This is a genomic window from Pseudomonas sp. NBRC 111133, from assembly GCF_001320605.1.
GTDB classification, from domain to species: Bacteria; Pseudomonadota; Gammaproteobacteria; order Pseudomonadales; family Pseudomonadaceae; genus Aquipseudomonas; species Aquipseudomonas monteilii.
Genome location: NZ_BCBJ01000168.1, coordinates 55,955 through 109,092, shown reverse-complemented (window position 1 = coordinate 109,092; position 53,138 = coordinate 55,955). Strand labels below are relative to the sequence as shown.

The 53,138-nt window shown below is 62.4% G+C and carries 48 protein-coding genes and 2 pseudogenes; 32 read left to right on the top strand and 18 right to left on the bottom strand.

The genetic code is table 11. From position 1 onward, the window contains the following. The 5 genes from tgt to APH36_RS30040 all read left to right on the top strand — a co-directional run. Positions 1-1,019: tRNA guanosine(34) transglycosylase Tgt (gene tgt / locus APH36_RS30060; RefSeq protein WP_060501855.1), on the top strand; the 1,019-nt coding region annotated here is incomplete at its 5' end. A 42-nt stretch (positions 1,020-1,061) separates the two neighbouring features. Continuing rightward, the gene (gene yajC / locus APH36_RS30055; protein ID WP_008092587.1) at positions 1,062-1,397 is read left to right on the top strand and encodes a preprotein translocase subunit YajC; all 336 of its coding nucleotides are present in this window, start codon (positions 1,062-1,064) and stop codon (positions 1,395-1,397) included. A gap of 63 nt (positions 1,398-1,460) precedes the next feature. Next, a complete protein-coding gene (gene secD / locus APH36_RS30050) occupies positions 1,461-3,323 on the top strand; it encodes a protein translocase subunit SecD (RefSeq protein WP_060501849.1) in 1,863 nt (620 codons plus the stop codon). A 10-nt stretch (positions 3,324-3,333) separates the two neighbouring features. Further along, positions 3,334-4,242 carry a protein translocase subunit SecF gene (secF, locus tag APH36_RS30045; RefSeq protein ID WP_060501847.1) on the top strand — a complete coding sequence of 303 codons (909 nt, stop codon included), beginning with the start codon at positions 3,334-3,336 and terminating at the stop codon, positions 4,240-4,242. 120 nt (positions 4,243-4,362) lie between these two features. Next, positions 4,363-4,905, top strand: coding sequence for a glycine zipper 2TM domain-containing protein (locus APH36_RS30040; RefSeq protein ID WP_060501846.1), 543 nt, complete (start codon positions 4,363-4,365; stop codon positions 4,903-4,905). A 187-nt stretch (positions 4,906-5,092) separates the two neighbouring features. Here the strand turns inward: APH36_RS30040 and suhB are convergent, their stop codons facing one another. Continuing rightward, positions 5,093-5,911 (bottom strand): inositol-phosphate phosphatase, encoded by an 819-nt coding sequence (gene suhB, locus APH36_RS30035; protein ID WP_016713212.1) that lies wholly within the window; start codon positions 5,909-5,911, stop codon positions 5,093-5,095. Between the two features lie 151 nt (positions 5,912-6,062). Here suhB and trmJ point away from each other — a divergent pair, with 151 nt between their 5' ends. The 21 genes from trmJ (at position 6,063) to APH36_RS29930 (ending at position 24,761) form a co-directional block, all read left to right on the top strand. Then, the gene (gene trmJ / locus APH36_RS30030) at positions 6,063-6,818 is read left to right on the top strand and encodes a tRNA (cytosine(32)/uridine(32)-2'-O)-methyltransferase TrmJ (RefSeq protein WP_060501844.1); all 756 of its coding nucleotides are present in this window, start codon (positions 6,063-6,065) and stop codon (positions 6,816-6,818) included. A gap of 3 nt (positions 6,819-6,821) precedes the next feature. Continuing rightward, positions 6,822-7,607 carry a serine O-acetyltransferase gene (gene cysE, locus APH36_RS30025; RefSeq protein WP_016713210.1) on the top strand — a complete coding sequence of 262 codons (786 nt, stop codon included), beginning with the start codon at positions 6,822-6,824 and terminating at the stop codon, positions 7,605-7,607. Positions 7,608-7,786: 179 nt separating this feature from the next. Continuing rightward, positions 7,787-8,278, top strand: a complete 492-nt coding sequence (gene iscR, locus APH36_RS30020) for a Fe-S cluster assembly transcriptional regulator IscR (protein ID WP_008092572.1) — start codon at positions 7,787-7,789, stop codon at positions 8,276-8,278. Positions 8,279-8,324: 46 nt separating this feature from the next. After that, the gene (locus APH36_RS30015; RefSeq protein WP_012270592.1) at positions 8,325-9,539 is read left to right on the top strand and encodes an IscS subfamily cysteine desulfurase; all 1,215 of its coding nucleotides are present in this window, start codon (positions 8,325-8,327) and stop codon (positions 9,537-9,539) included. A gap of 46 nt (positions 9,540-9,585) precedes the next feature. Then, on the top strand, positions 9,586-9,972 hold the full coding sequence (iscU, locus tag APH36_RS30010) for a Fe-S cluster assembly scaffold IscU (protein WP_003248539.1): 387 nt from the start codon (positions 9,586-9,588) through the stop codon (positions 9,970-9,972). A 28-nt stretch (positions 9,973-10,000) separates the two neighbouring features. Continuing rightward, entirely contained in the window at positions 10,001-10,324 is a 324-nt protein-coding gene (gene iscA, locus APH36_RS30005; protein ID WP_003248536.1) for an iron-sulfur cluster assembly protein IscA, read from the top strand. Between the two features lie 8 nt (positions 10,325-10,332). Further along, the gene (hscB, locus tag APH36_RS30000; protein WP_060501842.1) at positions 10,333-10,854 is read left to right on the top strand and encodes a co-chaperone HscB; all 522 of its coding nucleotides are present in this window, start codon (positions 10,333-10,335) and stop codon (positions 10,852-10,854) included. A 42-nt stretch (positions 10,855-10,896) separates the two neighbouring features. After that, positions 10,897-12,759 carry a Fe-S protein assembly chaperone HscA gene (hscA, locus tag APH36_RS29995; RefSeq protein WP_060501840.1) on the top strand — a complete coding sequence of 621 codons (1,863 nt, stop codon included), beginning with the start codon at positions 10,897-10,899 and terminating at the stop codon, positions 12,757-12,759. Positions 12,760-12,762: 3 nt separating this feature from the next. After that, on the top strand, positions 12,763-13,104 hold the full coding sequence (gene fdx, locus APH36_RS29990) for an ISC system 2Fe-2S type ferredoxin (protein ID WP_012270595.1): 342 nt from the start codon (positions 12,763-12,765) through the stop codon (positions 13,102-13,104). A gap of 10 nt (positions 13,105-13,114) precedes the next feature. Beyond that, entirely contained in the window at positions 13,115-13,315 is a 201-nt protein-coding gene (gene iscX, locus APH36_RS29985) for a Fe-S cluster assembly protein IscX (protein WP_016713204.1), read from the top strand. An 88-nt stretch (positions 13,316-13,403) separates the two neighbouring features. Continuing rightward, on the top strand, positions 13,404-13,829 hold the full coding sequence (gene ndk / locus APH36_RS29980; protein WP_060501837.1) for a nucleoside-diphosphate kinase: 426 nt from the start codon (positions 13,404-13,406) through the stop codon (positions 13,827-13,829). 28 nt (positions 13,830-13,857) lie between these two features. Beyond that, the gene (gene rlmN / locus APH36_RS29975) at positions 13,858-15,003 is read left to right on the top strand and encodes a 23S rRNA (adenine(2503)-C(2))-methyltransferase RlmN (RefSeq protein ID WP_012270596.1); all 1,146 of its coding nucleotides are present in this window, start codon (positions 13,858-13,860) and stop codon (positions 15,001-15,003) included. Positions 15,004-15,017: 14 nt separating this feature from the next. Beyond that, positions 15,018-15,779, top strand: coding sequence for a type IV pilus biogenesis/stability protein PilW (gene pilW, locus APH36_RS29970; protein ID WP_060501835.1), 762 nt, complete (start codon positions 15,018-15,020; stop codon positions 15,777-15,779). Continuing rightward, a complete protein-coding gene (locus APH36_RS29965; protein WP_060501833.1) occupies positions 15,776-16,792 on the top strand; it encodes a RodZ domain-containing protein in 1,017 nt (338 codons plus the stop codon). Before pilW ends, APH36_RS29965 begins: the two co-directional genes overlap by 4 nt. Before the next feature lie 3 nt (positions 16,793-16,795). Continuing rightward, the gene (gene ispG, locus APH36_RS29960) at positions 16,796-17,905 is read left to right on the top strand and encodes a flavodoxin-dependent (E)-4-hydroxy-3-methylbut-2-enyl-diphosphate synthase (protein ID WP_043196974.1); all 1,110 of its coding nucleotides are present in this window, start codon (positions 16,796-16,798) and stop codon (positions 17,903-17,905) included. 25 nt (positions 17,906-17,930) lie between these two features. Beyond that, complete coding sequence (gene hisS, locus APH36_RS29955; protein ID WP_016713198.1) at positions 17,931-19,220, top strand: histidine--tRNA ligase; 1,290 nt, start codon at positions 17,931-17,933, stop codon at positions 19,218-19,220. 38 nt (positions 19,221-19,258) lie between these two features. Beyond that, positions 19,259-19,900, top strand: coding sequence for a tetratricopeptide repeat protein (locus APH36_RS29950; protein WP_060501832.1), 642 nt, complete (start codon positions 19,259-19,261; stop codon positions 19,898-19,900). Next, entirely contained in the window at positions 19,901-21,043 is a 1,143-nt protein-coding gene (gene bamB / locus APH36_RS29945) for an outer membrane protein assembly factor BamB (protein WP_060501830.1), read from the top strand. It begins immediately after the preceding gene. Positions 21,044-21,159: 116 nt separating this feature from the next. Continuing rightward, positions 21,160-22,623 carry a ribosome biogenesis GTPase Der gene (der, locus tag APH36_RS29940; RefSeq protein ID WP_060501828.1) on the top strand — a complete coding sequence of 488 codons (1,464 nt, stop codon included), beginning with the start codon at positions 21,160-21,162 and terminating at the stop codon, positions 22,621-22,623. Positions 22,624-22,833: 210 nt separating this feature from the next. After that, the gene (locus APH36_RS29935) at positions 22,834-23,982 is read left to right on the top strand and encodes a pyridoxal phosphate-dependent aminotransferase (protein WP_060501826.1); all 1,149 of its coding nucleotides are present in this window, start codon (positions 22,834-22,836) and stop codon (positions 23,980-23,982) included. Continuing rightward, positions 23,970-24,761 carry an amidohydrolase gene (locus APH36_RS29930; RefSeq protein WP_060501824.1) on the top strand — a complete coding sequence of 264 codons (792 nt, stop codon included), beginning with the start codon at positions 23,970-23,972 and terminating at the stop codon, positions 24,759-24,761. The genes APH36_RS29935 and APH36_RS29930 overlap by 13 nt, the downstream gene beginning before the upstream one ends. A 129-nt stretch (positions 24,762-24,890) precedes the next feature. Here the strand turns inward: APH36_RS29930 and APH36_RS29925 are convergent, their stop codons facing one another. Both APH36_RS29925 and APH36_RS29920 read right to left on the bottom strand, forming a co-directional pair. Beyond that, complete coding sequence (locus APH36_RS29925; protein WP_060501822.1) at positions 24,891-27,446, bottom strand: sulfite reductase flavoprotein subunit alpha; 2,556 nt, start codon at positions 27,444-27,446, stop codon at positions 24,891-24,893. 102 nt (positions 27,447-27,548) lie between these two features. Beyond that, positions 27,549-29,840, bottom strand: coding sequence for a TonB-dependent siderophore receptor (locus APH36_RS29920; RefSeq protein ID WP_060501820.1), 2,292 nt, complete (start codon positions 29,838-29,840; stop codon positions 27,549-27,551). 222 nt (positions 29,841-30,062) lie between these two features. Between APH36_RS29920 and APH36_RS29915 the strand changes: the two genes are divergently transcribed. Together APH36_RS29915 and APH36_RS29910 are read left to right on the top strand one after the other, a co-directional pair. Then, positions 30,063-30,743: a Fe2+-dependent dioxygenase gene (locus APH36_RS29915; protein WP_060501818.1), complete on the top strand. Its 681-nt coding sequence runs from the start codon at positions 30,063-30,065 to the stop codon at positions 30,741-30,743. Between the two features lie 3 nt (positions 30,744-30,746). Further along, positions 30,747-31,496: a tetratricopeptide repeat protein gene (locus tag APH36_RS29910; RefSeq protein WP_060501816.1), complete on the top strand. Its 750-nt coding sequence runs from the start codon at positions 30,747-30,749 to the stop codon at positions 31,494-31,496. A gap of 74 nt (positions 31,497-31,570) precedes the next feature. On the opposite strand, the gene APH36_RS29905 is transcribed toward APH36_RS29910, so the two are convergent. Next, complete coding sequence (locus APH36_RS29905) at positions 31,571-32,734, bottom strand: type III PLP-dependent enzyme (protein WP_016713187.1); 1,164 nt, start codon at positions 32,732-32,734, stop codon at positions 31,571-31,573. 494 nt (positions 32,735-33,228) lie between these two features. On the opposite strand from APH36_RS29905, the pseudogene APH36_RS31465 reads away from it, so the two are divergent. Next, positions 33,229-33,327, top strand: a pseudogene (locus tag APH36_RS31465) (RNA polymerase subunit sigma-24); the annotation flags it as partial. Beyond that, positions 33,327-35,232 (top strand): annotated as a pseudogene (locus APH36_RS29900) (TonB-dependent receptor family protein); the annotation flags it as partial. The pseudogenes APH36_RS31465 and APH36_RS29900, both read left to right, overlap by 1 nt. A gap of 36 nt (positions 35,233-35,268) precedes the next feature. Here the strand turns inward: APH36_RS29900 and APH36_RS29895 are convergent. Genes APH36_RS29895 through APH36_RS29880 form a run of 4 tightly spaced genes read right to left on the bottom strand, consistent with a single transcriptional unit; the run spans position 35,269 to position 38,714 of the window. Next, positions 35,269-36,426: a betaine/proline/choline family ABC transporter ATP-binding protein gene (locus tag APH36_RS29895; protein ID WP_060501814.1), complete on the bottom strand. Its 1,158-nt coding sequence runs from the start codon at positions 36,424-36,426 to the stop codon at positions 35,269-35,271. Further along, a complete protein-coding gene (locus APH36_RS29890; RefSeq protein WP_016713182.1) occupies positions 36,423-37,076 on the bottom strand; it encodes an ABC transporter permease in 654 nt (217 codons plus the stop codon). Before APH36_RS29890 ends, APH36_RS29895 begins: the two co-directional genes overlap by 4 nt. Beyond that, positions 37,073-37,987 carry a glycine betaine ABC transporter substrate-binding protein gene (locus APH36_RS29885; protein WP_060501812.1) on the bottom strand — a complete coding sequence of 305 codons (915 nt, stop codon included), beginning with the start codon at positions 37,985-37,987 and terminating at the stop codon, positions 37,073-37,075. The genes APH36_RS29890 and APH36_RS29885 overlap by 4 nt, the downstream gene beginning before the upstream one ends. 13 nt (positions 37,988-38,000) lie before the next feature. Continuing rightward, positions 38,001-38,714 (bottom strand): ABC transporter permease, encoded by a 714-nt coding sequence (locus tag APH36_RS29880; protein WP_028698933.1) that lies wholly within the window; start codon positions 38,712-38,714, stop codon positions 38,001-38,003. A gap of 558 nt (positions 38,715-39,272) precedes the next feature. Between APH36_RS29880 and APH36_RS29875 the strand changes: the two genes are divergently transcribed. Then, entirely contained in the window at positions 39,273-40,856 is a 1,584-nt protein-coding gene (locus APH36_RS29875) for a peptide chain release factor 3 (protein ID WP_016713179.1), read from the top strand. A 31-nt stretch (positions 40,857-40,887) separates the two neighbouring features. On the opposite strand, the gene APH36_RS29870 is transcribed toward APH36_RS29875, so the two are convergent. The 4 genes from APH36_RS29870 to APH36_RS29855 all read right to left on the bottom strand — a co-directional run bounded on the left by APH36_RS29870 (position 40,888) and on the right by APH36_RS29855 (position 44,665). Further along, positions 40,888-41,967 carry a polyamine ABC transporter substrate-binding protein gene (locus APH36_RS29870; protein ID WP_060501809.1) on the bottom strand — a complete coding sequence of 360 codons (1,080 nt, stop codon included), beginning with the start codon at positions 41,965-41,967 and terminating at the stop codon, positions 40,888-40,890. 52 nt (positions 41,968-42,019) lie between these two features. After that, positions 42,020-42,361, bottom strand: coding sequence for a cupin domain-containing protein (locus APH36_RS29865; protein WP_016501370.1), 342 nt, complete (start codon positions 42,359-42,361; stop codon positions 42,020-42,022). Positions 42,362-42,393: 32 nt separating this feature from the next. Further along, a complete protein-coding gene (locus tag APH36_RS29860; protein ID WP_060501807.1) occupies positions 42,394-43,800 on the bottom strand; it encodes an FAD-binding oxidoreductase in 1,407 nt (468 codons plus the stop codon). A 64-nt stretch (positions 43,801-43,864) separates the two neighbouring features. After that, a complete protein-coding gene (locus APH36_RS29855; protein ID WP_060501806.1) occupies positions 43,865-44,665 on the bottom strand; it encodes an AraC family transcriptional regulator in 801 nt (266 codons plus the stop codon). A gap of 214 nt (positions 44,666-44,879) precedes the next feature. On the opposite strand from APH36_RS29855, the gene APH36_RS29850 reads away from it, so the two are divergent. Then, positions 44,880-45,779, top strand: a complete 900-nt coding sequence (locus tag APH36_RS29850) for a hypothetical protein (protein WP_025753800.1) — start codon at positions 44,880-44,882, stop codon at positions 45,777-45,779. 161 nt (positions 45,780-45,940) lie between these two features. On the opposite strand, the gene APH36_RS29845 is transcribed toward APH36_RS29850, so the two are convergent. From APH36_RS29845 to APH36_RS29820, 6 genes are all read right to left on the bottom strand, one after another. Further along, positions 45,941-46,909 (bottom strand): peptide ABC transporter ATP-binding protein, encoded by a 969-nt coding sequence (locus APH36_RS29845; RefSeq protein ID WP_060501804.1) that lies wholly within the window; start codon positions 46,907-46,909, stop codon positions 45,941-45,943. Then, the gene (locus APH36_RS29840) at positions 46,909-47,877 is read right to left on the bottom strand and encodes an ABC transporter ATP-binding protein (RefSeq protein ID WP_060501802.1); all 969 of its coding nucleotides are present in this window, start codon (positions 47,875-47,877) and stop codon (positions 46,909-46,911) included. Before APH36_RS29840 ends, APH36_RS29845 begins: the two co-directional genes overlap by 1 nt. 10 nt (positions 47,878-47,887) lie before the next feature. Continuing rightward, positions 47,888-48,814: an ABC transporter permease subunit gene (locus APH36_RS29835; protein WP_060501800.1), complete on the bottom strand. Its 927-nt coding sequence runs from the start codon at positions 48,812-48,814 to the stop codon at positions 47,888-47,890. A gap of 10 nt (positions 48,815-48,824) precedes the next feature. After that, complete coding sequence (locus APH36_RS29830) at positions 48,825-49,835, bottom strand: ABC transporter permease subunit (RefSeq protein WP_060501798.1); 1,011 nt, start codon at positions 49,833-49,835, stop codon at positions 48,825-48,827. A gap of 91 nt (positions 49,836-49,926) precedes the next feature. Next, positions 49,927-51,537: an ABC transporter substrate-binding protein gene (locus APH36_RS29825; protein WP_177337149.1), complete on the bottom strand. Its 1,611-nt coding sequence runs from the start codon at positions 51,535-51,537 to the stop codon at positions 49,927-49,929. 77 nt (positions 51,538-51,614) lie between these two features. Then, positions 51,615-52,994 (bottom strand): OprD family porin, encoded by a 1,380-nt coding sequence (locus APH36_RS29820; RefSeq protein WP_060501796.1) that lies wholly within the window; start codon positions 52,992-52,994, stop codon positions 51,615-51,617. Positions 52,995-53,138 lie beyond the last annotated feature (144 nt).

Sequence of the window (53,138 nt, the reverse complement as noted above, 5' to 3'; positions counted from 1 at the left end):
GCACCTACGGCACGGTCAAGGGCATGCTGCCACGCGATATCGAGGCCATTGGCGCCGAGATGATCCTGGGCAACACCTTCCACCTGTGGCTGCGCCCGGGCACCGAGGTGATCAAGAAGCACAACGGCCTGCACGACTTCATGCAGTGGAAAGGCCCGATCCTCACTGACTCGGGTGGCTTCCAGGTGTTCAGCCTGGGTGCCATGCGCAAGATCAAGGAAGAGGGCGTGACCTTCGCATCGCCAGTCGATGGCTCGAAAGTGTTCATGGGCCCGGAAGAGTCGATGCAGGTGCAGCGTGACCTGGGCTCGGACGTGGTGATGATCTTCGACGAGTGCACCCCGTACCCGGCCGAGCACGACGTGGCGCGCACCTCCATGGAGCTGTCGTTGCGCTGGGCCCAGCGCTCGAAGAACGCCCACGCCGACAACACCGCGGCACTGTTCGGTATCGTCCAGGGCGGCATGTACCAGGACTTGCGCATGCGCTCGCTGGAAGGCCTGGAGAACATCGGCTTCGACGGCCTGGCCATCGGCGGCCTGTCGGTGGGCGAACCCAAGCACGAAATGATCAAGGTGTTGGATTACCTGCCGGGCCAGATGCCCGCTGACAAACCTCGTTACCTTATGGGGGTAGGCAAACCGGAAGATCTCGTTGAGGGTGTGCGCCGCGGCGTCGACATGTTCGACTGCGTGATGCCGACGCGTAATGCGCGCAACGGCCATCTGTTCGTCGATACAGGGGTGATCAAGATCCGCAACGCGTTCCATCGCCACGATGAATCGCCGCTGGATCCGACCTGTGACTGCTACACCTGCACCAACTTCTCCCGCGCCTATCTGCACCACCTGGACAAGTGCGGCGAAATGTTGAGCAGCATGCTGAATACCATCCACAACTTGCGCCATTACCAGCGCTTGATGGCCGGTTTACGCGAGGCTATTCAACAGGGTAAATTGGCCGCCTTTGTCGACGCCTTCTACGCCAAGCGCGGGCTTCCCGTACCGCCCCTGGACTGACTGTTCGCACACATTATTAGAAAATTACATTAGGAGTGCCCAATGAGCTTCTTGATCCCCGCCGCATACGCGGACGCAGCAGCACCTGCCGCCGGCCCAGCCGGTACCGGCTTCGAGTGGATTTTCCTGGTCGGTTTCCTGGTCATCTTCTACCTGATGATCTGGCGCCCGCAGGCCAAGCGCGCCAAAGAGCAGAAGAACCTGCTGAGCAACTTGCAAAAAGGTGACGAAGTTGTCACCAACGGCGGCATCGCCGGCAAGATCGTCAAGGTTTCCGATGACTTCGTGGTACTGGAAGTGTCCGACACTGTCGAGCTGAAGTTCCAGAAGGGCGCCATCGCGGCAACCCTGCCAAAAGGTACGCTCAAGGCTATCTGAGTTACCGGTTTTATTTTCCAGTCGGGGCGCGCAACGCGCCCCGCGTCTTGAACGGGCGGCGTGATGCTGAACAAATACCCTCTGTGGAAATATGCACTGATCGTGCTGGTACTGGTGGTCGGTTTCATTTATTCCGCTCCCAACCTCTACCCGGATGACCCGGCGGTGCAGATCAGCGGTGCCAGCTCGGCGCTGCAGGTGAACCAGGCCGACCTCGATCGCGTCAGCAAGGCGCTGGTCGATGCCAAAATCGCCGTCAAGGGCGCAAGCCTGGGCGAGAAGGGCAGCGGGCTGATCCGCCTGACCAACCAGGAAGACCAACTGCCAGCCAAGGATGTCGTGCGCAAGGCGCTGGGCGATGATTACGTCGTGGCCCTGAACCTGGCCCAGACTACCCCGCAATGGCTGCGCAACCTGGGTGCAAGCCCGATGAAGCTGGGCCTGGACCTGTCCGGTGGTGTGCACTTCCTGCTGGAAGTGGACATGGACAAGGCCATGACGGCCCGCATGAAAGTCTACGAAGGCGAGGTCAAGACCTTGCTGCGCAAAGAGCGCGTCCGCTACCGCAGCCTGCCTCAGCAGGATGGCGGCATCATGCTGGGCTTCGCTGACGATGCTACCCGCGAACAGGCACGTGCCCTGATCCGCAAGAATTTCAATGATTTCGACCTGACCACCACCGAGCGCAACGAGCTTGCGGTGCTGCGTCTGGCGCTGACCCAGGCAAAAGTTGCCGAAATCCGCGAATACTCGATCAAGCAGAACCTCACCACCGTGCGCAACCGCGTGAACGAGTTGGGCGTGGCCGAGCCGCTGGTACAGCGCCAGGGCGCCAACCGTATCGTGGTCGAGCTGCCAGGCGTGCAGGACACTGCCGAAGCCAAGCGTATTCTCGGTAAAACCGCCAACCTTGAGTTCCGCTTCGGTGCCGAGCCGGGCGCGTCCAAAGCCACTACCGAGGTGTTCGAGTTCCGCGAAGGCGGCCGCTCCGCCCCTGTAGAGCGCGGCCTGATCATCACCGGTGACCAGGTAACCGACGCCCAGGCCAGCTTCGACGAACACGGCCGCCCACAAGTGAACATCCGCCTGGATGGCCACGGTGGCGAGCTGATGAGCCGCGCTACCCGTAGCAACGTTGGCCGCAGCATGGCGGTGATCTTCATCGAGCAGAAGCCGGTCACCCGCTACGTGAAGCAGACGGTCGACGGCGTCGAGAAGGACGTTGCCGTACAAAGCTTTGTGGAAGAGAAGAAAATCATCAGCCTGGCGACCATCCAGTCGCCGCTGGGCAGCCAGTTCCGCATCACCGGCCTGAACGGCCAGGGCGAGTCGTCCGAACTGGCCCTGCTGCTGCGTGCCGGTGGTCTGGCCGCGCCGATGTACTTCGCTGAAGAACGTACCATTGGCCCAAGCCTGGGTGCCGACAACATCACCAAGGGTATCGATGCGTCGCTGTGGGGCATGCTGTTCGTCTCGCTGTTCATCATCGCCATCTACCGCGGCTTCGGCGTGATCGCCACCATCGCCCTGGCGGGCAACATGGTGCTGCTGCTGGCCCTGATGTCGCTGCTGGGCGCCACCCTGACCCTGCCGGGTATTGCCGGTATCGTGTTGACCATGGGTATGGCGGTAGACGCCAACGTGCTGATCTTCTCGCGTATCCGCGAAGAGCTGAAAGCCGGCATGTCGGTACAGCGCGCCATCCACGAAGGCTTCAATCGCGCCTACACCGCGATCATCGACGCCAACCTGACCAGCCTGCTGGTCGGCGGCATCCTGTTCGCCATGGGTACCGGCCCGGTCAAAGGCTTTGCGGTCACCATGTCCCTCGGGATTTTCACCTCGATGTTCACCGCCGTCATGGTGACCCGCGCAATGGTCAACCTGACCTGCGGCGGGCGTGACATCAAGAAGCTGTGGGTTTGAGGGAGCTGCGATGAAAACCATCAACTTCATGGGCGTGCGCAATGTCGCGTTCGCCATTACCGTGCTCCTCACCGTGCTGGCGCTGTTCAGCTGGTGGCAGAAGGGCCTCAACTTTGGCCTGGACTTCACCGGCGGTACGCTGATCGAGCTGACTTACGAGCGCCCGGCCGACCTCAAGGCGGTGCGTGCCGAGCTGGTCAATTCGGGCTTCCACGAGGCCGTGGTACAGAGCTTTGGCGCTACCACCGACCTGCTGGTGCGTATGCCGGGCGATGACCCGCAACTGGGTAACAAGGTAGCCGCTGCTTTGCAGAAGGCTGGCGGCGATAACCCAGCCACGCTCAAGCGTGTCGAGTTCGTTGGGCCGCAGGTGGGTGAAGAGCTGCGCGACCAGGGCGGCATGGGCATGCTCCTGGCCCTGGGCGGCATCCTTATCTACCTGGCCTTCCGCTTCCAGTGGAAGTTTGCCGTGGGTGCGATCATCTCGCTGATTCACGACGTAGTGGTCACCCTGGGTATCCTGTCGTTCTTCCAGATCACCTTCGACTTGACGGTGCTGGCAGCGGTGCTGGCGATCATCGGTTACTCGCTGAACGACACCATCGTGGTATTCGACCGGGTGCGTGAAAACTTCCGTGTCATGCGCAAGGCCTCGTTGATCGAAAACATCAACGTTTCCACCACCCAGACCCTGCTGCGTACCGTCGCCACCTCGGTTTCGACCTTGCTGGCCATTGCCGCACTGCTGTTCTTCGGTGGTGATAACCTGTTCGGCTTCTCGCTGGCCCTGTTCATCGGCGTCATGGCCGGTACCTACTCGTCGATCTACATCGCCAACGTGGTGCTGATCTGGCTGAACCTGAACAGCGAAGACCTGATCCCGCCGACCAAGGCGGAAGGTGTGGACGAGCGCCCATAAGGGCTTGTCTCACGCCGTTTGGCTGCCCGAAAGGCGCGAGTATTGAACTCGCGCCTTTTTTTTTGCTCCAAGGCTGGGAGAAGGCGGGCTAACCCCCGCGGGTATGATCAGGAGGTTCATGTGAACAAATCAATGCTGGTGGGTGCGGTACTGGGTGCTGTCGGTGTAACTGCCGGAGGTGCTGTGGCGACCTACAGCTTGGTCAACAAGGGGCCTGAGTATGCGCAGGTCACCGACGTGCAACCGATCAAACAACAGGTAAAAACCCCGCGCGAAGTCTGCAAGGACGTCGCTGTGACGCGTCAGGCGCCGGTCAAGGACCAGCACCAGATCGCCGGTACTGTGGTGGGTGCAATCGCCGGTGGTTTGCTGGGTAACCAGATTGGCGGCGGCACCGGCAAGAAGATCGCCACCGTGGCCGGTGCGGTCGGTGGTGGTTATGCCGGTAACAAGGTGCAGGAAGGCATGCAGGAGCGTGACACCTACACCACCACGCAAACTCGCTGCAACACGGTGAATGACATCAGTGAGAAGGTGGTGGGCTACAACGTGACCTATTCCATTGGCGATCAGGTCGGCAAGGTGAAGATGGATCGCGAGCCGGGGTCGACCATTCCGCTGGACAAGAATGGCAAGCTGATCCTGAGCGATGCTGCGCAGTAATTTGTGTTGCCTGTGCTGGCCCTTTCGCGGGTAAACCCGCTCCCACAGGTGCTGCGCTGCCTTTGAGGTTGGTGCTATCCCTGTGGGAGCGGGCTTGCCCGCGAAGAGGCCGGTACAGGAAATGCAAAACCTGCAGGCATAAAAAAAGCACCCCGCGGGGTGCTTTTTGTTTTCAGGCAATCCGCGCTTAGCGCTTCATGCTCTCTGGCAGGTGCGGTTGGATGGCCGTCAGGACTGCCTTGAAGCACTTGATGTTGCCCGCAACGATATGGCCTTTGTCGAGGAAGTCGTGGCCACCGTTGAAGTCGCTCACCAAGCCACCGGCTTCCTGTATCAGCAGCACGCCGGCTGCCATGTCCCACTCGGATAGGCCTGACTCCCAGAAGGCGTCGAAACGGCCAGCGGCCACGTAGGCCAGGTCCAGGCTGGCGGAGCCGGCGCGGCGGATGCCGGCGGTCTGGCCAGTCAGGGCGCGGAACATGCCCAGGTAGTTGTCCATGTCAGCCATCTGGTTGTCACGGAACGGGAAGCCGGTACCCAGCAGGGCACCTTCCAGGCTGGTGCGCGAGCTGACGCGCAGGCGGCGGCCATTGAGTTGGGCGCCACGGCCACGGCTGGCGGTGAATTCTTCCTGGCGAACCGGGTCGACGATCACGGCGTGCTCAAGGCGGCCACGGTATTTGCAGGCGATGCTGACGGCGAAGTGCGGGATGCCACGCAGGAAGTTGGTGGTGCCGTCCAGCGGGTCGATGATCCACAGGTAATCCTTGCCTTCTTCGCCGCTACCCGCGTGCAGGCCGGTTTCCTCGCCCTGGATGGAGTGGTTCGGGTAGGCCTTGCGCAGGGCGTTGACGATGCTCTGCTCGGCGGCGCGATCAACCTCGGAAACGTAGTCCTTAGCCTCTTTCTCGTCCACCTTGATGCTATCCAGGCGTTCGATGGAGCGGAAAATCAGTTCACTGGCGCTGCGAGCGGCGCGCAGGGCGATATTCAGCATAGGCTGCATGGGCGGGTCACCTGGAGATGTTAAAGAAGAAAGCCGATCATTCTAGCAGAAAACTTTGGCGGCAGAAGTGTCACATTTGCTTTCATGGCGTTACGTCTGTCGGTTCTGTAAGATCGAAGGCCCTGATTCCTGCATCTGTGAGCACAACACCTTGCTGCAAAATATTCGTGTTGTTCTGGTCAATACCAGCCACCCCGGCAACATCGGCGGCGCTGCGCGTGCCATGAAAAACATGGGCTTGTCGCGTCTGGTGCTGGTGCAGCCGAAAGAATTCCCCGCCGTGGATGCCAGTGCCCGTGCCTCGGGCGCCGACGATGTGCTGGATAACGCCCAGGTGGTCGACAGCCTTGAACAGGCGCTGGTCGGCTGCAACCTGGTGATGGGCACCAGCGCCCGCGAGCGCAGCATCCCGTGGCCGTTGATCGGCCCGCGCGAGTGCGGTGCCAAGGCGGTGGAGCATGCCAATGGCGGCGAAGAAATCGCCCTGGTGTTCGGGCGCGAACACGCCGGCCTGACCAACGAAGAACTGCAGCGATGTCACTTCCACGTGCACATTCCCTCCAACCCCGACTTCAGTTCGCTGAACCTGGCCGCTGCCGTGCAGGTGCTCTCTTATGAGGTGCGCATGGCGTGGCTGGCTGGCGGTGCAGCGCCGGAAAAAGTCGAGAAGGTTGACGCCAGCGAGCTGGCGACCATGGACGAAATGGAGCTGTTCTACGACCACCTGGAAAAAACCCTGGTGGGCATCGGCTTCCTCGACCCGGAAAAACCCAAGTACCTGATGCCGCGCTTGCGCAGGCTGTATGGGCGGGTGGCGGTCGAACGTTCGGAAATGAGCATTTTGCGCGGCATCCTTACCGAGACCCAGAAAGTGGTCCGGGGCGAGCCGCATAAACGGAAGGACTGACAGATGTTCGAACGCCTGCGTGAAGATATTCAAAGCGTATTCCACCGTGACCCGGCGGCGCGCAATGCCTTCGAGGTGCTCACCTGCTACCCCGGCATGCATGCCATCTGGTTGCACCGCCTCGGCAACGCCTTGTGGAAGCGTGATTTCAAGTGGCTGGCCCGGCTGGTGTCCAACTTCGGCCGCTGGTTGACCGGTATCGAGATCCACCCGGGCGCCACCATCGGCCGGCGCTTCTTCATTGACCACGGCATGGGTATCGTCATTGGCGAAACCGCCGAAATCGGCGACGACGTCACGCTTTATCAGGGCGTGACCCTGGGCGGCACCAGCTGGAACAAAGGCAAGCGCCACCCCACCCTGGAGAACGGCGTGGTGGTAGGGGCAGGGGCCAAAGTGTTGGGCCCGTTCACCGTCGGTGCCGGCGCCAAGATTGGTTCCAATGCAGTGGTGACCAAGGCGGTGCCAGCGGGCGCCACGGCGGTGGGCATCCCGGGGCGGATCATCGTCAAGAGCGAAGACAACGAAGTCGAGGCCAAGCGCAAGGCCATGGCCGAGAAGATCGGCTTCGATGCCTACGGCGTCAGTGGTGACATGCCCGACCCGGTGGCGCGCGCCATCGGCCAGATGCTCGATCACTTGCAAGCGGTCGACGAGCGGCTGGAGGGTATGTGTGGCGCCCTGACCAAGATGGGTAGTGACTACTGTGCCAAGGAGCTGCCAGCCCTGCCGGAAGACGATTTTGCCGAGGAGGCCAAGGTGGCCCAGCGCGACACTCAGTCGCATTGATTGCGCCGCACTGAAATCATAGTGACATACGGGGCGTGTGCTCACGCCCCTCGTCTGCTACACTCGCGCCCGCCTCCCCGATGCAAACCCGACTAAAGCACTAGGTCTTATAGTTGACTTAAATGCTCGGGAATCGCATACTCGCACACATCCCGAAACTCCCGTGGTACCCAATAGCCATGCGACTGACTACCAAAGGCCGATACGCCGTGACCGCCATGCTTGACCTGGCGTTGCACGCGCAGCATGGGCCGGTGTCTTTGGCCGATATTTCCGAGCGCCAGGGCATTTCCCTCTCTTATCTGGAACAGCTGTTCGCCAAGCTGCGCCGCAGCAGCCTGGTTTCCAGCGTGCGCGGTCCAGGCGGTGGCTACCAGCTGTCGCGGGGCATGGAAACCATCCAGGTGGCCCAGGTCATCGATGCGGTCAACGAATCGGTCGATGCTACCCGTTGTCAGGGCCTCGGGGACTGCCATGCCGGTGATACCTGCCTGACCCACCACCTGTGGTGCGACCTCAGCCAGCAGATCCATGAATTCCTCAGCGGCATCAGCCTGGCCGACCTCGTCATGCGCCGTGAGGTGCAGGAAGTCGCCCAGCGCCAGGACTTGCGACGTGTCGCAGGCCGAACCGCCCAGCTGGACAAGATTGAGACGTCCGCCGTCGATTGATCCCCCAGGGACGATGAGCGACGCCACCGCCTGATAGGAGAGACAAATGAAGTTGCCGATCTACCTCGATTACTCCGCGACCACTCCGGTCGACCCACGCGTGGCCCAGAAGATGGCCGACTGCCTGCTGGTCGACGGGAACTTCGGTAACCCGGCTTCGCGCTCCCACGTCTTCGGCTGGAAGGCCGAGGAAGCGGTCGAGAACGGTCGTCGCCAGGTTGCCGAGCTGATCAACGCTGATCCGCGCGAAATCGTCTGGACCAGCGGTGCCACCGAGTCCGACAACCTCGCACTGAAAGGCGTCGCGCACTTCTATCAGACCAAGGGCAAGCACATCATCACCTCCAAGATCGAGCACAAGGCGGTCCTGGATACCGCTCGCCAGCTGGAGCGTGAAGGTTTCGAAGTCACCTACCTTGAGCCAGGCGAAGACGGCATCGTCACCCCGGCCATGGTAGAAGCGGTGCTGCGCGACGACACCATCCTGGTCTCGCTGATGCACGTGAACAACGAAGTCGGCTCGATCAACGACATCGCCGCCATCGGTGAACTGACCCGCTCGCGCGGCGTCCTGTTCCACGTCGATGCCGCCCAGTCGGCCGGCAAGGTCGAAATCGACCTGCAAAAACTGAAAGTCGACCTGATGTCGTTCTCGGCGCACAAGGTCTACGGCCCTAAAGGTATCGGCGCGTTGTACGTCAGCCGCAAGCCGCGTGTACGCCTGGAAGCCATCATTCACGGCGGTGGCCATGAGCGCGGCATGCGTTCGGGCACCCTTCCAACTCACCAGATTGTCGGCATGGGCGAAGCGTTCGCCATCGCCAAGCAGGAAATGGTCGCAGAGAACGCGCGCATCAAGGCCCTGAGCGACCGCTTCTTCAAGCAGGTTTCGGACCTGGAAGAGCTGTACGTCAACGGCAGCCAGACCGCCCGCGTGCCGCACAACCTGAACCTGAGCTTCAACTACGTCGAAGGCGAATCGCTGCTGATGTCGCTGAAGGACATCGCCGTTTCGTCCGGTTCGGCCTGCACCTCCGCGTCGCTCGAACCTTCGTACGTGCTGCGCGCCCTGGGCCGCAACGACGAGCTGGCGCACAGCTCGATCCGCTTCTCTTTCGGCCGTTTCACCACTGAAGAAGAAGTCGACTACGCCGCGCAGAAAGTCTGCGAGGCCGTCAACAAACTGCGTGAGCTGTCGCCGCTGTGGGACATGTACAAAGACGGCGTTGACATCTCCAAGATCGAGTGGGCCGCCCACTAAGCAGTCGCCGGCAAGAGCGGCTCCCTGATGAGGAAGGAATTGCACCATGGCATACAGTGAAAAGGTCATCGACCACTACGAAAACCCACGCAACGTCGGCAAGATGAATGCTGAAGACCCAGACGTTGGCACCGGCATGGTCGGCGCCCCGGCGTGCGGTGACGTAATGCGTCTGCAAATCAAGGTCAACGAGCAGGGCGTTATCGAAGACGCCAAGTTCAAGACCTACGGCTGCGGTTCGGCCATCGCTTCCAGCTCCCTCGCCACCGAGTGGATGAAGGGCAAGACCCTGGACGAAGCCGAGACCATCAAGAACACCCAGCTGGCCGAAGAGCTGGCGTTGCCGCCGGTCAAGATCCACTGCTCGGTACTCGCTGAGGACGCCATCAAGGCAGCCGTACGCGATTACAAGCAGAAGAAAGGCTTGATCTAAGCCGCCTGTTGCGAGGTAAGGAGTCCTGATGGCTATCAGCATGACAGAAGCCGCCGCCAACCACATTCGCCGCTCCCTCGACGGGCGCGGCAAGGGTGAGGGCATTCGCCTGGGCGTGCGCACCACCGGTTGCTCGGGCCTGGCCTACGTGCTGGAGTTCGTTGACGAACTGGCGGACGAAGACCAGGTGTTCGAGAACCATGGCGTGAAGGTGATCATCGATCCCAAGAGCCTGGTCTACCTCGACGGCACCGAGCTGGATTTCGTCAAGGAAGGGTTGAACGAAGGCTTCAAGTTCAACAACCCCAACGTGCGCGGTGAGTGTGGCTGCGGCGAAAGCTTCAACGTTTGAGGCTGGCTGTGGGTACTCCTTGTCATTACGCATTGTTTGACCTCCAGCCAAGCTTCCGCCTGGACCTCGACAAGCTGGCCACTCGCTACCGCGAGTTGGCCCGGGAAGTCCATCCCGACCGCTTTGCCGACGCCTCCGAGCGTGAGCAGCGTGTAGCGCTGGAAAAGTCCGCAGCCCTCAACGACGCTTACCAGACACTGCGCAGTGCGCCACGTCGCGCCCGCTACCTGCTGGCCATCAGCGGCCATGAAGTGCCCCAGGAAGTCACGGTCCACGACCCGGATTTCCTGTTGCAGCAGATGCAGTGGCGTGAAGAGCTCGAAGAGTTGCAGGACGAAGCCGACCTTGACGGCGTGGGTGTATTCAAGCGGCGCCTGAAGGCTGCCCAGGACACCCTGAACGAGGACTTTGCCGCCTGCTGGGATGCCCCAGGCGAGCGCGAAAAGGCCGAGCGCCTGATGCGCCGCATGCAGTTCCTCGACAAGCTCGCCCAAGAAGTGCGCCAACTGGAAGAGCGCCTCGACGATTAACCCGGTGTCGCCCGTGATGGCACCTAAGGTATTCAGATAAGCATGGCCCTACTGCAGATTGCCGAACCCGGTCAAAGCCCTCAGCCGCACCAGCGCCGCCTGGCGGTGGGGATCGACCTGGGTACCACCAACTCTCTGGTCGCCGCGTTGCGCAGCGGCCGTAGCGAGCCCCTGCCTGATGCGCAGGGTAACGTCATTCTGCCGTCCGCGGTGCGCTACCTCGAAGGGCGCAACGAAGTGGGGCAGGCCGCACGTGATGCCGCTTCCAGCGACCCGCTGAACACCGTGCTGTCGGTCAAGCGCCTGATGGGGCGCGGCCTGGCCGACGTCAAGCAACTGGGCGAGCAGCTGCCATACCGCTTTGTGGGTGGCGAGTCGCACATGCCGTTCATCGACACGGTGCAGGGGCCGAAAAGCCCGGTGGAAGTGTCCGCCGATATCCTCAAAGTGCTGCGCGAACGCGCCGAAGCGACCCTGGGTGGTGAGCTGGTAGGCGCGGTGATCACCGTGCCGGCCTATTTCGACGACGCACAGCGCCAGGCCACCAAGGACGCTGCGCGCCTGGCAGGCCTGAACGTGCTGCGCCTGCTCAACGAGCCGACCGCGGCAGCCGTGGCCTATGGTCTGGACCAGAACGCCGAAGGCGTGGTGGCCATCTATGACCTAGGCGGCGGTACCTTCGATATTTCCATCCTGCGCCTGACCGCTGGCGTGTTCGAAGTGCTGGCCACCGGTGGCGATACCGCCCTGGGTGGTGACGATTTCGACCACGCCATTGCCGGCTGGATCATTGAGCAGGCTGGCCTGTCGTCCGACCTGGACCCGGCCACCCAGCGTGCGTTGCTGCAAACAGCATGCGCCGCCAAGGAAGCCCTGACCGACGCCGATGTGGTCAGCGTCAGCCATGGCGCCTGGCAGGGCGAACTGAACCGCGCCGCCTTCGAAGCCATGATCGAGCCGCTGGTTGCCCGCAGCCTCAAGGCCTGCCGCCGCGCCGTTCGCGACAGTGGCGTGGAGCTGGAAGAAGTCAGTGCGGTAGTCATGGTGGGTGGCTCGACCCGCGTTCCGCGCGTGCGCGAAGCCGTGGGCGCGCTGTTCGGCCGTACCCCGCTGACCTCGATCGACCCTGACCAGGTGGTGGCCATCGGTGCCGCCATTCAGGCCGACACCCTGGCGGGCAACCGCCGCGAAGGTGGCGAGCTGCTGCTGCTCGATGTCATCCCGCTGTCGCTGGGTCTTGAGACCATGGGCGGGCTGATGGAGAAAGTGATCCCGCGCAACACCACCATTCCGGTGGCGCGTGCCCAGGAGTTCACCACTTATAAAGATGGCCAGACGGCCATGATGATCCACGTCCTGCAGGGCGAGCGCGAGCTGATCAGCGACTGCCGCTCGCTGGCCCGTTTCGAGCTGCGCGGCATTCCGGCCATGGTTGCCGGTGCGGCGAAAATCCGCGTCACCTTCCAGGTGGATGCCGACGGCCTGCTCAGCGTTGCCGCCCGCGAACTGGGCTCGGGCGTGGAAGCCAGCATCCAGGTCAAACCGTCCTACGGCCTGACCGACGGCGAAATCGCCCGCATGCTGAAGGATTCCTTCGAACACGCAGGTTCCGACAAGCACGCCCGCCAGCTGCGCGAGCACCAGGTGGACGGCGAGCGCCTGCTGGAAGCGGTACAGGGCGCCCTGGACGCCGACGGTGAGCGCCTGCTCAGCAGTGACGAGCGCGAAGCCATCGAATTCCAGATGCAAGAACTACGTGATTTGCTGGCCGGCACCGATGGCGCAGCCATCGAGCAACAGACCAAGCGTCTGTCGCAGGTGACCGACGCATTTGCCGCCCGTCGCCTTGATTCGACGGTCAAAGCCGCACTGGCCGGGCGCAACCTGAATGAGATCGAGGAGTAACCGATGCCGCTGGTGACATTCCTGCCGCATGAGAAGTTCTGCCCCGAGGGGCTGACCGTGGAGGTGCCGACCGGGACCAACATCCTGGAACTGGCCCACGACCATCACATCGAGATGGAAAGTGCCTGCGGCGGCGTCAAGGCCTGTACCACTTGCCACTGCATCGTGCGCAAGGGTTTTGACTCGCTGGAAGAAGCCGACGAGCTGGAAGAAGACATGCTGGACAAGGCCTGGGGCCTGGAAGCGCAGTCGCGGCTTGGTTGCCAGGTGGTCGTCGCTGACGAAGACCTGACCATCGAGATCCCCAAGTACTCGCTCAACCACGCCGCTGAAGCGCCGCACTGAGGTTTGCACCATGAGCCTGAAATGGATTGATGTACTTGAGATCGCCATTCAGCTTGCAGAAAGCAAGCCTGAGGTCGATCCTCGTTATGTGAATTTCGTAGACCTGCACCGCTGGGTGCTGGCATTGCCAGAGTTCAGCGACGATCCGTCACGCGGCGGTGAGAAAGTGCTCGAGGCCATCCAGGCTGCCTGGATCGACGAAGCCGACTAAGCGTCACTTGCAGGTTAGGCAATCCCCCGGAACCCGCGTATAATTCGCGGGTTTAATTTTTCGTGTCACTCATATTCTGGAGTTTTCCATGGCTGTTCAACGTACTTTCTCGATCATCAAGCCTGACGCCGTTGCCAAAAACGTCATCGGCAAGATCACCACTCGCTTCGAAGAAGCCGGCCTGAAAATCGTTGCCTCGAAAATCAAGCAACTGTCCAAAGCCGAAGCCGAAGGCTTCTACGCTGAGCACCGCGAGCGCGGCTTCTTCGGTGACCTGGTTGCCTTCATGACTTCCGGCCCGGTTGTTGTTCAGGTTCTGGAAGGCGAAAACGCCATCGCTCTGAACCGTGAGCTGATGGGCGCTACCAACCCTAAAGAAGCTGCTCCAGGCACCATCCGTGCTGACTTCGCCGAGTCGATCGACGCCAACGCCGTTCACGGTTCGGACTCCGAAGCTGCTGCTGCTCGCGAAATCGCTTACTTCTTCGCTGCTACCGAGGTAACCACTCGCTAAGCGAAAGCTTACGGGTGAGGGTGAATCCATGACGACATCTACTGGCAAAATCAACCTGTTGGGTCTGACCCAGCCGGAAATGGAACAATTCTTCGACTCGATCGGGGAAAAACGCTTCCGTGCCGGCCAGGTGATGAAATGGATTCACCATTTTGGCGTGTCCGACTTTGCGGCCATGACCAACGTAGGCAAGGTCTTGCGCGAAAAGCTCGAGGCCGTTGCCGAGATTCGGCCTCCGGAAGTGGTCAGTGAAGACATTTCCGCCGACGGTACCCGCAAGTGGGTGATCCGCGTTGCCTCCGGCAGCTGCGTCGAGACCGTCTACATTCCTACCGACGACCGCGGCACCTTGTGCGTATCGTCGCAAGCCGGCTGTGCCCTGGACTGCAGTTTCTGCTCCACCGGCAAGCAAGGCTTCAACAGCAACCTCACTGCCGCCGAAGTGATCGGCCAGGTGTGGCTTGCCAACAAATCCTTCGGGACCGTCCCTGCCAAAGTCGACCGCGCGATTACCAACGTGGTGATGATGGGCATGGGCGAGCCCTTGCTGAACTTCGACAACGTCATCGCCGCCATGAAAATCATGATGGATGACCTGGGCTATGGCATTTCCAAGCGTCGCGTCACCCTGTCCACCTCGGGCGTGGTGCCGATGATCGACGAACTGGCCAAGCACATCGACGTGTCGCTGGCCCTGTCGCTGCACGCACCGAACGACGAGCTGCGCAACAAGCTGGTACCGATCAACAAGAAGTACCCGCTGAAAGTGCTGCTGGAATCGTGCATGGGCTACATGTCCACCCTGGGTGGCAAGCGCGTGCTTACTGTCGAGTACACCCTGCTCAAGGACGTCAACGACCAGCCTGAGCATGCCGCACAGATGATCGAGTTGCTGCGCGACGTGCCGTGCAAGATCAACCTGATCCCGTTCAACCCGTTCCCGCATTCGGGCTACGAGCGGCCAAGCAACAACGCCATTCGTCGCTTCCAGGACCTGCTGCACCACGGTGGCTTCAACGTGACCACGCGCACCACCCGTGGTGACGATATCGATGCTGCCTGCGGTCAGCTGGTCGGCCAGGTCAACGACCGCACCCGCCGTAGCGAGCGCTACATTGCCGTGCGCCAGCTTTCCGCGGACGTCGAGCTGCAAGACAGCGCCGCCAGCCACTGACCGGGACCTTGCCCATGAGCCTGCGCGCCGCGCTGTCGATCCTTGCGCTCTCGCTGCTGGCCGGCTGTGTGTCGGGCGGTGCGAGCGACCCCCTGGCCAGCCGCCAGGGCAGGGCGGAGGCGGGGCGGGCTTATGTGCAACTGGGCCTGGGGTATTTGCAACAGGGTTTGACCGAGCAGGCCAAGGCGCCACTGGGCAAGGCCCTGGCCCTCGACAGCACTGATGCCGACGCGCACGCGGCCCTGGCGCTGGTGTTCCAGGCCGAAGGTGAGCCGGCGCTCGCTGAAGCCCACTTTCGCAAGGCCTTGCAAGCGCGCGCCGGCGACACGCGAATGCGCAACAATTACGGCAGTTTCCTTTATGCTCAGGGGCGATTTGCCGAGGCCGAGCAGATGTTTCGCCTGGCCAGCGCCGATACCCTGTATCCTGAGCGCTCACGCGTGTACGAGAACCTGGGCCTGACTGCCCTGAAGCTCGATCGCCGCGACCAGGCGCATGCTTATCTGCTGAAAGCGTTGCAACTCAACCGGCGGCAACCGAAAGCGTTGCTGGAAATGGCTGAGTTGTCCTACGAAAACAGGCATTATGTGCCGGCCCGGGACTACTACGATCGTTTCAGCCAGTTGAGCGACCACGATGCCCGTAGCCTGCTGCTGGGCAGCCGCCTTGCCCGGGTGTTCGACGAGCAGGGCACACTGGCCGAGATGGGCCAGCAATTACAACGACTTTATCCCGGTACGCCGGAATATCAGCAATACCTGTCGGAGCAACGATGAACGCCGCGCATCCCGAAGTAGCAGTAGCGCCTGGCCAGAACCCCGGTGAGCTTTTGCGCCTGGCCCGTGAGAAACGGGACTGGTCTCAAGCCGAGGTGGCCCGCAAGCTCAACCTCACTGTCAGTTCGTTGAACCATGTGGAAACTGGCGCCTTCGACAAGCTGCCCGGTCATACCTTCGCCCGTGGCTATATCCGCGCCTATGCCAAATTGATGGACCTGGACCAGGCCACCCTGGTAGAGGCCTTCGACCGCTACACCGGTACCCACGCCAAAGGCAGCGATGTGCACTCGCTGGGCCGTATCGAAGAGCCGGTACGCCTGTCGCATAACATCCTGCGCGGCGTCAGCCTGCTGTTGCTGGTGGCGGTGGTCGGCGGTGGCTTTGTCTGGTGGCAGGACCAGGGCAGCCTGCGTGGCAAGGACCTTGCCAAGATGGCCCTGGAGCACGTCGAAGTCGAGAGCGCCGACGGCACCACCCAGATTCACCCGCTTGACGAGCCTGAAGATCAGGCCGTGACCGCTGGGCAGCAGCCTGAAAGCGCGCCGCTGGCACTGGACCAGGGCACTGCCGAACAGCCTGCCGCTACTGCCGAACAGGCCCCGGCAACCCCGGCGCCAACGGCTGCCGCACCCGCCCAGCAGGTGCCTGCGCAACCTGCGGCCAGCGCAGCGCCTGCTCAGGTCGCACCGGTTACCCCTGCACCGGCCGCCGTTGCGCCTGTAGCGCCAGCCGCCGTGGCCGCTGCCGAGCCAGCCGCAGTGCCGGCAGGTAGCGCCAAGGTCGCCATCCAGTTCACCGCCGATTGCTGGACCCAGGTCTCGGATGGCAACGGCAAGGTGCTGTTCAGCGCCGTCAAGCGCAAGGGGGACAACCTCGAGCTGACCGGCAAGCCGCCGTTCGCGGTACGCCTGGGCTTTGCCCGTGGCGCCCAGGTCAGCTACAACGGCCAGGCCGTCGATGTTGCCCCGTTCACCAGTGGCGAGACTGCTCGCCTGAAGTTGGGACAGTAAGTCATGCACGGCGAATCTCCGATCAAACGTCGCGAATCCCGCAAAATCTGGGTCGGCAATGTGCCGGTGGGTGGTGATGCACCTATCGCGGTGCAGAGCATGACCAACACCGACACCAACGATGTCGCCGCGACCGTGGCGCAAATCCAGCGCCTGGTCGATGCCGGCGTGGACATCGTGCGGGTTTCGGTGCCGGACATGGACGCGGCCGAGGCGTTTGGCAAGATCAAGCAACTGGTCAGCGTGCCGCTGGTCGCTGACATCCACTTCGACTACAAGATCGCACTGCGCGTAGCCGAACTGGGCGTCGATTGCCTGCGTATCAACCCGGGCAACATTGGTCGTGAAGACCGTGTACGCGCCGTGGTCGATGCTGCCCGCGACCGTGGCATCCCGATCCGTATCGGCGTAAACGCCGGTTCGCTGGAAAAGGACCTGCAGAAGAAGTACGGCGAACCGACCCCGGCGGCGCTGGTGGAGTCGGCCCTGCGCCATGTCGAGCACCTCGACCGCCTGGACTTCCAGGACTTCAAAGTCAGCGTCAAGGCGTCTGATGTGTTCATGGCCGTCGAAGCCTACCGCCTGCTGGCCAAGCAAATCGTGCAGCCGCTGCACCTGGGCATCACCGAAGCCGGTGGCCTGCGTTCAGGGACGGTGAAATCCGCCGTCGGCCTCGGTATGCTGCTGGCCGAGGGCATTGGCGATACCATCCGTATCTCGCTGGCGGCCGACCCGGTCGAAGAAGTGAAAGTCGGCTACGACATCCTCAAGTCGCTGCACCTGCGTTCGCGTGGCATCAACTTCATCGCCTGCCCGAGCTGCTCGCGGCAGAACTTCGATGTGGTGAAGACCATGAACGAACTTGAAGGGCGCCTGGAAGACCTGCTGGTACCACTGGACGTGGCGGTGATCGGTTGTGTGGTCAACGGCCCCGGTGAAGCCAAGGAAGCCCATGTAGGGTTGACCGGCGGCACGCCGAACCTGATCTACATCGACGGCAAGCCGGCGCAGAAGCTGACCAATGACAACCTGGTCGATGAGCTGGAAAGGCTCATCCGCCAGAAAGCGGCCGAAAAGGCCGAAGCCGACGCGGCGCTGATCGCCCGTGGCTGACACACAGCATTCGTAAGGACTTTTCGTGAGCAAATCGCTGCAAGCCATCCGTGGCATGAACGACATCCTGCCAGAACAGTCGCCACTGTGGCGCTACTTCGAAGGCACCGTGGCCGGTCTGCTGGATACCTACGGGTACAGCCAGATCCGCACGCCGATCGTCGAGTTCACCGAGCTGTTCAAGCGCTCGATCGGTGAAGTGACCGATATCGTCGAAAAAGAGATGTACACCTTCGAGGACCGCAACGGCGATTCGCTGACCCTGCGCCCTGAAGGCACCGCCGCGTGCGTGCGTGCCGTGCTGGAGCATGGCATCACCGGCAACGGCCAGGTACAGAAACTGTGGTACATCGGCCAGATGTTCCGCCACGAGCGCCCGCAGAAGGGCCGCTACCGCCAGTTCCACCAGATTGGCGTGGAAGTGTTCAACCTGGACGGCCCGGACATCGATGCCGAGCTGATCATGCTGACCTGGCGCCTGTGGGGCCTGCTGGGCATCCAGGACGCGGTCAAGCTGGAGCTCAACAGCCTGGGCACCAGCGAAGCCCGCGCGCGCTACCGTGATGCGCTGGTCGAGTTCCTCTCGGCGCGCCTGGAGCAACTGGACGAAGACAGCCAGCGCCGCCTGAAGAGCAACCCGCTGCGCATTCTCGACAGCAAGGACCAGAACACCCAGGCGGTGCTGGTGGGGGCGCCGAAGCTGGAAGACTACCTGGACGAAGCGTCCCGCGTGCACTTCGAAGGCCTGAAGGCCCGCCTGGACGCAGCCGGCATTCCGTTCGTGATCAACACCAAGCTGGTGCGTGGCCTGGACTACTACAGCAAGACCGTGTTCGAGTGGGTCACCGACAAGTTGGGCGCCCAGGGCACCGTGTGTGCCGGCGGCCGCTACGACGGCCTGGTCGAGCAGATGGGCGGCAAGCCGACCACCGGCGTTGGTTTCGCCATGGGTATCGAGCGTCTGATCCTGCTGCTGGAAACCCTCGGCAAGGTGCCGGAGTCCATCAGCCGCCAGATCGACGTCTACCTGTGCGCCTTTGGCGAGCAGGCCGAGCTGGCTGGTTTGCGCCTGTCCGAAGGCCTGCGTGACCGCCTGCCAGGCCTGCGCCTGGCGGTAAACGCCGGTGGTGGCAGCTTCAAGAGCCAGTTCAAGAAAGCCGACAAGAGTGGCGCGCTGTTCGCCCTGATCCTGGGCGACGACGAGCTGGCCAAGCAAGAAATCGGCTTGAAGCCCCTGCGTGGCCAGGGCGAACAACAGAACATTGCCTGGGATGCTCTGGCAGAGCACCTGGAAACCGCGATCGCGCAGGCGTAACGCGGTTCAACAACGAATAGGCGAAAAGGAGTATTGGGGTGTCGAGTACCGATGATGATGATCTGGCAGGCGTCAAGGACTGGTGGAACCGCAACGGCAAGCCGCTGCTGACCGGCGCATTGCTGGCCGGCGTGGTGGTGTTGGGTTGGAATACCTGGCACAAGTACCAGAACAACCAGTCGCAAGGTGCCTCGCAGCTGTATCAGGCGTTGCTTGAGACCAGCCTGACGCCGACTGGCCAGCCAGACGCCTCCAAGGTCGCGGAACTGGCCGGCAAGCTCAAGAGCGAGTTCGGCGGTACTGCTTACGCCCAGTACGGCAGCCTGTTCGTGGCCAAGGTGGCAGTCGAGAGCGGCAAGCTCGACGACGCCGCTGCCGAGCTGAAAAGCGTGCTGGACAAGCCGGCCGACGTGACCTTGGGCGAGATTTCGCGCCAGCGCCTGGCTCGCGTGCTGGCCGCCCAGAACAAGGCCGAAGACGCCCTCAAGCTGCTCGACGGCGACGCCGACAAAGCCTTCCTGGCCAGCCGTGAAGAGTTGAAAGGTGACCTGCTGGTGCAACTGGGCCGTGCTGCCGACGCACACAGCGCTTACGAAAAAGCCAAGGCTGCGCTGTCCGATGACGCGGCAGTCGGTGGCCTGCAATTGAAGCTGGATGACCTGGCTAAAGGGGACGCGTAAGTGATCGGTTGGAAACATGCAGCAGTGCTGACCCTGGCCGTACTGGCCGCAGGTTGCAGCAGCAACAGCAAGAAGGAACTGCCTCCGGCCGAGCTGACCAAGTTCACCGAGGAAGTGGTGCTGAAGAAGCAGTGGAGCCGTTCGATCGGTGACGGCCAGGGTAAGACCTACAACACCTTGGTGCCGGCCATCGAGAACGACCGTATCTACGCCTCCGACGTCAACGGCGAAGTGTTCGCCCTGGACCGCATCACTGGCGATGTCGTGTGGAAGAAGGACCTGGAGCTGCAGGTTTCCGGCGCAGTTGGCGTGGGCTACGGCCTGGTCATGCTCGGCACCCTCAAGGGTGAAGTCATTGCCCTGGATTCCAGCACCGGTGAAGAGCGTTGGCGCTCCCGCGTGACCAGCGAAGTGCTAGCCCCACCCGCCAACAACGGTGACGTAGTGGTAGTTCAGACCCAGGACGACCGCCTGATCGGCCTGGATGCCGCCACCGGCGACCGCCGCTGGATCTACGAAAACTCCCCGGCCGTGCTGACCCTGCGTGGCACCGGCGCGCCGATTGCCACCAACCGCCTGGCCGTGGCCGGCCTGTCCACCGGCAAGGTGGTCGCGGTGGACATCAACAATGGCGTTCCCGTGTGGGAAAGCCGTGTGGCCATCCCCAAGGGCCGCTCCGAGCTGGACCGTGTGGTTGATATCGACGGCGGCTTGCTGCTGTCTGGTGGTACCCTGTACGTCAGCACCTACCAAGGCCGTGTAGCGGGCCTGGACCTGGAAAGCGGTCGCGAGCTGTGGCAGCGCGATGCTTCCAGCTATGTGGGCGTTGCCCAGGGCTTCGGTAACGTCTACGTCAGCGAAGCATCGGGTACCGTGGAAGGCGTGGACGAGCGCTCTTCCAGTGCCCTGTGGAGCAACGACAGCATGGCTCGCCGCCAGTTGACCGCGCCTGAAGTGTTCAGCAGCTACGTGGCAGTGGGTGACTTCGAGGGTTACCTGCACCTGCTGAGCCAGGTGGACGGCCGCTTCGTAGGCCGTGAGCGTATCGACAGCGATGGCCTGCGCGCCCGCCCACTTGTGGTCGGCGACACCATCTACGTCTTTGGCAACAGCGGCAAGCTCGAGGCACTGACCATCCGCTGAAGCTATGCTTGAAGCCTTGGCGGGCTTCAAGCCGCGGCGTAGGACACGCCGCCCGTACTCCGGCCGCTGCCTTGCAGCGGCCTTTGCATTTTCAAGAATTCGAGAGTGGAGAGCCGATGGTTCCCGTAATTGCCCTGGTGGGCCGCCCGAACGTCGGCAAATCCACCATGTTCAACCGCCTGACCAAAACCCGCGATGCCATCGTCGGTGACTTGTCGGGCCTGACCCGTGACCGCCAGTATGGCGATGCCAGCTGGCAGGGTCGTTCCTTCATTCTGATCGACACCGGTGGTATTACCGGTGACGAAGTGGGCATGGACGAGAAAATGGCCGAGCAGTCGCTCATGGCCATTGAAGAAGCCGACTATGTGCTGTTCTTGGTCGATGCCCGCGCCGGCATGACCGCCGCTGACCAGATGATTGCCGAGCACCTGCGCAAGCGCAACAAATCGGCGATTCTGGTTGCCAACAAGATCGACAACATCGACGCCGACGTCGCCCGCGCCGAGTTCTCGCCGCTGGGCATGGGCAACGCCATTCCGGTGGCGGGCTCCCAGGGCCGCGGTATCAACGCGCTGATGGAGGCCGTGCTCGGCCACCTGCCGCGCGACCAGGTCGAAGAAGCCCTGGATGCCAAAGTCGCCGAAGGCGAAGAGGCCGTGCGCATCCCTGGCCCGAGCGAGAAAGATGGCATCAAGATCGCCATCATCGGCCGCCCGAACGTGGGTAAATCCACCCTGGTCAACCGCATGCTCGGTGAGGAGCGCGTGGTGGTCTACGACCAGCCGGGCACTACCCGCGACAGTATCTACATCCCGTTCGAGCGTGATGGTGACAAGTACACCTTCATCGACACAGCCGGGGTGCGCAAGCGCGGCAAGATCCACGAGGAAGTCGAGAAGTTCTCGGTGGTCAAGACGCTGCAGGCGATCAAGGACGCCAACGTGGTGATCTTCGTCATGGACGCCCGCGAAGGCGTGGTTGACCATGACCTCAATCTGCTGGGCTTCGCCCTCGAAGCTGGCCGCGCCATCGTCATCGCGCTGAACAAGTGGGATGGCATGGAGCCGGGTGAACGTGCCTACGTGAAGACCGAGCTGGAGCGTCGGCTGTTCTTCGTCGACTTCGCCGATATCCACTTCATCTCCGCCTTGCACGGCACCGGCGTGGGCAACCTGTACAAGTCGGTGCAGGCCGCGTTCACCTCGGCGGTGACCCGCTGGCCAACCAGCCGCCTGACGCAGATCCTCGAAGATGCTGTCAGCGAGCACCAGCCACCACTGGTCAACGGCCGCCGCATCAAGCTGCGCTATGCTCACCTCGGTGGTGCCAACCCGCCGCTGATCGTGATCCACGGCAACCAGACCGAGAGCATTCCGAAGTCGTACTCCCGTTACCTGGAGAACACCTATCGCCGGGTGCTGAAGCTGGTCGGTACGCCGATCCGCATCGAGTACAAGGGCGGCGAGAACCCGTACGAGGGCAAGAAGAACACCCTCACCGACCGCCAGGTCAACAAGAAGCGCCGCCTGATGTCGCACCACAAGAAGGCCGAGAAAAAGCGCCGCGACAAGCGCTGATTCCGCGTCTGCCTCTTCGCGGGTAAACCCGCTCCCACAGGTACTGCACAGTTTTCGAAATCTGTGGTGTCCCTGTGGGGCGGCTTTAGCCGCGAAGAGGCCCGTTGATCCAGCGCAATGCCCCTAATGTTTCAACCTTTTTCCTGACCGCTCGATCCGCTATGCTCGGACTCCACCCCGTGCCGGATACACCCCAGGAAAGAGGGCTCCATGATCCGCAGCAAACTGCCGAATGTCGGCACGACCATCTTCACCACCATGTCCCAGCTCGCCGTGCAGACCGGCGCGCTCAACCTGTCGCAAGGCTTCCCCGATTTCAACGGCCCGCAGGCCCTGCTCGATGCAGTAGGCCGGCATGTGGCTGCCGGGCATAACCAGTATTCGCCAATGACCGGCCTGCCGGCGCTGCGCCAACAGGTGGTGGCCAAAGTCGAGCGCCTGTACGGCGCCAGGGTGGATGCCGACCAGGAGGTGACCATCACCCCCGGTGCCACCGAGGCGATCTTCTGTGCCATTCAGGCCGTGGTGCATGCCGATGACGAGGTCATCGTCTTCGACCCTTGCTACGACAGCTACGAGCCGTCCGTGGAACTGGCCGGTGGCCGCTGCGTGCATGTGCAACTCAGCGACGGCGACTTCCGCATCGACTGGCAGAAGTTCAGCGATGCCTTGAGCCCGCGCACGCGCATGGTCATCCTCAACTCGCCGCACAACCCCAGCGGCGCGCTGATCACCCGCAAAGACCTTGACCAGCTGGCAAAGCTTATTGCCGACCGCGATATCTACCTGGTCAGCGATGAAGTCTACGAGCATCTGGTGTACGACGGCGTGCGCCATGCCAGCGTGCTGGCCCATGAGCAGTTGTACCAACGCGCCTTCGTGATCAGCTCGTTCGGCAAGACCTACCACGTTACCGGCTGGAAGACCGGCTACGTGATCGCCCCTCCGGCGCTGAGTGCGGAGCTGCGCAAGGTGCACCAGTACGTCAACTTCTGTGGCGTGACGCCATTGCAGTGCGCACTGGCCGACTTCATGGCCGAACACCCCGAGCACATCGATGAACTGCCGGCCTTCTACCAGGCTAAGCGAGACCTGTTCTGCGGCTTGCTGGACGGTTCGCGGTTCAGCTTCACCCGCACGGCGGGTACCTATTTCCAGCTGGTGGACTACTCGCAGATCCGCCCGGACCTGAACGATGTCGACATGTCGCTGTGGCTTACCCGCGAGCACGGGGTGGCGACCATTCCGGTGTCGGTGTTCTACCAGCAACCCATTCCCGAGCAACGCCTGGTTCGCCTGTGCTTTGCCAAACGAGAGGAGACGCTGCGTCAGGCAGCGGAACGACTATGCGCGATCTGAGCACACTGCCGAACCTGAAAGTCGCCCTGGTGCAAACCACCCTGGCCTGGCACGACCGTGAGGCCAACTATGCGCACTTCGAGGTGCTGCTGGAGCAGGTGGGCGAGGTGGACCTGGTAATCCTGCCGGAAATGTTCACCACTGGTTTTTCAATGCAATCGGAAAGCCTGTGCGAGCCGGAGAATGGCCCGACCTACAAGTGGTTGAAGACTCAGGCGAAGAAGTGCAACGCGGTGATTACCGGTAGCGTGATCATCCAGGCCGCTGACGGCAGCCACCGCAACCGCCTGCTGTGGGCGCGGCCGGACGGCGAAATCCTGCATTACGACAAGCGCCACCTGTTCCGCATGGCCGGTGAGCACAAGCACTACACCCCGGGCGAGCGCCAGGTCCAGTTTGAGCTCAAGGGCTGGCGAATTCGCCCACTGATCTGCTACGACCTGCGCTTCCCGGTGTGGAGCCGCGATGCCCAGGACACCGACCTGCTGCTGTACACCGCCAACTGGCCGGCTGCGCGCCGCCAGCATTGGAACCGGCTGCTGCCGGCGCGGGGGATCGAGAACCTGTGCTATGTGGCGGCGGTTAACCGGGTGGGGACGGACGGCAAGGGCTTTGCGTATTCGGGGGACAGCCAGGTGCTGGACTTCCAGGGCGAGAGCCTGCTCAGTGCCGGGGAGGCGGACGGGGTGTTTACCGCAGTGTTGAGCGCGGCGGAGCTGTCGGCTTACCGGGCCAAGTTTCCGGCCAACCTGGATGCCGATACCTTCGAGCTGCACTGACAGCCTGAACCGGCCTCTTCGCGGGCAAGCCCGCTCCCACAGGTACCGCACAGTATTCGAAATCTGTGTGGACCCTGTGGGAGGGGGCTTGCCCGCGAAGAGGCCGGCACCGGCTAAATCAATATCTGATCAGTACACATCCCGCCGATACCGCCCATCCTCGATCAGCTGCTGTACAGCCGCTTCCCCAAGCATGCCGTTGAGCGCTGCATCCACCCCCGCAGCCATGCCTTGCAGGCTGCCGCAGACGTACACGCATGCGCCGTCAGCCACCCAGCGCTTGAACGCCTCGGCCTGCTGCAGCAACACATCCTGCACATACACCTTCTCGGCCTGATCTCGCGAGAACGCCAGGTCCAGCCGTGCCAGATCACCGCTTTCCAGCCAGCCTTGCAGCTCTTCGCCACACAGCAGGTCATGCGCCCGGTTACGCTCGCCGAACAGCAGCCAGTTACGCTGCTCGCCAGCATTCACCCGCGCCCGGATCAGGCTACGCAGACCGGCCAGACCGGTGCCGTTACCGATCAGAATCATCGGTGCAGCACTTTCCGGCAGGTGGAAGCCGCTGTTACGCCGTAGGCGCAGGCTCAAGGTGCCGTTCAGCGGCAGGTACTCGGTCAGCCAGCCCGAGCCCAGGCCCAGGTGGCCATCGGCATGGCGTTCCTGGCGCACGATCAGCTCCAGCACGCCATCGCTGGCGATCGAGGCGATGGAGTATTCGCGGCTGCCGATCGGCACCAGTGCATCGATCAACGCCTGCGGCTGCAAGCCGATCAAGTGATCACGGCGTGCCGGCAACTGGCGGCCAGCGAGGGCCAGGGCCAGGGTTTCGCTCAGGCCATTCACCTGCACCTTGGCACTGGCGTCTAGCGCCAGGCCATTGAGGAAAGCGTCGACACGGGGCTGGCCATTGAGTGGCAGGATCTCCACCAGGTCGCCGGCCTCCCAGCTGGCAGGCGCTTGCGGTTGCAAGCCAAGCAGGTACACCGGCTGCCCCTGGCTGCCAGGGTTCAACAGTTCGCGGCGCACCAGTGACCAGTTGCCAAAGCTCGGCGGCTGCCAGGCGGCCACCGGCTGGGCGCCGGTCAGCTGCGCCAGTTCTTGCTGCCACTGCTGCAGCGCTGCCTGGTCGGCATTGTCCACTTCCACCGGGCTGAACGCGCTGCTGGCGCCGCGCTCACCCAGCCATGCCTGCAAGCGGCGGGCGAAGCCGCAGAAGTGCGGATACTGGCGGTCGCCGAGGGCGAGTACAGCGTAGCTGAGGTTGTTCAGCGCCCAAGGTTGGCCAAGCACCTTGCGCTCGAAGGCGCGGGCGCTGTCGGGGGCTTCGCCGTCGCCGAAGGTGCTGATCACGAACAGCGCGCGGCGGGCTTGGCGAAGGTCGTTTTCACCCAGTTCGGCCAGGGCGCGCACCTGTACCGGCATGCCAGCTGCTTGCAGCTGCCCGGCGCTCTGCCAGGCCAGCTGCTCGGCAAAGCCGCTTTGGCTGGCAAAACCGATCAGCCAGCTTTCGCCGCTGCCATCGTTGCTGGCCACGTTGCCTCGTGCCTCGCGCACCTGGCGCTTCTTGCGGCGGCGGTCGAGGTACAGCAGCCAGCCGGTGACGAAGAACAGCGGCATGGTCAGGCTGGCGAGGGTGACGATGATGCGGCCCAGCAGGCCGAAGTATTCGCCAACGTGCAGGGCGTAGACGCTCTGCAGCAGCTGGGCCTTGAAGGACTTGTCGGTGTAACGGTCGTGGTTTTTCACCTGGCCGGTGGCCGGGTCCAGCACCAGGGTGTTGAAGGCGCGTGGGTGGGCGGAGTCTTCCAGCAGGTAGAACAGGTTGGCCGGCTGGCCGCCAACCGCTGGCAGGCGCAGGTTGTAGGCGGCAAGGCCTGGGCCGGCAGCGTTTTTGAGGTTGGCCCAGATTGCGTCGTAGTCGACCACCAGCGGCGGGGCGTTCTTGTCGACTTTCTGCGGCCCGTGGCGGCCACGGCCTTCGCCGCGTTTTTGTTGCTGGCCGGCCGCCGGCGCGTCGGCCAGCAGCTTGTTCAGGCCTTCGCGGTACCATTCATAGGACCAGAACAGCCCGGTCAGGGCGAACAGCAGATAGAACAGCAGGCACCAGGTACCGGCCACGGCGTGCAGGTCCCAGTTGAAGGCTCGGCCTTTCTTGGCCCAGTCGAAGGTCAGCCAGGTGCGCCAGTCCAGTGCCTTGCGCGGCCAGCGCAGGTACAGGCCGGAGAGGCAGAAGAACACCAGCATCAGGGTGCAGGCACCGGTAATCTGCCGGCCGGTGTCGCCCATGGCCAGGAAACGGTGCAGGTTGAGCATGAGGTTGAAGAAGCCTTGCCCGGCCACTTCGCCCTTCAGTTCGCCGGTATAAGGGTCGGCATAGCGCAGCTCGCCACGGCGTTCGCCCGGTGGCGGCATGAAGAAGACCCGCGCGGCGTTACCTTCACGCACGTCGACCCACAGCATCGACACCTTGTCGTGTTGTTGGGCCTCTACACGCTGCACCAGTTCGGCTGGCGGCAGCACGCCTTCGGCGCGCACCTCTACCTTAAGCACATCGGCATTGAATGCGCGCAGCAGTTCTTCCTGGAACGAATACAAGGCCCCGGTGATGCCCATCAAGGCCAGCACCAGGCCAGCGGTGATGCCAAAGAACCAGTGCAATTGGAACAGCGTCTTCTTCACCACGTCTCTCACCTTGTGTTGCTGCCGCTACCTGCGCGGCGCGCATTATGCCTTGATACGCAAAAGCCCCGCTCACTGGAATGAACGGGGCTTAGGGTTGCTGCTTTAGAAGTGAACGCTGGTGGTCAACAGTGCAGTCCGCCCGGCCGCCTGGTTGGCGAAGTGAGTGGAGAAGGCCTTGTCGTAGTACACCTCGTTGGTCAGGTTCTGCACGTTCAGCTGCAGGTCGACGTTCTTGGTCAGTTTGTAGGCCGCCATGGCGTCGTAGCGTACATAGCTGTCGACCATGGTGGTGTTGGCCACGCTGCCGTACACGTCATCCACGTAGAACGCACCACCACCGATGGTCAGCTTCGGTGTGATCGCGTAAGTGGTCCACAGGCTGGCGCTGTTGTTTGGCGTGTTGGGCAGTTGGTTGCCGTCGTTGGCCTTGCCCAGCGGGCCGCCGTCGATCTGGCGGGCCTGCATGTAGGTGTAGCCGGCGAACACCTGCCATTTGTCGGTCAGCTTGCCGCTGGCAGACAGTTCAATACCTTGCACGCGGGTTTCACCGACGTTCTCGTAGGTGTTGGTGTTGACCTGTACCCGGGCGTTTTCTTTCTCGGTGCGGAACAGCGCCGCCGCCAGTGACAGGCGCTCGTCAAGCAGGTTCCACTTGGTGCCGATCTCGTAGTTGGTGGTTTCTTCCGGCTCCATATCGCTGGCCAGCAGATTCCCGTTGCGGTCAGGTGTGCCACCCAGCGGGTTGCCTTCGGTACCTTCGCCGAGCATGGCGCCTGGTGGCGTAGCGGAGGTGGCGTAGGACACGTAGATGCTGCCGTTTTCGGCCGGCTTCCACACCAGACCCAGTTGGCCGGTCACGAACTCGCTGACGTCGTTGCCTTTGGCAGTGGTGGTGCCAGCGGCGTTGTAGGTTTTGTAGTCGGTGTCGAAGTGGTCGTATCGCAGGCCCATGTTGACCAGCCACTCGGGGGTCAGCTCCAGGGTATCGAACACGTAGATCGCACGGGTCTTGCTGTTGGTGGTGGTGCCAGCGTAGTTGCGCGAGATGGTGCCGTTCCACGGATCATCCGGGTTCGGGTTGCTCAGCGAGGTGCAGTTGTAGCCGCTGGTGGCGCCGATCATGCCCGGGGTGCAGTTGGTATTGGCGCTGCCACCTGGGACGGTGTCGGTGTCAACGGTGTAGCTGGAGCGCTCGCTTTCTTCACGGCTCAGTTCGATACCGGTGGAGAAGCTGTTCTTAAGGCCACCGACGTAGAACTCGCCAAACAGGTCGGTCTGGTTGGTGGTGGTAGCGGTGTTGCCCACACGGGTGTTGGCCCGGCGCCATACGCTGCCGTTATTGACGTTGCCCTTGCTGTCGTCAGGCTGGGTCAGGATGTAGTCCTGCATGCTGTTGCCGTGACGCAGGGTGTTCTTGATGGTCAGCGCGTCGGTCAGGTCGTGCTCGATGGCCAAGGTGGCGATGTCCACGCGGGTCTTGCGGAAGTCGCGACCGGTCAGGCCGTAGAAGTTATCGCTGTCGCCGCCGTCATCCGGTTTGCTCGGGTGCGCCGAGGTGCGCCCGCCGCTGCCATTGGTCGGGATGGTGTACGGAATGCCCGAATCCGGCAGGTCGTCGCTTTCCAGGTGGTAGTAGTCAAGGTTGACGCGGGTTGGCGTGCCCAGGCCGAATGCCAGCGACGGGGCGATACCCCAGCGGTCGTAGTTGACCTTGTCGCGGCCGGCGACGTTGCTTTCGTGGGTCATCAGGTTCAGGCGGCCGGCAACGGTATCGCTGAACTGGTAGTTGCCATCGAAGGTGTAGCGCTGGGTCTGGTCGCTGCCCCAGGTCCAGGCGCCGTCCAGCGAGTTACCCAGATGCGCACGCTTGCTCACCAGGTTGATGGTACCGCCGGCAGCGCCACGGCCACCGATGGCCGAGTTAGGGCCCTTGGCCACTTCCACCGACTCGATGGCGAAGATTTCGCGGGTTTGAGCGCCAGTGTCTCGCACGCCGTCCAGGTAGGTATCGCCCTGGGCGTCGAAGCCACGGATGAACGGACGGTCGCCTTGCGGGTTGCCGCCTTCGCCGGCACCGAAGGTAATGCCCGGCACAGTGCGCAGTGCGTCCTGCAGGGTCAGGGCATTGGTGTCCTTGATCACTTGCTGCGGGATCACGGTAACCGAGCGCGGGGTGTCTACCAGCGGCGCGGTGTACTTCTGCGAGGAGGCCTTTTCGACCTTGTAATCGGTGCTGGCTTGTTCAGCCTTGCCATTGACGCTGGTGGCGTCGAGGGTAATGGCGCTGTTCGCGGCAGGGGCGGCGGCGTAGACCGACGTGGCGCTAAGGGCGACACCGATGGCAGACACGATCAGGCGTGGCGAACTCACAGCAGATGGTACGGACTGGCGCATTGCTAAGGACCTTCCCCAAGGTGTTGAGGCGGCGGATCTTAATGTAAGCAATTGTGACTCACAATTGAGAGTCGTTACCATTCGTGAAGAATTTACAATCTTTACAATTTGCCTTTACGGTTTCATACAGCTGAAACGTCTTAAGCGGCGAATGGGACTTGTGCAGCGCAAAAGGGAATCAATATCATTGCCACCTTTACACTTCCTAACGGTGCTGCTGCCATGCTGCTTCACATCCCAGGCCTGTTCGACGCTGATGAGCTGGCCCGTATTCGCGAGGCGCTGGAGCAGGCCGACTGGGCTGATGGCAAGGCTACGGCGGGTTACCAGTCGGCCAAGGCCAAGCACAACCTGCAGTTGCCGGAAGGGCACCCGCTGGCCAAGGAGATTGGCAGCGCGCTGATCGACCGGCTGTGGAAAACCCCGCGCTTCATGTCGGCGGCCTTGCCACACAAGGTGTTCCCGCCGCTGATCAACTGCTACCGCGAAGGCGGCAATTTCGGCTTCCACATCGACAACGCCCTGCGCCAGCCCAAGGGCAGCGCCGAGCGGGTGCGTACCGACCTCTCTTCCACGCTGTTCCTCAGCGACCCGAACAGCTACGACGGTGGCGAGTTGGTGATTCAGGACACTTACGGCGTGCAGCAGGTAAAGTTGGCCGCCGGAGACCTGGTGCTGTACCCCGGCACTAGCCTGCACAAGGTCAACCCGGTAACCCGTGGCCAGCGTTACGCCGCTTTTTTCTGGACCCAGAGCCTGGTGCGTGAGGACAGCCAGCGGGCGCTGTTGTTCGAGATGGATAACGCTATCCAGCAATTGACTGCCGATGTGCCGGACCATCCGTCGCTGCTGCAACTGACCGGCACCTACCACAACCTGCTGCGCCGCTGGGCCGAGGTCTGAGCCGTGTCCTACCAGTTGCGACGTGAGGAAGTGGTGGATGTGGCCGGTTTGCAGGCCATGCTGGAGGAAAGCCCCGGCAAGGCCGCGCAAGCGATTCTGGCGGCGGCGGGGCAGGGCGCGGTCGAGGCGCAGTTGCTGTTGGGGCAAATCCTGCTGGATGGCCGCGGTATCGAAGAAGACGCCACCGTGGCCCGGCGTTGGTTCGGCATCGCCGCACAGGGTGGCAGTGCCATGGCGCACAACATGCTCGGGCGTTGCCTGGAGCATGGTTGGGGCGGTGAGCCAAGCCTGACGCAGGCGGCTATCCACTATGCTCGCGCGGCCGACGCCGGGCTGGATTGGGGCCTGTACAACCTGGGTAATCTGCTGGCTACCGGGCGCGGTGTACCGGCCAATCAGGGACAGGCCCTGATGTGCTACGAGAAGGCTGCGCAGATGGGGCATGCCAAGTCGATGAACTTGTATGGGCGTTACCTGGAGCAGGGCATTGCCACGGCACCCAGCCCGGCGCGGGCAGTGCGCTGGTATCGACGCTCGGCCGAGGCGGGCGATTTTCGCGGGATGTTCAGCCTGGCACTGGTGCTGGTCGAGCGTGGGCAAATGGCGGAGGCCGGGCAGTGGCTGGAGCGGGCGCGGGTTGAGGGGAACATCAATTTCCTGCGTGCTGCGTTGGTGACCTTGCAAGGCGCTGGACCGGTGTTGATGGCCTTTGCGGAGCGGTATGCCGAAGAGATTGAACGGCGCGAAGCTTGAGTTGACTGTGCCCGCGAAGAGGCCGGCACTGACAGCACACAAATGAAAACGGGGCCTTGCGGCCCCGTTCTGCATTACAGGTAGTAAGCCTTCAGCGGCGGGAAACCGTTGAATTCCACCGCGCTGTAGCTGGTGGTGTAGGCGCCGGTCGACAGCCAGTACAGGCGGTCACCGATGGCCAGGTTCAGCGGGAGGCCGTACTTGTAGTTTTCGTACATGATGTCGGCGCTGTCGCAGGTTGGGCCGGCGATGACCACTTCTTCGGCTTCGCCTTTCTTCTCGGTCCAGATCGGGAACTTGATGGCTTCGTCCATGGTTTCGATCAGGCCGGAGAACTTGCCCACGTCGGTGTAGATCCAGCGCTCGACGGCGGTACGCGACTTGCGCGCCACCAGCACCACTTCGCTGACCAGGATACCGGCGTTGGCAATCAGCGAACGGCCTGGCTCCAGGATGATTTCCGGCAGCTCGTCACCGAAGTCTTCCTTCAGGAAGCGGATGATTTCTTCAGCGTAGGTTTCCAGGCTGTTGGTACGGGTGATGTAGTTGGCCGGGAAGCCGCCACCCATGTTGATCAGCTTGAGCTCGATGCCGTCTTCTTCCTTCAGGCGCTCGAAGATCACCTTGACCTTGGCAATGGCAGCATCCCATACGCTGATGTCGCGCTGCTGCGAGCCCACGTGGAAGGAGATGCCGTAAGGCACCAGGCCCAGGTCGCGGGCAAGGATCAGCAGGTCCATGGCCATGTCGGTCTGGCAGCCGAATTTACGGGACAGTGGCCAGTCGGCAGTGGTGGAGCCTTCGGTCAGGATACGCACATACACTTTCGAACCCGGTGCGGCCTTGGCGATGTTGCGCAGGTCGGCTTCGGAGTCGGTGGCGTACAGGCGCACGCCCTTCTCGTAGAAGTAGCGGATGTCCTTGGACTTCTTGATGGTGTTGCCGTAGCTGATACGGTCGGCGCTGACGCCACGGCCCAGCACTTTGTCCAGCTCGTAGATCGAGGCGATGTCGAAGCTCGAACCTTTCTCTTTGAGCAGGTCGATGATTTCGACGGCCGGGTTGGCCTTGACCGCGTAGTACACCTTGGCGAATTCGAAACCGGCGCGCAGGTCGTCATAGGCCTGGCTGATCATCTGGGTATCGATGAGTACGAACGGGGTTTCCTGCTTGTCGGCGAATGCCTTCATTTTCTGGAAGGTGTCACGCGCGAAATAGTCTTCGACCTGGATCGACATGCTCAGGGACTCCATGGGCAAACTGAAAGAATAAGTGGCTGCAAACTGAACGTCCTCCGTATCCCCACTTTGGTTCGCCTACTCAGTACTTGAGCCGGATGGATCGTTTCCAGCATGGACGTTCGGCGCGCACTTTAGGGCGTGAAGAATGCAGAATCAACAGGTAATCCGGGCGTGATCGGCGTGGATCGACGACCAGCCATTTGAATAACCGACCCATGTGACCGGCTGATGTTCCCCACGATGTTTCAAGCGTTAAATATTGTGGAATAGACCGTATTGGCTCCTTCGCGGGCGCGCCCGCTCCCACAGGCATCGCGCGCTTTCTGGGGGAGCGGGCGTGCCCGGGAAATGGCTTCAGGTGTTCATATTTATGGCCACATTTTCCTGGCACCCACGTACAGGAAATTGCTCATAAATTTTTTGTTACCGAATGGCGGATTTGCTGGTTTTGATGAGAAACATTACTATTCGCACCCTTATCTGCCTCCCTGATGACCCCCGACCATGAGCTGATCGGCACCTGGACGCGCAAACTGCGCAGTCGTCAGCAGGCCGAGGACCTCACCCACGATGCCTTTGTCCGGGTACTGGCGATGCGCAGCAGAGTGTGGTACAGAACCACCCCGGCGCGCGCACCGTGGTACGCCGCGAGGCGATGGTGGAGAAGGGCGCGATGAACGTGCGCGATGTGCTTCGCGGCATCCCGGGTGTGCAGGTGCAGGATTCCAACGGCACCGGCGGTAGCGACCTGTCGCTGAACGTGGCCGTGCGCGGCCTCACCTCGCGCCTGTCGCCGCGCGCCACCGTGTTGATCGACGGCATCCCGGCCGCGTTCGCGCCGTATGGCCAGCCGCAGCTGTCGATGGCGCCGATTTCCTCGGGCAACCTCGACAGCATCGACGTGGTACGTGGTGCAGGCTCGGTACGCTATGGCCCGCAGAGCGTGGGCGGGGTGATCAACTTCGTCACCCGGGCGATTCCGGAAAAACCTTCCGCAGAGTTGTCCACCACGCTGGAAACTTCCCAGCACGGCGGCTGGAAGCACACCGAGTCGGCCTTCGTCGGCGGCACGGCAGACAACGGCATGGGTGTGGCGCTGCTGTACACCGGGCTCAACGGCAACGGCTACCGTGAAAGCAACAACGGCAACGATATCGACGACGTTATCCTCAAGACCCACTGGGCGCCGACCGATGTCGACGAGTTCTGGCTCAACTTCCACTACTACGATGGCCGTGCTGACATGCCCGGTGGCCTGACCCAGGCCCAGTACGACAGCAACCCGTACCAGTCGCTGCGCGACCACGACTACTTCGCCGGTCGGCGCAAGGACGTGTCGTTCAAATGGCAACGCCAGCTCGACGATGCCACCCAGTTCGAAGTGCTGACTTATTACACCGACAGCTTCCATGGCAGTGCCATCGCTTCGCGTGACATGAAGACCCTGTCGTCGTACCCGCGCAACTACCACACCTTCGCCATCGAGCCGCGTGTGTCGCGCATCTTCTTTGCCGGCCCGACCACGCAGGAAGTCAGTGCGGGTTACCGCTACCTGAAGGAAGCGATGCGTGAGCAGTCGACGCGCCTGGCGCTGATCGACAACGTCCCCACCGTGACCCCGACCTCCGACGGCCATGTGTTCCAGGACCGCAGCGGTGGCACCGAGGCCAGTGCCTACTACATCGACGACAAGATCGACGTGGGCAACTGGACCATCACCCCGGGCATCCGCTTCGAGCACATCAACACTGACTGGCGCGACCGCCCGGTGCTGGATGCCAACAACCGCTCGGTGGCGGAAAAGAAACGCAGCATTACCAGCAACGAGCCGCTGCCGGCGCTGAGCGTGATGTACCACATCTCCGACGCGTGGAAAGTGTTCGCCAACTAGGAAACTTCGTTCGGCAGTTTGCAGTACTTCCAGCTGGGGCAGGGCGGGACAGGCAACAGCACGGCCAATGGCCTGGAGCCGGAAAAGGCCAAGACCTACGAAATTGGCACGCGTTATGACGATGGCGGTTTTGCCGGTGAGCTGACGGCGTTCTACATCGACTTCGATGACGAACTGCAATACATCAGCAACGACGTGGGCTGGACCAACCTGGGTGCGACCAAGCACCAAGGGGTCGAGGCTTCTGTGCGCTATGACCTGGCCGGGCTGGACCCGCGCCTGGATGGCTTGTCGGTGAGCGGTGGCTACACCTTTACCCGTGCAACCTATGAAGGTGAGATCCCGGGCTTCAAGGGCCGTGACTTGCCGTTCTATTCACGTCAGGTGGTCACTGCCGGCGTGCGCTACGCGGTCAACCGCTGGACCTGGAACCTGGATGCCTACGCCCAATCCAAGCAGCGTGCGCCGGGCACCGGGATCAATGCCGACGGGGGTGAAGAACCTGTTCGACAAGCAGTACTTCACCCGTTCCAGCGACAACAATGCCGGCATTTATGTGGGGGAGCCGCGAACCTTTTATGTGCAGGCCAGTGTAGGGTTCTGATCTGAGATCGCCGGGGGCGCAAAGCGCCCCCAGCGATTACGAAACCACCGCCTCAGCGGGCGAGACAATGCTGGTCTTCGCTCCGCGCGACCTGCCCGAACTCAGGTAAGCCGCAATCGACTCTTGCGTCACCTCGCCCAAAAACACCTGCTCCGCATCCAGCACCGGCAACCACGCCCTATTAAACTCGTACATCCGCGACAGCAGGATGCGCAAATGCTCATCATGCGACGCCGTGGCATTGAACGGCCGCAGGAATTCACCACAGGTGCCCTGCTGGCGGTGCATGTCACGCCGGCGCACATAGCCCAGCGCCTTGTTCTGTGTATCGGTCACCACCACGTAGCGGCGGTCGTGCTCATCCAGCAGCTCCAACGCATCGCTCACAGGCGTTTCCGGGCTCACCGACGGCGCGTTGTCCGCCGCATCCTCGGCACGCACCAGCAACAGGCGTTTGAGGGTGCTGTCCTGGCCAACGAAGTTGCTGACAAACTCATCCGCCGGGTGCGCCAGCAGGGTGTCCGGGTGGTCCAGCTGCAACAGTTTGCCGGCACGGAAGATGGCGATCTTGTCGCCCAGCTTGATCGCCTCGTCGATGTCGTGGCTGACCATGATCACCGTCTTGTTCAGCGCCCGCTGCATCTCGAAGAACTCGTTCTGGATCATCTCGCGGTTGATCGGGTCGACCGCGCCGAACGGCTCGTCCATCAGCAGCACCGGCGCTTCTGCCGCCAAGGCGCGGATCACGCCGATGCGCTGCTGCTGGCCACCGGACAGCTCGCGCGGGTAGCGCTGCAGGTACTGCTTGGGCTCGAGCTTGATCATGTGCATCAGCTCGCGCGCACGCTCGTGGCACTTTTGCTTGTCCCAGCCGAGCAGGCGCGGGACCACAGTGATGTTCTCTTCGATGGTCATGTTGGGGAACAAACCGATCTGCTGGATCACATAGCCGATGTGCCGGCGCAGGGTCACTTCGTCCAGCCCGGTGGTGTCTTCGCCATTGATGAACACCTGGCCCGAGGTGGGCGTGATCAGGCGGTTGATCATTTTCAGCGTGGTGCTTTTGCCGCAGCCCGAGGGGCCGAGGAACACGCAGATTTCCCCTTCGTTGACGGTGAGGTTGACCGCGTCGACGGCTTTCACGTCCTTGCCGTTGACGTTGAAGGTTTTGCTGAGGTTCTTCAGTTCGATCATGAGCGCAGTCCTTCTGGAGTCAGGGCACGTTGCAGGGTTTGCAGGAGCAGGTCGGCAATGATTGCCAGCAGGCTGACCAGCACGGCGCCGACCAGCAGCATCGACATGTCGCTGCGGCTGATGGAGGTGAGGATGAGCACACCCAGGCCGCCGGCACCGATGGTGGCGGCAATGGTCATGACGCCGATGTTCATGACCACGGCGGTGCGCACGCCGGCGAGGATCACCGGCACGGCAATGGGCAGCTCGACCATGCGCAGGCGCTGGCCGAAGGTCATGCCGATGCCGCGTGCGGCTTCACGGATGCCGGGCTCGACGTTGGTCAGGGCCAGGTAGGTGTTACGCATGATCGGCAGCAGCGAATAGAGGAACACGGCAGTGATCGCCGGGAGTGGTCCAAGGCCTTGGCCGAATTTGGAGTAGAACGGCAGCAGAAGGCCGAACAGGGCGATGGAGGGGATGGTCAGCAGCACCGTGGCGCTGGCCTGCAATGGGCCTGCGAGGGCCGGGAAGCGCGTCATCAGAATGCCCAGCGGCACCCCGACGAGGATCGCCAGGCCCACTGCGATGCCCACCAGCATGATGTGCTGCCAGGTCAGTTGCAGCACCTGGGCCCAGTCCAGGTGGCTGAAGGTATCGATCAGGTTCATGGCTGGCCCTCGCTGTTCAGTGGGTGCTCACGCAGGAAGGCGGCGGCAACGGCGGTCGGGTTCTGGTGCTCGACGTCGACCTTGGCGTTGAGCTGGCGCATGGTTTCGTCATCCAGCTGCTCGGCCAGCGGCTTGAGCAGGCTGGCCAGTTGCGGGTTGGCGTCGAGCACGGCTTTGCGCACCACCGGGGCGGCGGTGTAGTCCGGGAAGTAGTGCTTGTCGTCTTTCAGCAGCTTGAGGTCGAAGGCGTTCAGGCGGCCATCGGTGGTGTACACCAGGCCGGCGAACACCTGGTTATTGCGCATGGCCGTGTAGACGAGGCCGCCGTCCATCTGGCGGATGTTGCGACGGTCCAGCGGCAGGCCGTACATCTCGCGCAGGCCGACCAGACCATCGGGGCGGTTGGCGAACTCGGTGTCCAGCGCCACCAGGTGGGTACGCTGGCTTTCGTCACGCAGCACCTGGTTGAGGTCGCTGATGGTGTTGACCTGCGGGTAGGCTTCGGCCACTTGGCGGGGCAGGCCCAATGCATAAGTGTTGCTGAACTTCGACGGGGTCAGCCAGATCAGGTCCTTTTTCGCATCCAGCGCCTTCACCCTGGCGAAGGTGGCTTCGGCATTGGGCATGCGCTCGTCGATATGGTTGTACGAGACCAGCGACACGCCGGTGTATTCCCACATCAGGTCGAGCTGGCCGGTCTCCTGGGCCTGGCGTGCGATGTTGCTGCCAAGGCCGGTGGTGACGCGCACGTCGAAGCCATTGGCACGCAGGTATTGCGCGGTGATTTCGGCGAGCACGGTCTGTTCGGTGAACACCCGCGCGCCGATGCGCACCAGCGGTTTTTCCGCTGCCTGGGCAAATCCTGCGAACAGCAGGGCCGCGCCCAGCAGCAAGGCGATTCTTTTCTTCATACGTTCCCTATCCTTATTGGGCCAGGCCACGTTCCAGCCAGCGCTTGCTGGAGAAACTCACCGCTGCGTCCAGCACCAGGGCCAGCAGCGCGGTGCACGCGGCGCCCAGCAGCAGCTGTGGCTGGTTGTTCAGGGCGATGCCGGGGAAGATGAGGCTGCCCAGGCTGTTGGCACCGATCAGAAAAGCCAGGGGGGCGGTGCCCACGTTCAACGCCAGGGCCACGCGAACACCGCCGACGATGATCGGCACGGCGTTGGGCAATTCCACCTGCCAGAGTTGCTGGCGCGGGGTCATGCCGATGCCGGTGGCGGCTTCCTTGAGCGAGGCGGGGACGTTTTTCAGGCCTTCGTAGGTGTTGCGCACGATGGGCAGAAGAGAGGCGAGGAACAGTGCGAAGATCGCAGGCCCGGCGCCAATGCCCAGGATACTGAGCGCGATGGCCAGAACGGCCAGGGGAGGGATGGTGTTGCCAACGTTGAAGAACTGCATGAAGCGCTCGGCTTTGTCGACCCGGTGCGGTCGACTGAGCGCAATGCCGGCGGGGATGCCCACGGCCAACGCCGCCGCCATCGAAGCCAGCACCAGTACCAGGTGCGCTTGCAGGTAGAACCCCAGATCATCGCGATAACGCGTGATCGTGTCGATGCCGATCCAGTGGATCAGCAGGGCCAGGATGACGAGCACGGTGGCGCATCCCAACAGCCCTTTTCCGTAGCGTTTAGCCACAGGCGGACTCCTTGTGTTGTCGGCGAGCACACTTCTTTTTTGCCGGCCAGTGCTGGCGGCGAATGGTGTGTTCGCGAGTAGCAGCTTGATACACGCCGAAGGCTGCGATCAGGCCATGAGCCGAACCCCGTCGGGCCCGAAAATGCTGATGAAACCAGTCCCCAACCGAAGCGGGTTGCAGGGGAGTGGACGTCTCCGTGGGCGTAAAGGTTCCCATCTGAAGCGGCATTTGGCCAGCGTTAATCACTGGGGGCTTGAATTTTTGGCGAGAAAAAACAGCAGCTTAATGCGGCACAGGCGTTGATATCACTGCGCTTTGGCTATTTGTGGTGATAAAGCGATTGCCTGATGAATAGGTTGCTATTGGTCTGGCCCTATCGCCGGCGAGCCAGCTCCCACAGGTACTGCGCAAGGCGTTAATGCTGTGGAGGTCCTTGTGGGCGCTGGCTTGCCGGCGATGAGGCCGGAACAGGTGCCGCTGGTTCACTAGATTTTGGTCCCCGCCCAACTTCAGGTATGATATCGCCCCTTTTTAATCCCCCAGTCAGGCGATTTCCCATGACCAACCAGGCCGCCGAAGTCGCGAAGCGCCGCACTTTCGCAATCATTTCCCACCCCGACGCCGGTAAGACCACCATCACCGAGAAGCTGCTGCTGATGGGCAAGGCCATTGCCGTCGCCGGTACCGTGAAGTCGCGCAAGTCCGACCGCCACGCCACCTCCGACTGGATGGAAATGGAGAAGCAGCGCGGCATCTCCATCACCACCTCGGTGATGCAGTTCCCGTACCGCGAGCACATGATCAACCTGCTCGACACCCCCGGCCACGAAGACTTCTCGGAAGACACCTACCGCACCCTGACCGCAGTGGACTCGGCGCTGATGGTGCTCGACGGTGGTAAAGGTGTTGAGCCGCGTACCATCGCCCTGATGGACGTGTGCCGCCTGCGCGATACGCCGATCGTCAGCTTCATCAACAAACTCGACCGTGACATCCGTGACCCGATCGAACTGCTGGACGAGATCGAAGCCGTACTGAAGATCAAGGCCGCGCCGATCACCTGGCCGATTGGTTGCTACCGCGACTTCAAAGGCGTGTACCACCTCACCGGCGACTACATCGTGGTGTACACCCCTGGCCACGGCCATGAGCGCACCGAAGCCAAGATCATCCAGAAGCTGGACTCGGACGAAGCCCGCGCACACCTGGGTGACCAGTACGATTCGTTTGTCGAGCAGCTGGAACTGGTGCAGGGTGCCTGCCATGAGTTCAACCAGGAAGAGTTCATCAACGGTCAGCTGACCCCGGTGTTCTTCGGTACGGCACTGGGCAACTTCGGTGTGGATCACGTGCTCGACGCCGTGGTCGACTGGGCGCCGCGCCCGCTGGGCCGCGTTGCCCACGAGCGTACCGTCGAGCCTGTGGAAGAGAAGTTCACCGGCTTCGTGTTCAAGATCCAGGCGAACATGGACCCGAAACACCGCGACCGTATCGCCTTCATGCGCATCTGCTCGGGCAAGTACGAGAAGGGCATGAAGATGCGCCACGTGCGTCTGAACAAGGACCTGCGTATCGGCGATGCGCTGACCTTCTTCTCCTCCGAGCGTGAACAGCTGGAAGAGGCCTTTGCCGGTGACATCATCGGCCTGCACAACCACGGCACCATCCAGATCGGTGACACCTTCACCGAGGGCGAAGCGCTGGGCTTCACCGGTATCCCGCACTTCGCCCCGGAGCTGTTCCGTCGCGTGCGCCTCAAGGACCCACTGAAGTCCAAGCAGCTGCGCCAAGGCTTGCAGCAGCTGGCTGAAGAAGGTGCCACCCAGGTGTTCTTCCCGGAGCGCAGTAACGACATCATCCTCGGTGCGGTCGGTGTGCTGCAGTTCGACGTGGTCGCCAGCCGCCTGAAGGAAGAGTACAAGGTCGAGTGCGCCTACGAGCCGATCACCGTGTGGTCGGCCCGCTGGATCAGCTGCGACGACAAGAAGAAGCTCGAGGAATTCCAGACCAAGGCCATGGAAAACCTGGCCATCGACGGTGGTGGTCACCTGACCTACCTGGCGCCTACCCGGGTCAACCTGTCGCTGATGGAAGAGCGCTGGCCGGACATCAAGTTCCGCGCTACCCGCGAGCATCACTGATTGCTTGATTGGGGCCGCAAAGCGGCCCCTTTCAGTTTCCGGCCTTGATACTGGTCCAGATCCGTGTGCGAATGCGGTCGATCTTCGCCGGCATCGCCTCCAGCGCATACAGCTTGCCCATCACATCCTCGCTCGGGTAAATCATCGTATTACCCTTCATCGCCGGGTCCACCAGCCCGTCCGCCCTCAGGTTGCCATTGGCGTACTGCACATGGTTGCTGATGTTGGCCATCACGTCCGGCTGTAGCAGGTAGTTCATGTAGGCATACCCGGCTTTTTCATCCGGAGCATCCGCCGGCATGGCCACCATGTCGAACCACATGGGCGCGCCTTCCTTGGGGATCGAGTAGCCCACCTTCACCCCGTTCTTCGCTTCTTCGGCACGGTTCTTCGCCTGCAACACATCCCCCGAGAAGCCCACCACCACGCAAATGTCGCCATTGGCCAGGTCGCCGGTGTACTTCGATGAGTGGAAGTAGCTGATGTAAGGGCGTACCTGCATCAGCAATGCCTTGGCCTTGTCGTAGTCCGCCGGGTTCTGGCTATGGTGTGGCAGGCCCAGGTAGTGCAAGGCAATCGGCAGCAGTTCAGGGCCGTTGTCCAGCACCGCAACGCCGCAGCTTTTCAGCTTGCTCATGTACTCGGGCTTGAAGATGAGGTCCCACGAATCAACCGGCGCATTGTCGCCGAGCACCGCCTTCACCTTGTCGATGTTGTAGCCGATGCCGGTACTGCCCCACAGGTAAGGGAACCCGTACTGGTTGCCTGGGTCGTTCACTTCCAGCGCCTTGAGCAGCACGGGGTTGAGGTTTTTCCAGTTGGGCAACTGCGACTTATCCAGGCGCTTCAGGGCCTTGCCCTGGATTTGCCGGGCCATGAAGTGGTTGGAGGGGAACACCACGTCGTAGCCGGAGTTGCCGGTCATCAGCTTGCCGTCGAGGGTTTCGTTGCTGTCGTACACGTCATAGGTGGGCACGATGCCGCTGGCTTGCTGGAAGTTCTTCAGCGTGTCGGGGGCGACATAGCTGGACCAGTTGTAGATCTTCACTGTTTCGGCGGCGCCGGCCACGCTGGCGGCCAGCATCAGGGGTGCAAGAAGGAGCGTGCGCATGTCGGGGTTACCTTGCTTTGTCTGTTGTTATCGAAGGCAGGCGATCAGCGGATCAGAAGATAAGGACGTAGGTCTTGCGCACGGTCTCCTGGATGTCCCAGGTGCCAGTGCTGTTGGCCGGTAGCATCAATGCGTCTCCGGCTTCTATGACCAGGGGTTCGCCACCGTCGGGGGTGAAGGTGCAGCGGCCCTTGATGAAATGGCAGAACTCCTGCTGCACGATCTGCCGGCGCCAGCGCCCGGGGGTGCATTCCCAGATGCCGGTTTCCACGCCGTCGCTGCGCTCCACGCAGGTGACCGACGTCACGGCTACGGGTTCGCCAAGCGGTACCGCGACCGGGTTGCTGCTGTCGAGCACGGCGCTGTCAGTGTTCTTGAACTGGGTGATGCTCATGACCGGTGGATCCTGTGTAGGGGAAAAGGAAGTCAGTGCATGAAGCCTTCCATGAAGTCCGCAAGCGAGCTGGCCAGGCGCCGCCTCCAGGGCGCGCTGGCGGGGTTGGCGAGGGTCCGGTCCTCGTGGACGAAGCTTTGGATGATGGCGTTGTAGCCCAGCCAGCGGCAGGGTTCGGGTGGCCAGCTGGCCAGGCTGGAAACCGCGCGGTTGTCGAGCACCCAGGGCTGCGCGGTCAGTTCGTTGTGCTGGTTGAGGATCAATGCTGCAAGCGTGCGCCCGCCCAGGTTGGTGGCGCCGACACCTTCGCCGCCGTAGCCGCCAGCCAGGGCAATGCCACGCTGGCGGTCGCACAGCATGTGCGGGCGGAAGCGTCGGGCCATGCCCAGGTTGCCCCCCCAGGAGTGGGTGATGCGTACGTGTTTCAGTTGCGGGAAAAGCTCGCTGAACAGGTAACGGCGCAGTTCGATTTCATGCGCGTCGAGGTTGAAGTTTTCGCGCAGTCGGCCGCCGAAGCGATAGCCTCCGCGGGCACCGAATACCAGGCGGTTGTCGGCGGTGCGCTGGCCATAGGTAACCTGGCGGCTGCTTTCGCTGAAGGCCTGGCCTTGGCTCAGGCCGATCTGCTCCCAGGTTGAGTCCGGCAGCGGCTCGGTGGCCACCAGCAGGCTCTGTACCGGCAACTGATGTTTGCCCAGTGGCGGCAGGCTGGCAGCGTAACCTTCCACGGCAGGCACTACCCACTGGCAGCGAATCCGTGCCAGCGGCGTGCGCACCTCGCCGGGCTGCCAATCGATGGCCGGCGTGTTTTCATAGATTGGTACGCCCATCGCCTCCACTGTCCGAGCCAAACCGCGCACGAGTCTGGCCGGCTGGATGGTCGCGGTGTGCGGGCTGTAGATGGCGCCAAAGGCATTGCTGACCCGCAGTTGGGCGTCCAGTTGCTCGGGGCGCAGCCAGCGGTAGTCGTCTTCGGTCATGCCTTGGCGATACAGATCGTCCAGGTAGGCGCGCAGGCTGCGTTCCTGCTCGGGGTAGCGTGCGGCGCAGTACAGCACGCCGCCTTTGCGGTAGTCGCAGTCGATGCCTTCGCGTTGCAGCACACGCTGTACTTCATCGGGAATGCCGTGCAGCAGGTCGATGCTGGCCCGGCGCTGTTGTGGCGACAGGGTGGCCAGCAGGCGGTCTTCGCCCAGCAGGTTGCCCATCAGCCAGCCGCCGTTGCGCCCGGAGGCGCCGAAACCGGCGATGTTGGCGTCGATCACCGCGACGTTCAGCTGCGGGGCTTGGCGCTTGAGGTAGTAGGCAGTCCACAGTCCGGTGTAGCCGGCACCGATGATGCACACATCCGCAACCAGGTCTTCACGCAGGGCCGGGCGAGCGCACAGTGGCTCGTCGAGCTGGTCCATCCACAGGCTGAGCGTGCGCAGGGGTTGCATCGGGTCGGGCTCCACATCCGTCAAGGTCTGTGGGCGATCCTAGTGGGGTGTGCGGGCGGCTGTCTTACGTGCGTGCACGCAGGGAAATTTGCTTCAAGTACGCCTTGGGCGTGAAGCCGGTGTGTTCCCGGAAGCACTTGTAGAAGGCTGACAGTGAGTTGAAGCCGGCGCTGAATGCCAACTCGTCAATCGTCGCCTCGACGCTGTCGTTGTCCAGGCTGGCCATTAGGTGTTGCAAGCGCGCCTGGTTGACGTAGCGGTAGAAGCTTTGCCCAAGCACCTGGTTGAGCAGGTAGGAAATCTGGTTGCGGCTATAGCCGCTGGCATCGGCCACTTGCTGCAGGTCCAGCTCCGGGTCCAGATAGGGGCACTGGCGCTGGAAGTAGTGTTCCAGGTCCTGGGCCATGGTCGACAGTTGCCGTGGTGACAACCCCAGGCGGCTGGTGGCAGGGCGCGGGCCGGTACTGGCGTGCCCGCTGCTGTTCTGGCGAACCAGCGTGGCGTATTCGTTGACCCGCCAGATCAGGCCATCCTTGACGGTGATCGCCTCGCTGGACTGGAACGCCACCAGGCCATCGCCACCCTGGACCGTGACCTGGTACTGGATGAATGCGGTGCAGCCATCGACGCGGATGCGGTCACTGTGAACGATGTCTTCGCCGGCTTCATGGGGCAGGCAGGCGCGTACGTAGTCGCGCATCTCAACGTAGCCAAGCACCCGGTTCTGGAAAAAGTCGTGGTACTGGATGTCGGGGTGGTACAGCGCTATGACCCCGTCCAGGTCACGATGCTTCCAGCACAGGTGGTAGCGCAGCACGGTGTCAGCGGTGAGCGGGGTCTGGGCGGAGTCGTCAGGGAGCGTCATTGCCAGATCATGCCTCGCCGGCGTAAAGGCCACAATATTGCAGAACACCTGATGCCGGAGCGCCACTCGCGCTTTTTGCACGATTCTTAAATCGAAGAATTCACTAACTATCTGATTTTTATGTAATTAGTTTTTTGTAATGAATGGCACAGCCTCTGCAACGGTTACTGCGCGAATGGACTTCTCGCTACCAACATACATAGGCGCACATATCATGATCCCCTCTGCCGACTCCTCCGTTTTCGATACTCAAGGCCGCTCAGGTGTTTCCTGGGCGGCCATCTTCGCGGGTGCTGCTGCGGCGGCCGCTTTATCCTTGATATTGGTGGTGCTGGGTGCGGGCTTGGGCTTTGCCGCCACTTCACCTTGGGCCAACGAGGGCGCGAGCGCGAAAACGCTGGCGGTTTCCACCATCATCTGGCTGTTGCTGACGCAGATCATCGCTTCTGGCCTGGGCGGGTATATCGCCGGCAGGCTGCGTGTGAAGTGGGCCAACTTGCATGGCGATGAAGTGTACTTCCGCGACACCGCCCATGGGTTCCTGTCCTGGGCAGTCGCCACCTTGGTAGCTGCGATGCTGGTCCTGGGTACGGCGGGCAACCTGGTAGGTGCTGGAGCCAGCGCGGCGACGCAAGTGGTTGGCATGAGTGCTGCTGCCGGTGGCGCGGCGGCTGCCAATGCCGATAAGGATTCGATGGGGTATTTCGTCGACAGCCTGTTCCGTGGTGACGGCCCTGCGCCGGTGAGCGAGGACGCTGCCAATGGGGTAGCGGCGCGCATTCTGGCCAAGGGCCTGGCAGGTGACGGTGCACTTGCGCCTGAAGACCGCGCTTACCTGGCGCAGTTGGTGGCGCAACGCACCCGCTTGACTCAACCCGAAGCAGAGGCCCGCGTCGACCAGGTGATGGCCCAGGTGCAACAGCTCAAGCTGCAGGCCAAGCAAGCGGCTGAGGCTGCCGCGAAGGCTGCTGCATGGACCGCGCTGTGGACCTTTGTAGCACTGCTGTGTGGCGCCTTCTTCGCCAGCCTTGCAGCGCTTTATGGTGGTCGCCGTCGTGACCAGGTGCAGTGGCTGGAAGGCGAATACGTCGCCCATCGCACCATTCAACGTTAAGCAAGGAGAACCGACATGCGCTCGATACTGCTCTGGATGCTTGGGGTACCAATTCCGGTCATCATCCTGATCGCCATTTTCATGCATTGACCGAAAGAGCCGCTTTGCGACCCCCCTCGCAGCATAAGGCTGCGAATGGGGCGCAAAGCGCCCCCGGTCATCTACAGAAACTGCTCCGCATAATGGCAGGCCACCTGCCGCGTACTCACCTGCCGCAACGCCGGCACCTCCTTGGCACACCGCTCCGTCGCATACGGGCATCGCTTGTGAAACGCGCACCCGTCTGGCGGATTCAGCGGGTTGGGCAGCTCCCCGACAATGCGGATCTTCGGCTTCAGCGGGTCCGGGTGAATAGTGGGAGTTGCCGACAGCAACGCCTGGGTATACGGGTGCAACGGCCTCTCGTAGATATCCTCTTTCGGCCCCATTTCCGCCGGTCGCCCGAGGTACATCACCAGCACCTGATCGGCCACATGCCGCACCACCGCCAGGTTGTGCGAGATGAACACGTAGGCGGTGTTGAACTCCTTCTGCAAGTCCATGAACAGGTTCAGTACCTGCGCCTGGATCGACACGTCCAGCGCCGAGGTCGGCTCGTCCGCTACCAGCACCTTCGGTTGCAGCATCATCGCTCGGGCCAGGGCGATACGCTGGCGCTGGCCACCCGAGAACATGTGCGGATAGCGCTGGTAGTGCTCGGGGAGCAGGCCCACCTGCTCCATCATCTTCTGCACTTTGTCGCGCCGTTCGGCCTTGCTCAGTGACGTGTTGATCAGCAGGGGCTCGGCCAACTGGTCGCCAATCTTCTGCCGTGGGTTGAGCGAAGCGTAGGGGCTCTGGAACACCATCTGCACGTCGCGGCGCAGTTGCTTGCGCTCAGCCTTGCTGGCGCCTTTCACCTCGGTGCCGGCGATTTGCAGCGAGCCGGAAGAAGGCTCTTCGATCAGGGTCAGTGCGCGGGCCAGGGTCGATTTGCCACAGCCGGACTCGCCAACCACGGCCAGGGTCTTGCCGGCTTCCAGTTCGAACGACACACCATTCAGCGCACGGACCAACGCATGGCCTTTGAACAGCCCGCGGGAGACTTCGTAATGCCGGGTCAGCTCCCGGGCGGATAGAACGACGGTCATTACGCCACCTCCTGGTTCAGCGGGTAGAAGCAGCGCACCAGGCTGTGAACCTGGGGATCAAGGGGCGGGCGTTGGTGGCGGCAGTTGTCCCGCACATAGGGGCAGCGCGGCGACAACAGGCAGCCGACAGGGCGGTCGTAACGGCCGGGGACGATGCCGGGCAGGGTGGTCAGGCGTTCGGCGCCGATGCTGTGCTCGGGGATGGCCGCCAGCAAGGCTTCGCTGTAAGGGTGGGCGGGAACGTCGAACAGCTCCGGTACCTGGCCTACTTCCACCGCCTGGCCGGCGTACATCACGCACACGCGCCTGGCCGTTTCGGCGACCACGGCGAGGTCGTGGGTAATCAGAATGAGCGCCATGTTGCGCTCCTTCTGCAGGTTGACGAGCAGTTCCATGATCTGCGCCTGGATGGTCACATCCAGCGCGGTGGTCGGCTCGTCAGCGATCAGCAGCTTGGGCTCGCCGGCAATGGCCATGGCAATCGCCACGCGCTGGCTCATGCCGCCAGACAGCTGATGCGGGTAAGCATCCAGGCGGCTTTCCGCTGCCGGGATCTCGACCTTTTTCAACAGCTCAAGGGCGCGCTGGCGCGCGGCCTTGCCCTTCAGGCCCAGGTGCTGGCGCAGCACTTCCTCGATCTGGTAGCCCACGGTGTAGCTGGGGTTGAGCGCGGTCATCGGGTCCTGGAAGACCATGGCGATGTCCTTGCCCACCACCTTGCGCCGCTGGCGGCCGCTCAGCTTGAGCATGTCGGTGCCATCGAAGGTGAGGGCGTCGGCGGTGATGCGCCCGGGGGCGTCGATCAGGCCCATCAAGGCCATCATGGTGACCGATTTGCCCGACCCGGATTCGCCGACGATGGCCAGGATTTCGCCGGCTTCTACCGTCAGGTCCAGGCCGTCGACCACCGGTACCGCCGTGGCGTCGCCGAAGCGCACGTTCAGGTTGTTGATCTGCAACAGTGACATGGCGTTCTCCTCAGACGGCGTTCTTGAGTTTCGGGTCCAGCGCATCGCGCAGGCCGTCGCCCATCAGGTTGATTGCCAGCACACTGAGCAGAATGGTCAGGCCAGGCAGGCTCACCACCCACCAAGCGCGCTCGATGTAGTCGCGCGCCGAAGCCAGCATGGTGCCCCATTCCGGGGTCGGCGGTTGCACGCCTAGGCCGAGGAAACCCAGGGCGGCCGCGTCAAGGATCGCCGAGGAGAAGCTGAGGGTGGCCTGCACGATCAGCGGCGCCGTGCAGTTGGGTAACACAGTGACGAACATCAGTCTTGGCAGACCGGCACCGGCCAGGCGTGCAGCGGTGACATAGTCGCGGTTCAGTTCGCCCATCACGGCGGCGCGGGTCAAGCGCACGTAAGAGGGCAGTGAAACGATGGCGATGGCGATCACGGTATTGATCAGGCCAGGGCCGAGGATAGCGACAATGGCTACGGCCAGCAGCAGCGAGGGCAGGGCCAGCATCACGTCCATCAGGCGCATGATCGACGGGCCGAGCAACTGCGGGAAAAAGCCGGCCAGCAGGCCCAGCAGGATGCCCGGGATCAGCGACATCACCACTGACGACAGGCCGATCAGCAGCGACAGCCGCGCGCCCTGGATCAAGCGCGAAAGCAGGTCGCGGCCCAGCTCGTCAGTGCCGAGGATGAATTGCCAAGTGCCGCCCTCCAGCCACACGGGCGGTGTCAGCAGGAAGTCGCGGTACTGCTCGCTGGGGTCGTGCGGGGCAACCCAGGGTGCAAATAGCGCGCAGAACACCACCAGGCTCATGAAGGCCAGGCCCATCACAGCGCCTTTGTTGCGCGCGAAGGCTTGCCAGAATTCTTTGTACGGCGAGGGGTAGAGCAGGCTCTGGTCCACCGGGCTGGCCGGCGACACGGGTTTGGGAATCGGGCTAGTCATGGCAAGGGCCTCAGCGCTGATGACGGATGCGTGGGTTGGCCAGGCCGTAGAGAATGTCCACGACGAAGTTGACCAGGATCACCAGGCAGGCGATCAACAGGATGCCGTTCTGGACCACGGGGTAGTCACGGGCGCCGATGGCTTCGATCAGCCATTTGCCGATGCCCGGCCAGGAAAAGATGGTTTCGGTCAGCACCGCACCGGCCAGCAATGTGCCGACCTGCAAACCGAACACGGTCAGCACCGGGATCAAGGCATTGCGCAGGCCATGCACGAACACCACGCGCCCTGGCGAGAGGCCTTTGGCGCGGGCGGTGCGGATGTAGTCTTCGCGCAATACTTCGAGCATCGACGAGCGGGTCATGCGGGCGATGACCGCCAGCGGGATGGTGCCGAGCACGATGGCCGGCAATATCAGGTGCATCACCGCGTCCTTGAACGCGCCTTCTTCGTCGCTGAGCAGGGTGTCGATGAGCATGAAGCCGGTTTTCGGCTCGATGTCGTAGAGCAGGTCGATGCGCCCGGACACCGGGGTCCAGCCCAGGCTCACCGAGAAGAACATGATCAGGATCAGGCCCCACCAGAAGATCGGCATCGAGTAGCCGGCCAGGGAAATACCCATCACCCCATGGTCGAACAGCGAACCGCGCTTGAGCGCGGCGATCACCCCGGCCAGCAGGCCGACGATGCCTGCGAACAGCAGGGCGGCGAAGGCCAGTTCCAGGGTGGCCGGGAACAAGGTGAGAAACTCGCGCCACACGCTTTCGCGGGTACGCAGCGATTCACCCAGGTCACCTTGGGCGAGCTTGCCGACGTAGTCCAGGTACTGGAGCGGCAGTGGTTTGTTCAGGCCCAGGCGTTCCATGGCCTGGGCATGCATTTCGGGGTCGACCCTGCGCTCGCCCATCATGACTTCCACCGGGTCGCCGGGGATCAGGCGTATGAGCGCGAAGGTCAGCAAGGTGATGCCGAAAAAGGTCGGTATCAGCAGGCCCAGGCGCCGGGCAATAAAGCTCAACATTGTCGGGGTTACCTCTTCAGACCGTGGGGCCAGCAGCACGCCACGGCAGTGCCGCCGGTTCCCGTGTGGGTTGCCGGCGGTCGTTGTTGTTCTACTTCACCTTGGTGGTGGCGAAGTTATTTTTGGTCAGAGGGCTGATCACGTAGCCCTCCACGTTGTCACGCATGACCACGAACACCTTGGGGTGGGCCATGCTGATCCAGGGTTGGTCGTCATCGTACACCTTCAATGCCTCGCTATAGAGCCTTGCACGTTCGTCGTCATTGATCACTTCGCGGGCGCGGGTGATCAACTCCTGGAATTTCGGGTTGCACCAGCGGGCGTAGTTTTCGCCGTTCTTCGCCGCTTCGCAGCTCAGCAGCGGGGTGAGGAAGTTGTCGGGGTCGCCGTTGTCGCCGGCCCAGCCGGTGGACACCAGGTCGGCTTCGCCCTTTTTGGCGCGGCGCAGCATTTCGGCCCATTCCATTACGCGAATATCCAGCTTCAGGCCGATCTGTTTCAGGTCAGCCTGCAGCATTTCGGCGGACAGCCTCGGGTTGGGATTGGTCATGCCGCCGCCGTTGCGTGTGAACAGGGTGATGACCGTACCTTGTGGTACGCCAGCTTCCTTGAGCAAGGCGCGTGCCTTGTCGAGGTCTCGCGGCGGGTTCTGGTTGCTGGTGTTGTAACCGATCATGGTCGGTGGGTAAGGGTTCACCCCGACCAATGCATTGCCCTTGCCAAAAAGCTGGTCAACATGGGCCTGGCGGTCGAAGGCCATGTTGATGGCTTTACGCACGCGCACATCGTTGAGGTACTTGTGCTCGGTATTCATGGTGATGTAGCCGGTGACCAGCGCTTCGGTCTCGGCCACCTTGAGTTTGGCGTCGGCCTTGATCGCCGGCACGTCTTCCGGCTTGGGGTAGAGCGCAACTTGGCATTCATTGGCGCGCAGTTTTTGCAGACGCACGTTGCTGTCGGTGGCGATGGCGAAAATCAGTGCATCGGCCGGTGGCTTGCCGCGGAAGTAGTCCGGGTTGGGCTTGAAGCGCACCTGGGCGTCCTTGTTGTAGCGCTGGAAGATGAACGGGCCGGTGCCGATCGGCTTGCTGTTCAGCTCGGCGGTTTTACCGGCCTTGAGCAACTGGTCGCCGTATTCGGCGGAGTAGATCGACGTGAAGCCCATGGCCATGTCCCGCAGGAACGGTGCTTCGGGGCGGGTGAGGGTGATCACGACGGTGCGGTCGTCGGTCTTTTCCACCGACTTGAGCAGGCTTTTGAAGGCCATGCTTTCGAAATACGGGTAACCGACGCTGGTCTTGTCATGCCACGGGTGAGCAGGGTCGAGCTGGCGGCGTAGGCTCCATAGCACGTCATCAGCATTGAACTCACGGGTTGGCTTGAAGTAGTCGGTGGTGTGGAACTTCACCCCTTCGCGCAGGTGGAAGGTGTAAGTCAGGCCGTCGGGTGAAATGTCCCAGCGTTCGGCCAGTGCCGGCTCGATGTCGGTGGTGCCGGGCTTGAAGTCGACCAAGCGGTTGAACAACGTTTCGGCGGTGGCATCGAACGTGACCCCGGTGGTGTACTGGACAACGTCGAATCCTTCCGGGCTGGCCTCGGTACAGACCACCAACGGTTTGGCCGCCAGATGCGTGGCGCTGCCCAGCACCAGCGCGGCGAGGGCAAGGCGCAACGGTAACGATTTCATGAAAGCACTCTGCATGGGTTCAGGTCTCCCGGCTTGCATTGATTCCAGCGTAGCTGCCACGGCCCGCACAGACCGGGCCGTGGCGTCAGCGGTCAGAGAATGTTGAATGGAATGGTGGTGACCACCCGGAACTCATCCAGGCTGCCGTCACCCTGGGCCTTGCTGGCGCGGTGGGTGGTGTAGGTGGCGCGGATGCTGGTGTCTTTCAGCGGCCCGCTTTGCACCGCGTAGCTGGTGCCGATGCCCCACTCGTAGTGGGTTTCGCCGTCCAGGCCGTTCACGTCGTAGGCGGTACCGCGGTAATGGGTACCGTCGATGCCCCAGCCGCGGGCGTTGTACAGATTGAACTTCAGGCCCGGTACGCCGTAGGGCGCCATGTTCAGCACGTAGGAGATCTTCAGCGATTTTTCGTTGGGGCCGTTGAAGTCCGACAGCAGCGAGTTGGCCAGGTAGATGCCGTTGGTTTCGTGCAGGTAGTCGAAGTACTCGTTACCGTTCACCTGCTGCCACGAGGCGCCGATGGTGTGGGCCTGGTGGGTCAGGTCGAGCGACAGGCTGTAGGTGTCGTTGTCGATCTTGCCCATCTTCTGGCTGCCGGCGTCCACGGTCTTGTAGTAGTTCAGGCCGGTGCTCAGGCTGAGTACCGCGCTGTCGCCCAGCACGTGGTTGGCGCCGAAGTAGTACTGGTTCCAGAAGTCGTCGACCTTGGTGGCGTACAGGCTGGTGCTCAGGCTCTTGAGCGGCTGGTAGTTGATGCCGGCCGTGCTGGCGCGATCGGTTTCCACGCCGGTGGCGCTGTATTCGCTGCGGAATTTGCTGAGGCTTTGCTCGGTGCGTGGCGAGACGCGGTCGAAGGTGCCCAGGTCGAAGCTGAGGTTGTCGAACTCGGCGCTGTGCAGGAACGCACCCTGGAAGCTGGATGGCAAGGCGCGGTTGCCGATGTAGGCGATCATTGGAGTGTCCACCGACTGACGGCCCAGGGTAAGGGTGGTGTTGGACACGCGTGCCTTGATGTTGCCCAGGCCCAGTTTGCTCCACTGGCCGATGGGGTCGCCATCGCTGTGAGTGAGGGTGCGGTTGTTGGGGCCGGCGACGGCCTGGCGGTCCTGTTGCAGGGCGATGGCGTTGTAGCCGGCGGCCTCGACAGCAAAGCCCACGGTGCCCTGGGTAAAGCCGGAGCTGTAGTTGAGGATGCTGCCCTGCAGCCAGTTTTCGCGGCTGTGGGTAGGTTTGCGGGTGCCGTCGCTCTTGTAGTAGCGCCACAGCGGTGCGCGGGCGGCGCGTTCGCGGGCGTACCAGTTGCGGGTGGTGCCGGACAGGCTCTGGCCGTCGATGAAGCCGCTGGCTTGCGCTTGCTCGCTGCTGTCTTTGAGGGTGAGGGGGAGGTAGTCCTGGCTTTGCGGGTCGGCCTGGGCCACGGTGGATAAGGCACTGATGGATAAAGCCAGTGCGGTCAAGGTGAATACTCTCAAGGTTGAAGCTCCCATTCTTTTCTAGTTATTGCCGGCCTTGTGGGCCGGATGGTTGTTGCGGTGCTGCCAGGGTTGCCGCGGGATCGCCGGGCTAAAATCGGGGTGTTGTGTTGCCTGTACTGGCCCAATCGCCGGTAAGCCGGC

Bases quoted from the DNA above. Each gene is read 5' to 3' on its own strand.
- yajC (WP_008092587.1), top strand. From the start codon at position 1,062: ATGAGCTTCTTGATCCCCGCCGCATACGCGGACGCAGCAGCACCTGCC.
- APH36_RS29875 (WP_016713179.1), top strand. From the start codon at position 39,273: ATGACCAACCAGGCCGCCGAAGTCGCGAAGCGCCGCACTTTCGCAATC.
- iscU (WP_003248539.1), top strand. From the start codon at position 9,586: ATGGCATACAGTGAAAAGGTCATCGACCACTACGAAAACCCACGCAAC.
- APH36_RS29860 (WP_060501807.1), bottom strand. From the start codon at position 43,800: ATGCAACCCCTGCGCACGCTCAGCCTGTGGATGGACCAGCTCGACGAG.
- APH36_RS29835 (WP_060501800.1), bottom strand. From the start codon at position 48,814: ATGACTAGCCCGATTCCCAAACCCGTGTCGCCGGCCAGCCCGGTGGAC.
- APH36_RS29830 (WP_060501798.1), bottom strand. From the start codon at position 49,835: ATGTTGAGCTTTATTGCCCGGCGCCTGGGCCTGCTGATACCGACCTTT.
- iscA (WP_003248536.1), top strand. From the start codon at position 10,001: ATGGCTATCAGCATGACAGAAGCCGCCGCCAACCACATTCGCCGCTCC.
- APH36_RS29885 (WP_060501812.1), bottom strand. From the start codon at position 37,987: ATGAAGAAAAGAATCGCCTTGCTGCTGGGCGCGGCCCTGCTGTTCGCA.
- cysE (WP_016713210.1), top strand. From the start codon at position 6,822: ATGTTCGAACGCCTGCGTGAAGATATTCAAAGCGTATTCCACCGTGAC.
- hscA (WP_060501840.1), top strand. From the start codon at position 10,897: ATGGCCCTACTGCAGATTGCCGAACCCGGTCAAAGCCCTCAGCCGCAC.
- APH36_RS30015 (WP_012270592.1), top strand. From the start codon at position 8,325: ATGAAGTTGCCGATCTACCTCGATTACTCCGCGACCACTCCGGTCGAC.
- pilW (WP_060501835.1), top strand. From the start codon at position 15,018: ATGAGCCTGCGCGCCGCGCTGTCGATCCTTGCGCTCTCGCTGCTGGCC.
- APH36_RS29840 (WP_060501802.1), bottom strand. From the start codon at position 47,877: ATGTCACTGTTGCAGATCAACAACCTGAACGTGCGCTTCGGCGACGCC.
- APH36_RS29965 (WP_060501833.1), top strand. From the start codon at position 15,776: ATGAACGCCGCGCATCCCGAAGTAGCAGTAGCGCCTGGCCAGAACCCC.
- APH36_RS29855 (WP_060501806.1), bottom strand. From the start codon at position 44,665: ATGACGCTCCCTGACGACTCCGCCCAGACCCCGCTCACCGCTGACACC.
- secF (WP_060501847.1), top strand. From the start codon at position 3,334: ATGAAAACCATCAACTTCATGGGCGTGCGCAATGTCGCGTTCGCCATT.
- rlmN (WP_012270596.1), top strand. From the start codon at position 13,858: ATGACGACATCTACTGGCAAAATCAACCTGTTGGGTCTGACCCAGCCG.
- secD (WP_060501849.1), top strand. From the start codon at position 1,461: ATGCTGAACAAATACCCTCTGTGGAAATATGCACTGATCGTGCTGGTA.
- ndk (WP_060501837.1), top strand. From the start codon at position 13,404: ATGGCTGTTCAACGTACTTTCTCGATCATCAAGCCTGACGCCGTTGCC.
- APH36_RS29935 (WP_060501826.1), top strand. From the start codon at position 22,834: ATGATCCGCAGCAAACTGCCGAATGTCGGCACGACCATCTTCACCACC.
- APH36_RS29895 (WP_060501814.1), bottom strand. From the start codon at position 36,426: ATGATCGAACTGAAGAACCTCAGCAAAACCTTCAACGTCAACGGCAAG.
- APH36_RS29845 (WP_060501804.1), bottom strand. From the start codon at position 46,909: ATGACCGTCGTTCTATCCGCCCGGGAGCTGACCCGGCATTACGAAGTC.
- der (WP_060501828.1), top strand. From the start codon at position 21,160: ATGGTTCCCGTAATTGCCCTGGTGGGCCGCCCGAACGTCGGCAAATCC.
- APH36_RS29890 (WP_016713182.1), bottom strand. From the start codon at position 37,076: ATGAACCTGATCGATACCTTCAGCCACCTGGACTGGGCCCAGGTGCTG.
- APH36_RS29920 (WP_060501820.1), bottom strand. From the start codon at position 29,840: ATGCGCCAGTCCGTACCATCTGCTGTGAGTTCGCCACGCCTGATCGTG.
- iscR (WP_008092572.1), top strand. From the start codon at position 7,787: ATGCGACTGACTACCAAAGGCCGATACGCCGTGACCGCCATGCTTGAC.
- APH36_RS29930 (WP_060501824.1), top strand. From the start codon at position 23,970: ATGCGCGATCTGAGCACACTGCCGAACCTGAAAGTCGCCCTGGTGCAA.
- APH36_RS29850 (WP_025753800.1), top strand. From the start codon at position 44,880: ATGATCCCCTCTGCCGACTCCTCCGTTTTCGATACTCAAGGCCGCTCA.
- suhB (WP_016713212.1), bottom strand. From the start codon at position 5,911: ATGCAGCCTATGCTGAATATCGCCCTGCGCGCCGCTCGCAGCGCCAGT.
- iscX (WP_016713204.1), top strand. From the start codon at position 13,115: ATGAGCCTGAAATGGATTGATGTACTTGAGATCGCCATTCAGCTTGCA.
- ispG (WP_043196974.1), top strand. From the start codon at position 16,796: ATGCACGGCGAATCTCCGATCAAACGTCGCGAATCCCGCAAAATCTGG.
- fdx (WP_012270595.1), top strand. From the start codon at position 12,763: ATGCCGCTGGTGACATTCCTGCCGCATGAGAAGTTCTGCCCCGAGGGG.
- APH36_RS29915 (WP_060501818.1), top strand. From the start codon at position 30,063: ATGCTGCTTCACATCCCAGGCCTGTTCGACGCTGATGAGCTGGCCCGT.
- APH36_RS29825 (WP_177337149.1), bottom strand. From the start codon at position 51,537: ATGCAGAGTGCTTTCATGAAATCGTTACCGTTGCGCCTTGCCCTCGCC.
- APH36_RS29905 (WP_016713187.1), bottom strand. From the start codon at position 32,734: ATGTCGATCCAGGTCGAAGACTATTTCGCGCGTGACACCTTCCAGAAA.
- APH36_RS29865 (WP_016501370.1), bottom strand. From the start codon at position 42,361: ATGAGCATCACCCAGTTCAAGAACACTGACAGCGCCGTGCTCGACAGC.
- APH36_RS29870 (WP_060501809.1), bottom strand. From the start codon at position 41,967: ATGCGCACGCTCCTTCTTGCACCCCTGATGCTGGCCGCCAGCGTGGCC.